General features: G+C 41.9%; 46 protein-coding genes (2 of these 46 cut by a window edge). 25 read left to right on the top strand and 21 right to left on the bottom strand.

Features of this window, described 5'->3' with window-relative positions:
- The 8 genes from J6836_RS06945 to J6836_RS23115 all read left to right on the top strand — a co-directional run.
- Positions 1–508: the 3' end of a hypothetical protein gene (locus tag J6836_RS06945; protein ID WP_219247958.1), read on the top strand. The gene continues 692 nt to the left of window position 1, outside the view; 508 of the gene's 1,200 nt are visible here — the last part of the coding sequence; the start codon falls outside the window, past its left edge; the stop codon is at positions 506–508.
- Between the two features lie 58 nt (positions 509–566).
- A complete protein-coding gene (locus J6836_RS06940; RefSeq protein WP_219247956.1) occupies positions 567–1,340 on the top strand; it encodes a prepilin peptidase in 774 nt (257 codons plus the stop codon).
- A gap of 469 nt (positions 1,341–1,809) precedes the next feature.
- The gene (locus J6836_RS06935) at positions 1,810–8,967 is read left to right on the top strand and encodes a neuraminidase-like domain-containing protein (RefSeq protein WP_219247954.1); all 7,158 of its coding nucleotides are present in this window, start codon (positions 1,810–1,812) and stop codon (positions 8,965–8,967) included.
- A 44-nt stretch (positions 8,968–9,011) separates the two neighbouring features.
- Positions 9,012–13,409, top strand: coding sequence for a SpvB/TcaC N-terminal domain-containing protein (locus J6836_RS06930; RefSeq protein ID WP_219247952.1), 4,398 nt, complete (start codon positions 9,012–9,014; stop codon positions 13,407–13,409).
- An 11-nt stretch (positions 13,410–13,420) separates the two neighbouring features.
- The gene (locus J6836_RS06925) at positions 13,421–16,303 is read left to right on the top strand and encodes an RHS repeat-associated core domain-containing protein (RefSeq protein ID WP_219247950.1); all 2,883 of its coding nucleotides are present in this window, start codon (positions 13,421–13,423) and stop codon (positions 16,301–16,303) included.
- Positions 16,304–16,338: 35 nt separating this feature from the next.
- Positions 16,339–19,185, top strand: a complete 2,847-nt coding sequence (locus J6836_RS22710) for an RHS repeat-associated core domain-containing protein (protein WP_255586342.1) — start codon at positions 16,339–16,341, stop codon at positions 19,183–19,185.
- Between the two features lie 41 nt (positions 19,186–19,226).
- Positions 19,227–19,400 carry a hypothetical protein gene (locus J6836_RS06915; RefSeq protein WP_219247948.1) on the top strand — a complete coding sequence of 58 codons (174 nt, stop codon included), beginning with the start codon at positions 19,227–19,229 and terminating at the stop codon, positions 19,398–19,400.
- A gap of 9 nt (positions 19,401–19,409) precedes the next feature.
- Positions 19,410–22,265 (top strand): RHS repeat-associated core domain-containing protein, encoded by a 2,856-nt coding sequence (locus J6836_RS23115; protein ID WP_219247946.1) that lies wholly within the window; start codon positions 19,410–19,412, stop codon positions 22,263–22,265.
- Positions 22,266–22,307: 42 nt separating this feature from the next.
- On the opposite strand, the gene J6836_RS06905 is transcribed toward J6836_RS23115, so the two are convergent.
- The 4 genes from J6836_RS06905 to dpaL all read right to left on the bottom strand — a co-directional run bounded on the left by J6836_RS06905 (position 22,308) and on the right by dpaL (position 27,386).
- Positions 22,308–23,471, bottom strand: a complete 1,164-nt coding sequence (locus tag J6836_RS06905) for a M20 aminoacylase family protein (RefSeq protein ID WP_219247943.1) — start codon at positions 23,469–23,471, stop codon at positions 22,308–22,310.
- A gap of 1 nt (position 23,472) precedes the next feature.
- Positions 23,473–24,723 carry a M20 family metallo-hydrolase gene (locus J6836_RS06900; RefSeq protein WP_219247942.1) on the bottom strand — a complete coding sequence of 417 codons (1,251 nt, stop codon included), beginning with the start codon at positions 24,721–24,723 and terminating at the stop codon, positions 23,473–23,475.
- A gap of 31 nt (positions 24,724–24,754) precedes the next feature.
- Positions 24,755–26,143 carry an alanine/glycine:cation symporter family protein gene (locus tag J6836_RS06895; RefSeq protein WP_219247940.1) on the bottom strand — a complete coding sequence of 463 codons (1,389 nt, stop codon included), beginning with the start codon at positions 26,141–26,143 and terminating at the stop codon, positions 24,755–24,757.
- A 103-nt stretch (positions 26,144–26,246) separates the two neighbouring features.
- On the bottom strand, positions 26,247–27,386 hold the full coding sequence (gene dpaL, locus J6836_RS06890) for a diaminopropionate ammonia-lyase (RefSeq protein WP_255586400.1): 1,140 nt from the start codon (positions 27,384–27,386) through the stop codon (positions 26,247–26,249).
- A gap of 261 nt (positions 27,387–27,647) precedes the next feature.
- Here dpaL and J6836_RS06885 point away from each other — a divergent pair, with 261 nt between their 5' ends.
- On the top strand, positions 27,648–28,109 hold the full coding sequence (locus tag J6836_RS06885) for an Lrp/AsnC family transcriptional regulator (protein WP_219247936.1): 462 nt from the start codon (positions 27,648–27,650) through the stop codon (positions 28,107–28,109).
- A 111-nt stretch (positions 28,110–28,220) separates the two neighbouring features.
- Positions 28,221–28,751, top strand: coding sequence for a beta/gamma crystallin-related protein (locus J6836_RS06880; RefSeq protein WP_219247933.1), 531 nt, complete (start codon positions 28,221–28,223; stop codon positions 28,749–28,751).
- A 136-nt stretch (positions 28,752–28,887) separates the two neighbouring features.
- Here J6836_RS06880 and J6836_RS06875 read toward each other — a convergent pair whose 3' ends face one another.
- Entirely contained in the window at positions 28,888–30,015 is a 1,128-nt protein-coding gene (locus tag J6836_RS06875; RefSeq protein ID WP_219247931.1) for a DNA alkylation repair protein, read from the bottom strand.
- A gap of 124 nt (positions 30,016–30,139) precedes the next feature.
- Between J6836_RS06875 and J6836_RS06870 the strand changes: the two genes are divergently transcribed.
- Both J6836_RS06870 and J6836_RS06865 read left to right on the top strand, forming a co-directional pair.
- Positions 30,140–30,739: a TetR/AcrR family transcriptional regulator gene (locus tag J6836_RS06870; RefSeq protein ID WP_219247928.1), complete on the top strand. Its 600-nt coding sequence runs from the start codon at positions 30,140–30,142 to the stop codon at positions 30,737–30,739.
- A gap of 53 nt (positions 30,740–30,792) precedes the next feature.
- Positions 30,793–31,893: an alkene reductase gene (locus J6836_RS06865; RefSeq protein ID WP_219247927.1), complete on the top strand. Its 1,101-nt coding sequence runs from the start codon at positions 30,793–30,795 to the stop codon at positions 31,891–31,893.
- Positions 31,894–32,003: 110 nt separating this feature from the next.
- Here the strand turns inward: J6836_RS06865 and J6836_RS06860 are convergent, their stop codons facing one another.
- Entirely contained in the window at positions 32,004–33,311 is a 1,308-nt protein-coding gene (locus J6836_RS06860) for a type II toxin-antitoxin system HipA family toxin (RefSeq protein ID WP_219247925.1), read from the bottom strand.
- Complete coding sequence (locus J6836_RS06855) at positions 33,308–33,655, bottom strand: helix-turn-helix domain-containing protein (RefSeq protein WP_219247923.1); 348 nt, start codon at positions 33,653–33,655, stop codon at positions 33,308–33,310. The genes J6836_RS06860 and J6836_RS06855 overlap by 4 nt, the downstream gene beginning before the upstream one ends.
- Positions 33,656–33,764: 109 nt before the next feature.
- On the opposite strand from J6836_RS06855, the gene J6836_RS06850 reads away from it, so the two are divergent.
- Both J6836_RS06850 and J6836_RS06845 read left to right on the top strand, forming a co-directional pair.
- Positions 33,765–34,166 carry a RidA family protein gene (locus tag J6836_RS06850; RefSeq protein ID WP_255586341.1) on the top strand — a complete coding sequence of 134 codons (402 nt, stop codon included), beginning with the start codon at positions 33,765–33,767 and terminating at the stop codon, positions 34,164–34,166.
- Positions 34,167–34,238: 72 nt separating this feature from the next.
- Positions 34,239–34,781: a hypothetical protein gene (locus tag J6836_RS06845; protein WP_255586340.1), complete on the top strand. Its 543-nt coding sequence runs from the start codon at positions 34,239–34,241 to the stop codon at positions 34,779–34,781.
- An 18-nt stretch (positions 34,782–34,799) separates the two neighbouring features.
- Here the strand turns inward: J6836_RS06845 and J6836_RS06840 are convergent, their stop codons facing one another.
- Positions 34,800–35,264, bottom strand: a complete 465-nt coding sequence (locus tag J6836_RS06840) for a MarR family winged helix-turn-helix transcriptional regulator (protein WP_219247921.1) — start codon at positions 35,262–35,264, stop codon at positions 34,800–34,802.
- A gap of 69 nt (positions 35,265–35,333) precedes the next feature.
- Between J6836_RS06840 and J6836_RS06835 the strand changes: the two genes are divergently transcribed.
- Positions 35,334–36,272: a quinone oxidoreductase family protein gene (locus J6836_RS06835; RefSeq protein WP_219247919.1), complete on the top strand. Its 939-nt coding sequence runs from the start codon at positions 35,334–35,336 to the stop codon at positions 36,270–36,272.
- A 45-nt stretch (positions 36,273–36,317) separates the two neighbouring features.
- Here the strand turns inward: J6836_RS06835 and J6836_RS06830 are convergent, their stop codons facing one another.
- Together J6836_RS06830 and J6836_RS06825 are read right to left on the bottom strand one after the other, a co-directional pair.
- Positions 36,318–36,734 carry a helix-turn-helix domain-containing protein gene (locus J6836_RS06830; RefSeq protein WP_219247917.1) on the bottom strand — a complete coding sequence of 139 codons (417 nt, stop codon included), beginning with the start codon at positions 36,732–36,734 and terminating at the stop codon, positions 36,318–36,320.
- Complete coding sequence (locus J6836_RS06825; RefSeq protein WP_219247915.1) at positions 36,731–37,042, bottom strand: type II toxin-antitoxin system HigB family toxin; 312 nt, start codon at positions 37,040–37,042, stop codon at positions 36,731–36,733. The genes J6836_RS06830 and J6836_RS06825 overlap by 4 nt, the downstream gene beginning before the upstream one ends.
- Positions 37,043–37,280: 238 nt before the next feature.
- On the opposite strand from J6836_RS06825, the gene J6836_RS06820 reads away from it, so the two are divergent.
- The 7 genes from J6836_RS06820 (at position 37,281) to J6836_RS06790 (ending at position 45,681) form a co-directional block, all read left to right on the top strand.
- A complete protein-coding gene (locus tag J6836_RS06820) occupies positions 37,281–37,700 on the top strand; it encodes an acyl-CoA thioesterase (RefSeq protein ID WP_219247913.1) in 420 nt (139 codons plus the stop codon).
- Positions 37,701–37,716: 16 nt separating this feature from the next.
- On the top strand, positions 37,717–40,014 hold the full coding sequence (locus J6836_RS06815) for a bifunctional salicylyl-CoA 5-hydroxylase/oxidoreductase (RefSeq protein WP_219245543.1): 2,298 nt from the start codon (positions 37,717–37,719) through the stop codon (positions 40,012–40,014).
- Between the two features lie 28 nt (positions 40,015–40,042).
- On the top strand, positions 40,043–41,170 hold the full coding sequence (locus J6836_RS06810) for a cupin domain-containing protein (RefSeq protein ID WP_219249416.1): 1,128 nt from the start codon (positions 40,043–40,045) through the stop codon (positions 41,168–41,170).
- A gap of 160 nt (positions 41,171–41,330) precedes the next feature.
- Positions 41,331–42,242 (top strand): fumarylacetoacetate hydrolase family protein, encoded by a 912-nt coding sequence (locus J6836_RS06805; protein ID WP_219245544.1) that lies wholly within the window; start codon positions 41,331–41,333, stop codon positions 42,240–42,242.
- 15 nt (positions 42,243–42,257) lie between these two features.
- Complete coding sequence (locus J6836_RS06800; RefSeq protein WP_219245545.1) at positions 42,258–43,286, top strand: carbon-nitrogen hydrolase family protein; 1,029 nt, start codon at positions 42,258–42,260, stop codon at positions 43,284–43,286.
- Entirely contained in the window at positions 43,283–44,038 is a 756-nt protein-coding gene (locus tag J6836_RS06795) for a maleate cis-trans isomerase family protein (protein WP_273804859.1), read from the top strand. The genes J6836_RS06800 and J6836_RS06795 overlap by 4 nt, the downstream gene beginning before the upstream one ends.
- Before the next feature lie 29 nt (positions 44,039–44,067).
- Positions 44,068–45,681, top strand: a complete 1,614-nt coding sequence (locus J6836_RS06790) for an AMP-binding protein (protein WP_219247911.1) — start codon at positions 44,068–44,070, stop codon at positions 45,679–45,681.
- A 45-nt stretch (positions 45,682–45,726) separates the two neighbouring features.
- Here the strand turns inward: J6836_RS06790 and J6836_RS06785 are convergent, their stop codons facing one another.
- Together J6836_RS06785 and J6836_RS06780 are read right to left on the bottom strand one after the other, a co-directional pair.
- A complete protein-coding gene (locus J6836_RS06785) occupies positions 45,727–46,191 on the bottom strand; it encodes a MarR family winged helix-turn-helix transcriptional regulator (protein WP_219247909.1) in 465 nt (154 codons plus the stop codon).
- Positions 46,192–46,533: 342 nt separating this feature from the next.
- Positions 46,534–47,625 carry a porin gene (locus tag J6836_RS06780; RefSeq protein WP_219247907.1) on the bottom strand — a complete coding sequence of 364 codons (1,092 nt, stop codon included), beginning with the start codon at positions 47,623–47,625 and terminating at the stop codon, positions 46,534–46,536.
- A gap of 560 nt (positions 47,626–48,185) precedes the next feature.
- On the opposite strand from J6836_RS06780, the gene J6836_RS06775 reads away from it, so the two are divergent.
- A complete protein-coding gene (locus J6836_RS06775) occupies positions 48,186–49,298 on the top strand; it encodes a lactonase family protein (protein ID WP_428846737.1) in 1,113 nt (370 codons plus the stop codon).
- Positions 49,299–49,475: 177 nt separating this feature from the next.
- Here J6836_RS06775 and J6836_RS06770 read toward each other — a convergent pair whose 3' ends face one another.
- The 3 genes from J6836_RS06770 to J6836_RS06760 form a co-directional block, all read right to left on the bottom strand.
- On the bottom strand, positions 49,476–50,054 hold the full coding sequence (locus J6836_RS06770) for a DJ-1/PfpI family protein (protein WP_219247903.1): 579 nt from the start codon (positions 50,052–50,054) through the stop codon (positions 49,476–49,478).
- On the bottom strand, positions 50,051–50,716 hold the full coding sequence (locus J6836_RS06765; protein ID WP_219247901.1) for an alanyl-tRNA editing protein: 666 nt from the start codon (positions 50,714–50,716) through the stop codon (positions 50,051–50,053). The genes J6836_RS06770 and J6836_RS06765 overlap by 4 nt, the downstream gene beginning before the upstream one ends.
- Before the next feature lie 193 nt (positions 50,717–50,909).
- Positions 50,910–51,542 (bottom strand): TetR/AcrR family transcriptional regulator, encoded by a 633-nt coding sequence (locus tag J6836_RS06760; RefSeq protein ID WP_219247899.1) that lies wholly within the window; start codon positions 51,540–51,542, stop codon positions 50,910–50,912.
- 86 nt (positions 51,543–51,628) lie between these two features.
- Here J6836_RS06760 and J6836_RS06755 point away from each other — a divergent pair, with 86 nt between their 5' ends.
- Positions 51,629–52,660, top strand: coding sequence for an MDR family NADP-dependent oxidoreductase (locus J6836_RS06755; RefSeq protein ID WP_219247897.1), 1,032 nt, complete (start codon positions 51,629–51,631; stop codon positions 52,658–52,660).
- 38 nt (positions 52,661–52,698) lie between these two features.
- Entirely contained in the window at positions 52,699–53,454 is a 756-nt protein-coding gene (locus tag J6836_RS06750; RefSeq protein ID WP_219247895.1) for an alpha/beta fold hydrolase, read from the top strand.
- 265 nt (positions 53,455–53,719) lie between these two features.
- Here J6836_RS06750 and J6836_RS06745 read toward each other — a convergent pair whose 3' ends face one another.
- From J6836_RS06745 to J6836_RS06720, 6 genes are all read right to left on the bottom strand, one after another.
- Positions 53,720–53,983 (bottom strand): VF530 family DNA-binding protein, encoded by a 264-nt coding sequence (locus J6836_RS06745; protein WP_219247894.1) that lies wholly within the window; start codon positions 53,981–53,983, stop codon positions 53,720–53,722.
- Between the two features lie 190 nt (positions 53,984–54,173).
- Positions 54,174–54,392 carry a hypothetical protein gene (locus J6836_RS06740; protein WP_219247892.1) on the bottom strand — a complete coding sequence of 73 codons (219 nt, stop codon included), beginning with the start codon at positions 54,390–54,392 and terminating at the stop codon, positions 54,174–54,176.
- 388 nt (positions 54,393–54,780) lie between these two features.
- A complete protein-coding gene (locus J6836_RS06735; RefSeq protein ID WP_219247890.1) occupies positions 54,781–56,109 on the bottom strand; it encodes a general secretion pathway protein GspD in 1,329 nt (442 codons plus the stop codon).
- Positions 56,090–57,121, bottom strand: a complete 1,032-nt coding sequence (locus J6836_RS06730; RefSeq protein ID WP_219247888.1) for a zonular occludens toxin domain-containing protein — start codon at positions 57,119–57,121, stop codon at positions 56,090–56,092. The genes J6836_RS06735 and J6836_RS06730 overlap by 20 nt, the downstream gene beginning before the upstream one ends.
- Positions 57,122–57,283: 162 nt before the next feature.
- Complete coding sequence (locus J6836_RS06725) at positions 57,284–57,622, bottom strand: hypothetical protein (RefSeq protein ID WP_219247886.1); 339 nt, start codon at positions 57,620–57,622, stop codon at positions 57,284–57,286.
- 18 nt (positions 57,623–57,640) lie between these two features.
- On the bottom strand, positions 57,641–57,671 hold the 3' end of the coding sequence (locus J6836_RS06720) for a hypothetical protein (protein ID WP_219247884.1). It continues 1,706 nt past the right edge of the window; only the last 31 of its 1,737 coding nucleotides appear in the window; the start codon falls outside the window, past its right edge; it ends in the stop codon at positions 57,641–57,643.

Here is a 57,671-nt window from a genome sequence, read left to right as displayed (position 1 = left end):
GGATCCACCGATATTAGAGCTCAGTAACGTAGAAATGTCTGGTTGGGATAAAGAAAATGGTGGAAATTATTCTACCGCTGTTGACCCTGATCTGCATGTTCAGTATTTAGCAAACCTAAGTGCAAAAGTAAGTATGTCTTTAGGTGAAAAATATACATTAGCAGCAAATTGGAGTCGGATCCCAGACATTAGGAATCTTGTCGAAAATACCAATTACTCTAAACAATATCGAGTTGCTAGAGATGCCTTTGGGGCTTTAAATGTCAACTTTCCAAGTCTATTTCATGGTATCGAAAGAGGTGAGAAATTTCCGGGTTATGACCTTAATCTAAGAAAAGTCGATTTTATTTATGCGAACCTTGATTTGATTGAAAATAATCTTCACGAATTTGGTTATAAAAATTATGTACAGACTTACTTTAGAGGTAGTATCAATGCGTATAATAATGTTTATATCGATGAAGATCAGTATAGACGGGATGGCTCTGTTTTAGATATATGTAATTAGTATGTATAATTTTATTCATTATTTTTATACTATTTTGGCCCTTATGGTAGGGTGCTGTGTGGGTAGTTTTATTAATGTCGTCATTTATCGTTTACCCGTCATGGTTTTTAATTGTGGTGAGAGTGAAACCATGACACTAAGTTTTCCTTCGTCACATTGCCCTCATTGTAAAAACAAGGTTTATAAACGTGACAATATACCTATTATTAGTTGGTTTATTTTAAGTGGAAAGTGCAGGCATTGTTACAACAAAATATCAAAAGTATATCCATTCTCTGAGTTTATTTTTGGTGTTATTTTTTCGGGTCTTATTTGGGCTTTTTATCCAAGCTGTGCACTCATGCCGTTAATTTTGTTCTTAGGACTATTTAGTATTTGTTATGCTATCATTTTTATTGACTTAAAGTGGTATATTATTCCCGACGAACTTAATTATTTGTTGATTTGGCTGGGTTTACTTGGCTCAGTTATGAATTGGACAAGCGTTTCTCCAACCCATGCAGTTTTAGGCTGCATTATTATTTGGCTATTGATTAAAAGTGTCATGAAATTATTTAAGTGGGCAACTGGCAAAGAGGGAATGGGAGATGGGGATGCTAAATTATTTTCTGCATGTGCATCATTTATAGGTGTTGTACAAATACATTGGTTAATTTTGTTTTCTGCACTATTTGGATTATTGATATTTTTTACAGTTAAATGTTTTAATTATGTACCTGATAGAGGAAAGTACGCAGTCTATTATAAAATAGATGAGAAATATCATATACCTTTCGGCCCAGCTATCTGCTTGGCTGTTTTGTTACTGTATTTTTACAATGAAATAATTTAGTTTAAGTATCTGATTTTTATTGATTATAATTACTTCCAACTTATATTAATGTGCTAAGAGGTGAGATTTATATATTATCTATATTGAATCAATATATTTAATTGTGTTTTTGATTGTTGATTATGTTGTTCTACTTGATAATTATATTTTTATGATTGTTTATTAAATTGTTTTGAGTTATATTTTCATTGTAAGTAATATTTACTTTCATTTTCATGATTCGCTATTTAAGGGGGTGTTAGTCACCCCCTATTTTTTTGGATTATTTATATTGAAATAATATACATTGCTATTCTATTTAATATGTATGTGCATTAAAAAAAATAATTTATTATTTTCCTTATGAAATTAAATTAGAAGTAATTTAATAGATCATAAGAGTGTTACCTACTTGGTGGTTATTAAAGTAGTGTCTTATTGATTTTCTATATATTGAGACTATGAAACCGTACTGAGTAAGGAGCGTTTAATGCCATCATTTGAGATGATTTCAAATAAAGTTAATAAAATATGTCCGGAGTCCTTGTCATTAGCAGAGATAATGCTAATGTCCCAAGAGCAGTTACATGAGCAATTCAGCCATATTTTAAATAGAAATGAGATCGTAAAATTATATGAGCTAGCACAGAAAAAATATAATGAAAACAGGCTATTTGAGTCACAACTATTATCACGTATTAACCCTCAAACATCCGCTTTGTTATCATTGAATGCAAACTCAATCATTGAAAAATACAGTTATATTGATACATTTCCTGAGCGGTCTAGTAATTTTGTTTCTGAGGGCTCTGTTTCTTCTATATTTTCTCCCGCAGCTTATTTAACTGAGCTTTATCGTGAAGCGCTGCCCATTCATGATATAGAGTCCGTGTACAGTTTGGGGAACAGGCGGCCAGATATAAGTAATATATTGTTATCTCAAGATAATATGGACATTGAAACTTCTACACTCGTGTATGCAAATGAAATACTGGTTCATGCAATTTCATGTATTATGGTTGAACCACCTGATAAAATTGAAGAAAAATTATCATCTTGTCGGCAAGGAGGAGATTTACCTTATCACCACGCTTATAATACTGTTCGCCTAGGAATACTTCAGCAAGATCCCCATTTAAAAGCAATCAAAAGTTCCCCATTTTTAAATCAGCTATTAACAGCGCAAAAATTAACTGCCCTTAGTTTAAATCTTCCTCCAGAAGGTTTTGCCATTTTGACTGAAGAAATCACTGAAGACGAAAAAGAAATTATTGCTCTTTACGATAACAATTTTGAGGGCATCAGTGAGTCTGATTTGTCATCTATTGCTCAGTTGTCTCGCTATTATCAAGCCTCCACAGATGAAATTGCAGCCTTAATAGACATGACGCGTCTAAGCTGTGGTTTTTCTGAAATAGGTGATGATGGTAACTATACTGCATTATTTCTTCTCTATTTAAATAAAATGGTTAGGTTATTTAGGGCGACAGAATTAACGCTACAAGACATGGCAATCTTGGTTCTTAATACAGATTTACCCATTGATAGACTAACTCCCAATATTATTTACCAAATTGCGAATGCCAAAATATTTTTGCTGCAAAATACTTTAACACTGTCAGAAGCCTTAATTTTGACGAATGCGATGATTGGCGTAAATTCAACCTCATTGCAAACTAGTCAGTTTGATCTTTTATTTAATACGCCATTACTTGATGGGAAACGATTTGAACTTGATGGGCAATTAATGACAGTCCATCCAGATAAGCTATTCCATAGCGAAAGCTTTCATCGGTCAGTATTAAAACGCAGTTTTAAAGTTGATGATGCGGGCTTATGGTTACTTCATCAAATGGGGAGTAGAGATGGCTCTGATGCGTTTAGTAATACCAGGGAAAATCTATCAGACTTATACCGAATCGTGTTGCTTGCACGTGCTCATTCATTAACGATTAATGAACTCGAGATTGTATTGCAGTTATCTGCTTATCGGGAAGTGCCACTCTATGCGCTCGACAATGAGCAATTACATGAAATTATACAATATGTATCGAAAATCACGTTATGGCTAGCGGGGCAAAATTGGAACGTTTATCAGTTATTTATTATGGTAGGCGATACCACGAGTACAGTTTGGACTCCCGCTCTCGATGATTTACAGCAAACCTTATTAAATGGCATTGGTGCTGCACCTAATTTACAGGGGGAGGCGCTTGTCATATGGATGGCACCATTTTTTGTCTCAACATTATCTTTAAGTTCTAATTATATTTCCGAATTATGCTTGCACTGGGTTAACCAGATAAAGCCCAATGGACAAACAACAGATAAATTCTGGCAATTAATTCAAAAACAATACCTGACAGATGCTGAGCGGGTTGATGTTATTGCATTTACACAAACGTTAGCGCAGTTGGCCATTATTATTAATCAGATTTACATAAGTGAAGAAGAGTTAGAGTTGGTTATTAAAAAACCATCATTATTGATATCGAATTTGTCAGAATTAGGGCTAACGGCCGAAATACTATTACAATTAACACAGTTTCATCAATGGGTTAACGGTTCTGATAAGTTCTCAAATGATGTGCTTACCGCATTAAATCATCAACAATTATCCGCTGAGATCTTAGCGAATAGTTTACAAGAGGATGTGGCAAAAGTTGGGCAAGCAATGATGCTCGCTAGGCAGGTTGGAGTTCGACACAGTGAGGATGCCACTTTAGCATTACAAGAACGAACCTATTTGGGGCACTGGGATCAAGTTTCAATAGCGATACAATTACTTAATGTATCAAAACAACTCAATATCACACCTGATGGTTTAGTTCAGCTTCTCGAATTATCTTATGATCCTAATAAAGACTACTCTACTTGGTCTGTACAACGCTACCTTATTCAAGGTGCTTTGAATCAATTCGATAATGAAACGGTTTATCATCAATTAGATGAACAGTGGGGAAGTGCATTAAGCACATATTATCGTTTAAAAGTGGCTCCAATTTCGTTACTAACTCGTGATGATGTTTATTATTACTTATTAATTGATAATCAAGTTTCAGCTACAGTGACAACATCGAGAATTGCAGAAACGATTGCATCGTTACAATTGTATATCTATCGGGCACTCAATGGTCTAGAGGGAAAAACGGAAAGTGGTGTAATAGGCCAACCATTTTTTATAAATTGGGACAAATATAATGCGAGATACAGTACTTGGGCGGGGTGCTCTCAATTACTGTATTACCCTGAAAACTACCTAGATCCAACAATGCGAATTGGTCAAACGCAGATGATGGATGGCATGCTACAAGATATTAGCCAGAGCAATTTGACCCCCGATACGCTAGAAACCGCGTTTAACTCTTATCTGAGCCAATTTGAACAAATCGCGAATTTAAATATTGTCAGCGGTTACCACGATAATATTAATTTCGATAATGGGCTTACTTATCTTATCGGAAATTCCCCCGATTCTAGTGAGTTTTATTGGCGCAGTGTTGACCAAGGCCAGTTTAAGGATGATGGTAAATTTCCAGCAAATGCTTGGAGTGAATGGAAACTCATTCAGATGGGGGTCAATGCTGTCCAAGACTGGGTACGGCCGTTTATTTTTAATTCTAGGTTGCACATCGCTTGGGTAGAAAAAGAGAAGCAAACTAACAGTAATAATCAACCAATAGATAGCTATGTATTAAAAATCAGTAAGTTAAATTATAATGGGACATGGGGTGGAATTAACACCTTTAATATTGATAGTGCAATAAATACTTTTTTAGCAGAAAATTTATATCATGTTGGCTTCTATTGCTCTTTGTATAGCAATACCGTTGACGAGCTAGAACAAGACACAATAACTGTTCTTTTTTATGAAAAAAAAGAATTTTACACAGCAGAAATACTCCCCCTTGCTTCAGGTTTATTTATTTACCCGAATATGGCAACTAAGCAGATGAGTAGCCAAGATTTAAAAAATATCTCCCTCAGAGTTTATAATGACTTCGATACTTTAAAAAGCCAACGATTGATAAAAAAAACAACACAAAACAATTATCTATATGACAAATTGGAACTTAATCAAACTTATAATAAATATGGCTACGATGATTTAACGATGTTGGATGGCGGGGGACTGAGTAATGTCAGTATTGTTGAGGCTGAAATTGGCTCAATTATGCTGACTTTAGATGCTCACTTACGTATCACTTATCGAGGGGTTGGGGCTCGCCAATACGAACAATGTAATATGATGAAAAAATATTACAATCATACCCCAAGTGAATTTGTTATTTTTTATCAGCATACTTTAGCGGGTAAGCCACTTTATAACGTGGTCCATTTTGCAAAAGATAAAGCTGAGTTCACGCAAAAAATTTTACTTAATAACCCAAGTGCTGCCAACTCTTACAATTATTCAACGGGGATAGCAGGGGCTAATTTATCAATTCCACCCTATGAAGAGCACTACAGATTAGATTATTTTTTAAATGATACAACAACCATTTCTTCCCTCCTTGTTTCTGATTCTGCAAATAATAAATCGATAACAAAGGGGTGCTATGAAATTAATACTCAGATAAACCCTCGAAATGTTTATATTATTATTACGGTGGGAACAATCAGAAAACGTTTCGAAGCAATTGATTATGTAGATGATTTTCCAAATTTTAGCCTTGAAGAAATGCTATATCATTTTAATGGTTTGAACATCGAGATCCCAACTTCAGAATTTATTAATAATACACTGACTGTTAATATTGAGTTTCGTGCTTTAGCTATTGAAGGCCGTTTATTAGGTGTTCAGTATTTTAATTTTAAAGTTCAGCGGCAAGGCATTGAGCTTGATGTTATCAGCCTATGTAAAACGGAAAGTTCTTCCCAATATTTACAGCGTGATGTACACCGAATTCGAATCAATACGTTATTTGCACAGCAATTAATTACAAAAGCGAATAAGGGCATCGATCAGATTTTAACGATGGACACGCAGTATTTGCCTGAACCACAAATGGGGAATGGAGATTACGTTCGTGTCACCGTACCTAAATACGACGCTAAACTGCATGGAAATTCACGAGCCGCTAAATTACTTATTGGGTCAGGTGCTTCTTCTATGACATTGTTTTGGCAGGGAAAATTGAACGATATTGATACAAATGTTGTCCTCTTTGTCCCTCTGAGCCAAAAATCATCACCATTCAATGATATTATTGATTTTCCAAGTAATCCCGAATTAACCTTGCAATTGCATTTCCAAAGCCAGAGTGGCATTTCGCTCATTGGTGTATTTGCGGTTTCTGCCGTAAATAACCGCCTGTCTCTTGCTCGCTATACGCCAGATGAAAACGAATCGATTCAAGTTGAATTACTAAAAAATCACTTCGAGCCAATGGATTTTGATGGCGCTAATTCCTTGTATTTTTGGGAGATGTTCTACTACTTACCTGCCATGGTTTGTTCCCGATTGTTGCAAGAAAACCAATTTGACCAATCGCTTGTCTGGCTCAAATATATTTGGAACCCAATGGGGTACCAGACATGGCAAGGAAACAAAGCACCTTATCATTGGAATTGCCGACCACTTGAAGAAAGTATTGTCTGGAGCGCATCAGCTGTTGACACCACGGATCCTGATGCAATCGCACTGAATGACCCAATGCATTATAAAATAACCACATTTATGAAAATGCTTGATCTGTTGATTGCGCGTGGGGATACCGCTTATCGGCAACTGGAAAGAGATACACTGAATGAAGCTAAAATGTGGTATACCAATGCGCTCAGTTTACTTGGGGACAAGCCTTATGTTCCGCATAAAGCGGATAAATGGGTGGATATTAGTTTAGGCGCAGCCGCAGAACAGCAACGCATTAAAAATTATCATGATGATCTCATTCAAATTCAGCAAAATGGTATATCGCGTCGATTACCAGAAAGCGTAGGTCGGCAGACGGCATGTTTCTATCCACAGGTTAATACTAAGCTCGAAGGTTATTGGAAGTTATTAGAATTACGGTTATATAACTTACGGCATAATCTTTCAATTGATGGGCAGCCATTGTATTTACCTCTGTATGCAGAACCTATTTCCCCGGATGTATTAAAAAGTGCCAATATTGCCTCATCACATGGTGGTGGAACATTACCGAAAGCACAGTTACCCCTACAACGTTTTTCTGTCACATTAAATAACGCTCGCGGATTAGTCAGTCAATTGGTTCAATTTGGCAGCATGCTGCAGGGGATTATTGAACGACAGGATAGTGAAGCACTTGCCGAAATGTTGCAACTACAAGCACGTGATCTTTCGCAAATTTCGATTGCATTACAAGAATCGACTATAGCCGAAATTGAAGCTGATGAAAAAGTCCTACAAGCCAATCGTCAAGGGGCGCTACAACGTTTCAATAGTTACACCGAGCTTTATGATGAAAATGTGAATGTGGGTGAGCAATTGGCAATGGATCTTTTTTTATCATCATCCATTACGGCCGTCAGTTGCGAAGCATTGCGTATGGCGGCGGCGATGATGAATATGATCCCCAATATTTATGGCTTAGCAGTTGGCGGTGGTGAAAGTGGCGCTATTTTCAATGCATTAGCCATTAGTACCGAAATGAGTTCACATGCTACGCGAATTTCAGCGGAACGCCTTAGTTATAATGAAAATTATCGACGAAGACGCCAAGAATGGGAGATCCATAAAGATAATGCAGAGAACGAGCTACGGCAAATAGATGCACAGCTTGATATGTTGGGGATCCGACACAAATCGGCAATGTTACAAAAACACTATTTAGAAATGCAAAGGGGACATACGCAAGCTCAACTTGAATTTATACAACGTAAATTTAGCAATAAAGCAATGTATAATTGGCTACGTGGTTGTTTATCTTCAATTTATTACCAATTTTATGACTTAACCTTGTCGCGTTGCTTAATGGCGCAAGAGGCTTTTCGTTGGGAAAGTAACCAAAGAGATGCTTCATTTATCAAACCTGGCGCATGGAATAGCAATTATGCGGGGTTACTCGCAGGCGAAAATCTTGCCTTAAATTTGACTCAAATGGATGAGGCATACATCAAACAAGAAAGTCGCCCAATGGAGGTGACGCGCACAATTTCGTTGGCTCAATGGTATTCCTCACAACCTGATGGTAACAACTTCATCTTAGCCGATGAAGTAAAAAACCTCTTGATAAAGGGAGAAGGATGGGTGGGGACTCGAGAAAATGGATTAACCCTCGAGCGTAATGGTATTTTAATGAGTGCGTTTAAACTTGCTGATTTTAATATAAAAAATGATTACCCAGATAACCTAGGTAATATTCGTCGAATTAAACAAATCAGCGTGTCCCTTCCAATGTTAATGGGGCCTTACCAAGATATTCAAGCAGTGCTGAATTACAGTAGTAGCCTTATCGTACCAAGAGGCTGTAATACTATCGCGCTTTCCCACGGTATCAATGATAGTGGTCAATTCCAACTCAACTTTGATGATCCCCAATTTCTACCTTTCGAAGGTATTCCTATTGATGATAGCGGGATTTTCACTCTCAGTTTTCCCAATGCAACAGGAAAGCAAAAACTATTACTTTTGAGCTTAAGTAATATTATTTTGCATTTTCACTACGGCATACGTCATTAATCTCATGGAAGCACAGGCAGGAAACTGCCTGTCAGGAAAATACTATGGAAAAACAATCTGGTGTTAATATCGCGCCATTATCACTTCCGAAAGGGGGTGGAAGCAGTCAAGGTATGGGGGAAAATATTGCCAATGCGGGGCCAAGTGGCATGTCATCAATGTCAATTCCACTTCCTTTATCTTCGGGGCGTACCTATTCACCTTCTATATCATTGTCCTACAGTAGCGGCGCAGGAAATGGTGCCTTTGGCTTAGGCTGGCAAGTGGGGTTGTTCACTATTAGCCTCAGAACACAACACGGTGTTCCCCGTTATGCAGGTAAAGACCAATTTTTGTCTCCATCAGGTGAATTACTGGTGATAGCGCTCAACACATTGGGGGCTGCCGATATACAACGGCGCACAGAATTACAAGGCGTGCCTCTATCATCAACACATTTAGTCACCACCTATCAACCGAGAGTGATTGAAGATAATAGCCGCTTAGAATATTGGCAACCGAGTCGTGAAGTCGATGAAAAACCATTCTGGGTTGTTTATACACCCGATGGAAATATTCATTTTCTCGGTAAGACGAAACAGGCGCGTATTCACTCTTCTGAAAATACGAATCAGATTGCACAATGGCTTATTGAGGAAACAATTACGCCTACTGGGGAACATGTTTATTATCAATATAAAACCGAAAACCTCGCTAATTGTGATGAACAAGAGCAGGTGCGGGCCCCTGGGGCTATCGGTGCACAACGTTACTTGTGGCAAGTGTCTTATGGCAACATTCAAGTCGATAAAACGCCGTTTATTCTGAGAGATGCTCCTATTCAAGCCAATAGTTGGCTGTTTCATGCGGTCTTTGATTATGGTGAGCGCAGTATCATTGCTACGGATAAGCCAGATTATCATGAGCAATCACTTTGGTTTTGTCGGCCTGATTGTTTTTCACGGTTTGAATATGGCTTTGAAATAAGGACTCGTCGACTTTGCCACCAAGTCTTTATGTTTCATCGGGTCGATTTGTTATCAGGGGCCACTGCTTCTGAACAACCGCCTGAATTAGTCGCCCGTGTGGTATTTGAATATGATTTACAACCAACATTCGCCACGCTGGTGGCTGTAAAACAAATCGGGCATGAAATCGACGGGACAATTATTACGAGGGCACCATTAGAGTTTGATTATCAACATCAAGAGCCCCCTAAAGCCGATAAATGGACAGAATTTACGGCATTACGTTATTTCAATTCACAGCAGCCTTATCAGCTAGTTGATTTACTTGGCGAGGGAATTTCAGGTATTTTATACCAAACGCTTGAAGCTTGGTGGTATCGCTCTCCTGAACGGGACGCTATCACTGGGGAAAATGCAGTGAGTTATACAGAACCCACAGCATTAGTACAAACACCATCGTTAAAACAAAATGCTGTCTTGATGGATTTCACGGGGGATGGTCAATTAGATTGGGTGGTTGCTCAACCTGGTCTTGAAGGTTATTACAGCCAAAAACCTGATGGTCATTGGACTCAATTTATTCCAATATCTGCATTTCCGACAGAATACTTTCATGCTAACTCACAACTAATTGATTTAACAGGTGATGGTATTACCGATCTTGTTTTAATTGGTCCTAAAAGTGTGCGTATTTATCCCAATACACGCGGGGGATTTGCGGCTGGTGAACTCACAATACAACCCGCGGGCATTATTTTACCCATTGCCAATACAGAAACATTAGTCGGATTTAGCGATCTTTTAGGGTCGGGACAACAACATTTGGTTGCCATTAATGCAGAAGGAGTCACTTGTTGGGCTAACTTAGGTTATGGGCAGTTTAGCTCGCCTCGCAAGCTCAATGGCTTTCATATGCCAAAAGCTGAATTTAACCCGAATTTTATCTATCTTGTTGATATCGATGGTTCTGGTTATGTGGATTTGATTTATGTACAACCGACTCAAATTTTAGTTTATTGCAATGAAGGTGGTAATCGCTTTAGCGAACCTTATACGCTCGCGCTACCAAATGGCGTGCAATTTGATAATACGTGCATGTTGCAAGCCGCTGATGTGACTGGCATGGGGGTCGTTAGCTTAATCTTAACGGTTCCTCATCAAGCTCCTTACCACTGGAAATTGGATTTTGCTTCAGAAAAAGCGTGGCTATTAAACACAATCAATAACAATATGGGCGCTGAAACTACCCTAAGATATCGAAGTTCAGCACAATTTTGGCTTGATGAAAAAGCCAAGCTACGGCAAATGAATTTACCTGTAACATCACATCTTCCATTTCCTATTCATATTTTATGGCAGACGCAAAGTGTAGATGAAATCACACAAAACAGCCTGATCAGTAGTGTACGTTATGAGCAAGGGGTTTGGGACCGTGTTGAGCGTGAGTTTCGAGGTTTTGGTTATTTAGAAACCCTTGATACTGATGAACGCGCCCAAGGTAATGCACCTGAGCGTACAGCGCCAATACTGACAAAAAGTTGGTTTCTAACGGGAAAAAAAGTCGTTGATCAACAACAATACTCGTATTTCTGGAAAGGGGATCCCCACGCATTTGGCCATTTATACCCACGTTATACGCAATGGGTCGATGATAAAGATATATTGCTAGATGCTTACCCTAATGGGAGCGAATATTGGCTTTCCCGAAGCTTGAAAGGGATGCCACTTCGTACAGAAGTGTTTGGTTTGGATGGTAGCGAAAAACAAGATATTCCCTACAATATCGCTGAATTTCGATTACAATCGCGTTTAATTCCCACCACATCATCCCAATATGTCACTCAAGTTTCGCAAATAGAAGAAAGAACCTATACTTACGAACGGATGACTTCTGACCCACAATGTGCCCAATCGATTATTGTCGAACAAGACTTATTTGGCTCACCCCTTAAAGACATCACAATTGCCTATCCTCGTAGGCCAAAACCAATAAATGACCCATATCCGACAACACTCCCCACAACAACAGTGGGGAGCAGCTATGATGAACAACAAGCTATTTTACGTTTAGTCATAAAACAATCACGATGGCATCAATTAATCTCCTCAGATACCTATGTTTTAGGCATTGTGGATTGTCAACGTAGCGATGCATTTGAGTTTGATGCAACCGAAGTACCAAAAGAAGGCATTACGCTAGAAACGCTAATCGCTGACAATGGTCTACTTGGAAAACATCATTCTTCAGCATATTTGGGCCAACAACGAATTGTTTATACCGATGGTAAACAAGAATTTGTTGAGCCTGTTTTTCCTGTTCTCGTGGCTTACACTGAAACTGCGGTATTAGATGAGCATGCATTAAAAGCATTTGATGGACATATTGGCAAAGAGGAGCTTATTCAATATCTACATAAGGGTGGCTATGTACAAAAACCACAATTATTAGGCAATTCTACTGAATTGGTTTGGTGCGCTCGTCAAGGGTATACCGATTATGGGGATGCAAAGGAATTTTGGCGGCCATTGGCCACTCGAAGCACGTTGTTGACAGGCAAAACACATTATCGTTGGAGCCAACATTACTGCGTGATCATTGCGACGGAAGATGCTGCGGGTATGACAACATATGCACAGTATGATTATCGGTTTATGTCGCCAATTCAAATTCAAGATATCAATAGTAACCAGAGCTATGTTGCATTGGATGCTCTAGGGCGAGTCACTTCTACGCGTTTTTGGGGAACAGAAAATGGCTTACCTTGTGGCTACAGCCCTCCTTCAGATAAACCGTTTAAGGCACCATTAACGGTTGAAGACATTCTAAGCTTACCGAAAGGCACTCCTGTTTCCCAAGCAATTGTTTACCAAGACGATAGTTGGATGTATCAGATTGATAAAACACATGGTCTACCCCCAGAATTTAAAATATCAATTGCGAAAAAAATAGGTGTTTTAGCATTGCGTCGGTTGAGAAAGTATTGCGCTTTAAAGCAAAGCACGTTTACGCCTTTGACTACAGGTACTCGCATCCCCCCTCATTTCTGTACGATTACGACTGACCGTTATGATAATGATCCTGAACAACAGCTGCGCCAACAAGTTGTCTTTTTTGACGGGTTTGGGCGTGAATTACAAACTGCTGTACGCCATGAAGCTGGAAATGCCTATGTGCGTAATCATTTAGGCGCTCTAGATTGTGACTCTCAGGGGAAATTAATCGAGCGTTTTACACCAACTCGCTGGGCGGTAACAGGAAAAACGGAATACAACAACAAAGGCCTTGCTGTCAGAACTTATCAACCTTATTTCCTTAATGACTGGCGTTATGTCAGCGACGCTAGTAGTCGTAGTGATCTGTATGCCGATACCGTCTATTACGACCCTTTGGGAAGAGCCAGCCAAGTGCTGACGGCTAAAAATTATTTACGACGTACGCAAATTTTCCCATGGTTTACGGTTGAAGAAGATGAAAATGACACGTTAGAAGGCTAAGCGGGGAAGCGATGAAAACAAGCGTAAACCTGTCCTTTCATGCAGGTACACCAACAATACAAGTTGTGGATAATCGAGGGTTGGTTATTCGCCATTTACAGTACTATCGGGAACCTGATCTACCTGATGAACTTGACGAACGAGCCACATTACAGGAATTAAACATACAAGGGTATTTAGTCAGTTTAGCGGATCCCCGACTCGCGTTGAGTAAGATAAGCAATATGGATTGCCTCTATAATTTAAATGGGGAAACTCTTCGCACTCATGGGGTAGATGTCGGTATCAGTGTTGCATTAAACGATATTGAGGGGCGTCTATTATTCAGTATTGATGCAAATGAAACACGCCGTACATGTCAATATGAGGCAAACACGACGTTGGGTCGCCCTGTCAGTATCATGGAAAAAACAAAGAATGGCATTCCATATACCAGTGAGTACTTTATCTACGCAGGCTTTTCTACAACTGAACAGCAAGCTAATTTAGCAGGAGCTTGTGTGCATCACTATGATCCTGCAGGATTATTGATCCTAAGTCAGGTTTCCCTTCAAGGAAAACCACTTTTAACAACTCGCCAGTTTATCCAGCAAATTGAAGAAAAAGAAACCCTTGCAAATTGGGAGAATTATGAACAAAAAGAAAAGCTTGAAACAGAAGAGTATCATCATCAAATACAGGTTGATGCAACAGGGAGTCCGTTGCAGTCTATTGATGGGAAAGGCCACCAGCAGCGCTATGCATACAATATTACGGGGCAGCTTAAACAGCATTGGTTAACTATCAATGGTCAAAAAGAGCAACCGGCAATTAAATCGATTGAATACTTGGCAACTAGCCAAAAACAGCAGGAAGAGCATGGTAATGGCGTATTGACATATTATGAATATGAGCCACAAACGCAGCGTTTACTGCGTGTTAAAACCCAGCGGCCCAACACCCATCCGTTAGGCTTCAAACTTTTTCAAGATGTCTATTATGAATATGACCCAGTGGGAAATAGGGTGAGTATGCGTAATGAAGCAGAAAAAACATATTTTTGGCGCAATCAGAAAATCATTCCGGAACAGCGATATCAATATGACTCATTATATCAACTGGTTAGTGCAACAGGGAGAGAAATGGCGAATATTGGTCAACAGGATCATCAAATAGCAAACTATGTCCCTTTTGATAATGCAACTTATACCCAATACATTCGGCGCTATGTTTATGATCGTGGCGGTAATTTAACTCGAATTCATCACCGTTCACCTGCCACAAATCAAAGCTACGTAACACAAATGACGGTAAGTCAAAAAAGTAACCGTGCGGTTATTGCACCATTAACCATAGAACCGAGCCAAACCGATGATTTTTTTACCTTAGGGGGGCAGCAAAAGCAGCTTCTGCAAGGACAGCATCTCCATTGGACACCTCGCCAAGAGCTACAATATGTTTCTAGTTCAAGTTTGTATGAACACTACCGCTATGACAGTGCAAGTCAACGTGTTTTCAAAATTAGTCACCAAGCCCATTGTTGTAAACAAACACGGTATTTAACTGGATTGGATATAAAAAGTATCCAAAGGAATGGTATTACAAAAGAATGCTTACAAGTCGTTAGTGTGGGAGAAAACGGTAATACGCAAGTCACAGTCTTACACTGGGAGAGCTGTATTCCTGAAGGTATCAAGAATAATTTATGGCGCTTTCATTTTGATTTTTTAGCGGGTAATGGTGGTTTAGAATTAGATGAAGAGGGGCATATTCTCACGCAAGAAGAGTTTTACCCCTATGGTGGTACGGCTGTTTGGTTGGCACGTAATCAAGTAGAGGCTGATTACAAAACACGGCGTTATTCAGGGAAAGAGCGTGATGCGACAGGGTTGTATTATTACGGTTACCGCTATTACCAACCTTGGGCAGGACGTTGGTTAAGCGCTGATCCAGCGGGAACGGCGGATGGGCTTAACTTTTACCGAATGTCCCGCAATAATCCGATTAATTATATTGATCCTGATGGTTTATTTCCGTTCCATTTATTAAACCCTCTTCATTGGGTTAGTGCGATATCTCGAAGAAGAGAAGAAAGAAAAGCAGCTGAAAATGCAGATTATAGCTACATTTTCATGGCCAATGGCCGTTATTGGAACAACCGTTTTCATGATAAAGCGAGCTTTGATCGAGTCACGCGCACAAATATTGAGTACTTACGCAAAGTTACTTCACCATTGAATGAGATGGAATTAAGTTTTGTTGAACGATTTACCAAATTGAATTTTACATTACTTCATGCGTCAAAAACGGATTTTAGGGTCAATAGTGAAGTCACATTTAAATCACGCGTTAAGTTAAGAAGTACAGACATAATTGATTATGCGCATGATCATACTAGCTATTCAGATGAAATGAATTTACAAACAAAGGAATTTGCTTTTTTTTCACTTGGCATTGAAGGGGCTGAAGGAAAAAATATTAGCCGATTTGGCGATAAATTATATAGCACTCCGTTGAACAGCGTTGAAAACGAACGATACATACCGTATTCACATGTTTCGATTAATGACACGTTACGCTGCAGCACTCGGCAATTCTCGGCACGATTAGGGCGCTTATTTGGTCGTGATGATGGCAATCTCCTTAAGGAGGAAGTCATTGCAGGAGAAGCAAGCGAAACAGTATATGCCTACAGCAATTTTAAAGAAGCGATAGCGTTAAGAATGCTTAATTCTGCAAGGCTAATTTCTCAGGGGGGATACAATCGAATAATCAATACTCAGAGTAATCAAGAGTTTGATACGTTAATGTCATTACTGTTTCGCCCCCAGCTTCTTGTTCCGAGAGAATTAAAATCAAAAAATACCACAATAAGAACAATTAAGCATAAGCCTGAACTGATGGGGACATGTTAGAAGTCTATTAATTTCTTTGTGGAATAAGGGGGAATATGGCTTTTTCATTATCAACAAGAACGCCAACAATAAGTGTTTTTGATAATAGAGGACTAAATATACGAACGTTCGAATATTACCGACATCCTAATGCACAGGATATTACTGATGAACGAATTTCATACCAGCAGTTTAATATAAAAGGACATCTGCACAAAAGTTCAGACCCGCGTTTACCGATTCAAACACAAGCTAACTTCAATTATCACTATGATTTATTAGGCGAATTAGTTTGTTCTAGTGGTGTTGATAATGGTGCGGTGCGGTTGCTTAATGATATTGAGGGGCGTTTGTTAGTGAGTATTGATGCTAATCATATTTGGCGGATGTGTGATTACGAAGAAAAAACGACTTTAGGGAGATTAATTCGTCGCCTAGAACGTGACGTTGTCACTACTGTGAGCGATTATTTTGTTTATGCAGGACATTCACCCGTGGAGCAAGCAAGCAATTTAGCGGGACATTGTATTTCCCATTACGACACGGCAGGACTGTTGCAGTTGAACCAAGTTTCTCTCACTGGAATGCCTCTTTCGACTGCACGGCGCTTTATTCAAGATGCCGAAAATGCTGAAGTAATAATAAATTGGCAACAGGATGAAATGGATAATGCACTTGCTCAAGCAAAGTTTGTTAATCAGAAAAAATGCGATGCGACAGGTTCTATATTGCTGGCGCTGGATGCGAAAGGCCATCAACAGCGCTTAGCGTATGATATTGCTGGGCAGTGTATAAGTCAGTGGCTCACGGTCTTTGAAGAGACTGAACAAACTCTAGTTCAATCTATCGATTACACGGCAGGCGGGTATGTTGAGCGAGAAGTTCTGGGGAATGGAGTGGTTTCATGGTATGAGTATGAACCCCAGACTCAGCGCTTGATCCGTAATCGAACAACGCGACCAGCGACTCATTCTCATGGTTTTAAACGCCTACAAGATTTGCGTTACCAATATGACCCTGTGGGTAATATTGTTTGTATTTATAATGATGCTGAGCCCATTCGTTTTTGGCGCAATCAAAAAATAAAACCAGATCAATGCTTTGCCTATGACACTTTATATCAATTGGTCAGTGCGTCTGGCCGCGAGATGGCGAATAATGTCGCGAAAAACACCCTAGCGTCAGTGCATTGTTCATTCGATAATGTGACGGCTACTCAATATTTTCGCACCTATCAGTATGACCGCAGTGGTAATTTAACGCAGATCCACCACCGAAGCCCTGCCACAAACCAACACTATACTCTATCAATGACGGTAAGTGCGCGCAGTAACCGCGCTGTACTTGACTCAATAACACTTGATGAGCACCAAGTTGATCATTTTTTCACACCGAGCGGGCAGCAAACACAGTTATTACAGGGGCAGCGTCTTGAATGGACGCCTCGCCAAGAATTACGGCAAGTTTATGGTACAGAGGTTAATGAGCATTATCGTTATGATGCAGATAACCAACGTGTTTTGAAAGTCAGTCAACAGCAATCAAATATTCACCAAAGCTATTATTTAGACGGTTTAGAGCTGCGATATAAGCAAATTCACGGAAAAAAACCAGAACAACAACATGTTATTGTTGCACAGGACGCGGCAGGTGTATCTATTAGAATTTCGCACAAATTATGTGGAGGGTCACTACAAAAAATCAAAAATTCAATACGTTATCGTACTAACTCTTTAGCGGGAAGTGGTGATTTAGAGCTTGACCAATCAGGGAAATTGATGAGTTATGAAGAATATTATCCCTATGGTGGAACAGCAATATGGACAGTACGCTGTAGGCTAGAAGGAAGTGATAAAACACACCGTTATTCAGGTAAAGAACGTGATGCAACGGGGCTTTATTATTACGGTTATCGTTATTATCAACCATGGTGTGGACGTTGGTTAAGTGCAGACCCTGGTGGAACGGTTGATGGTTCAAATTTGTTCCGAATGACAAGAAATAATCCATTAAAATATAAAGATAACAATGGATTGGCCCCTTGCAACCCTATGGTTGAATATTATCATCGTCGTACCGAAAGAAGCGCTGAAGCAACAGCCAATAGTATCTATCAAACGATGTCAAGGGGACTATTTTGGTCTGATTTTTATAACATGGAAAAACCATTCACAGATCTCAATACGTTTAATGCCATGACACAAAGTAACTTAGAAAATCTACGCAATGACACGGGGGAACTTAGCGGGCCGACACTGGATTTTTTTGAAAATTTCATGGCGTTAAAATTTGATTTAATTCACTTCAGTGATAGACAGCTTTCAAATTGGGGAAGCCATACTGTATTTCGCTCAAGGGAAGACTTATTGACCAAAAAACGAATTACAAAAGATCATATCAATACTCCTGACCTTGATATTGAGAGTTTGCAAACAACCAATTTTGCTTTTTTTTCTTTAGGTGTGGAGGGCGTAACTGGGAAAACAAATAGTAGCTTTGGGAGTTTCAAACATATTACCCCAACGGAATCTGTTAGTAATTATAAGTATTTGAAATATAGTCATATGGCAATTAATGACACGATGCATTTTAAAGAAAGGCTGACAGCGCAAAATAGGTTGGTAAAGCTATTTCCAGGTGATTTAATTGCGGCGGTATCATTAAGCCATGAAAAAGTTGCGCAGTATGCCAAAGAGACGCTTTATTCATACCATGATTTTAAAGAAGCCTTAGCATTACGAATTATGAAATCATCACAAATATTATCACATAGAGCACAGCAGCTTGTTTTCTCAACAGATTCAGATGAAAAATTTGATAATTTAATCTCGGTTTTCTTCCGCCCTCAAATCTTAGTGCCCAAAAAATTATATTCGAAATCTACCCGAGTCGTACAAGTTTAAATAAGCAATATGAAACAGTATGTTAATACTAAGGAGAAAACATGACTCCAGCTTTATTTGCATTGACGCCTCTGGTTGAGGTTGTAGATAACCGAGGGAATATTATCCGAGAAGTAACTGAAAACCTAAATGAACATTATCGTTATTATCAACCTTGGGCTGGGCGCTGGCTAAGTGTAGTCCCCTATGACGAGTCTAAAAAATCGCGTTTTTAAGGAGGAAAAATGGTTGAGTTTTCATCAAGAAAAACCCCTTCAATAACGGTTATGGATAATCGAGGCTTAAATATTCGTCAAATTGAATATTGTCGTCACCCAGATACGCCTGAACTGACTGATGAAAGGGTAACTTATCAACAAGTAGATAGCCGCGGATTCTTGGTTAGCATGACAGACCCTCGTTTATATAAAAAAGGATTATTTAATTTTTATTTTGTATCTGACCTCGCTGGATTAGCATTATTAACAATAGGGGTAGATAACGGTTATTCCCTTATTATCAATGATATAGAGGGGCGTGTATTGATTAGCATTGATGCCAATGATGTACAACATACCTATAAATATGAAGGAGTGCGGTCTTTAGGGCGGCTAATCCGTGTTTGGGAAAAAACGGCAGATAGCAAAGTTCGTACGACAGAATACTTTGAATACGCAGCAAAAACACCGAGTTTTCAAAATGCCAATTTATGCGGCCAATGTATTCGTCATTATGATACAGCAGGGTTGTTACAACTAAACCAAGTGTCCATTTTGGGGCACTCCATTTCACAAACGCGACGTCTAATTCAGTATGCCGATGATATCGAGTTCGACATTGACTGGCAAAATAGTGAACGGGACAAACAGCTTGCTTTAACGCCGTATGTCAACCAATTAACCACTGATGCAACGGGGGCGAATTTAGTCAGCATTGACGCAAAAGGCCACCAACAGCGCGTTGTTTATGATATCGCAGGGCAGATAAAAATTGGCTGGTTGAAGGTCAATAATGAACGAGAAATGAAAGTGTTGGATGATATTGTGTATTTGTCCACGGGGCAAAAATCACGAGAAACATTTGGCAATGGGGTGATCAGCCATTATGAATATGAAGTGCAAACGCAGCGGTTAATTAGGGTAAAAACCGAACGGCCTACTGAACACACATTAGGGTTTAAACTGATCCAAGACTTGCACTACCAGTATGACCCCGTGGGAAATTTGTTATCCCTGTATAACTTCGCCGAACCTACTCGCTTTTGGCGAAACCAAAAAATCGAGGCGAAGCAAGTTTTTGATTACGACACGCTTTACCAGTTGGTCAGTGCTTCGGGGCGTGAAATGGCCAATCAACATCCAAAAAATACGTTAAATTCCATGTTCACTACCTTTGATAGTGCCACCTATACGCGGTATGTTCGCACCTATCACTACGATGAAAGTGGTAATTTAACCCATATTCACCATCGCGCACCGGCAACAAATCAGTGTTACTCAACGAATATTACGGTGAGCCACCACAGTAATCATGGGGTATTAGACCCTTTGGTGAAAAACGTAGAGCAAGTTGAAAGGTTCTTTACCCCAGCGGGCGGGCAAAAGTTGCTGTTGCAAGGGCAAACACTCGATTGGACAGCCTATCAAGAACTACGGTCGGTAAGGAGTTCAAAGGTAAACGAACATTATCGTTATGACAGTCAACGCCAGCGCATATTAAAAGTGACTGAGAGTGCTGAACAAAAATCATCCGTCACATATTTAGCCAATTTAGAGTTAAGACGCCATCCGCGCCAAGGGAAATTGCAGGTTATTTCCCTTGATGAGTTGGTAGGTATTGCGCTTCAAGTGTTCCACAGGGACGAAACCGAGCCAAAAGAAATCAACAATAACGCCATGCGCTATACTTTAACATCATTAATTGGCAGTCGGGGAACAGAACTTGATGGAAATGGCAGAATTGTTAGCCAAGAAGAGTATTACCCGTTTGGTGGCACTGCCAGTTGGCTTGCGGACAGTGAGGTAACAGCGGGTTATAAAACTCGGCATTATGGGGGTAAAGAACGAGATATTACCGGGTTATATTATTATGGTAGTCGCTATTATCAGCCATGGATTGGGCGCTGGCTAAGTGCCGACCCTATGGGGGCGATTGATGGAAACAACTTATACCGCATGGTGCGCAATAACCCGATGACTTACCATGACGAGCAGGGGCAATACCCTAAAATTGCACATTATATTTGGTTAGGTAATAAAGATATTCCTACCGAAGGTATTAGTAATATCGCGATTTTTAAAAATCAAAATCCTCAGTACAAAATTAATTTGTGGAGTGATAACCCTAATAGATTGAAAAACTCGTTGATAGAGAGGGGTTATAGCCAAGCGATATTTAATGTTATTCATGTTAGAAAACCAGCCCCATTCGATTACCAATATCAAGCGGCAATTAATCGGGAATCAACAAATACAGCGTATGCAAATTATGCAGCAGCATCAGACATGTTGAGAATAGGAATACTTAAGCGCTTTGGCGGTTTGTATATGGATATTGATGTGATGGTCGACGGCCCAATTGGAAATATTAGACCGCTTTTAGATAATCAAGATGAACGTCCAGATCTTTTAATCCACCAAGGGCGGGACTATAGGGGTAAAACAGTTTTAGGGAATGCCGTTGTTGTCGCGAATAGGAATGCTTTTAGTTTACATAGCTTGATGCGATATATTCGCCATATTTATTCGCAAAATAATGTGGAGCCCTTTATCAGTATTGATCCTCAAAGTAAGTTCGATACTTTAACGGCTAAGAAAAACTATTATTATCCTAGTTTTTCATGGAAATATCTTATGTGGCAAGGGAAGCGCTCAATTCCTCATATCCGCCGTAATATTACAGTTGATGGTACAGGGCCGGGTATGTTTGTCAGTTGGATCCGTTCAAGCTCTCCATTTGATAAGCGTTTACGGGCTAGAAAACTTATTTATCAGTCTGGCTTTTTTGGTCATAGAACACCATTGATGAGCTGGGCTTATGGTCTTAACGCGGATGGGAGGACATGGTATAAGACACCCAAAATTCGGCGGGCTTCTATCTGAAAATCTATGCCTCAATCTCTAATAAGAGATTGAGGCATTTTTTTATTTAGGGAGCTTTAATCGAATGATTTCAGAAAAAAACTCGGCACCAGTAAGCAAAATGTCATCATTAAAATTATACAAAGCATTATGCAGTGGTATATGACCAACACCGTCTTCCTCATCTCCATTACCAATAAAGACGAAGCAGCCTGGTATTTTTTGTAAGAATGCACCAAAATCCTCTGAGGTCATCATGGCTTGTACATTGCTATCTACATTTTGCGCACCGACTGTATTATTTGCAGCTTCTATCGCAACATCGACACATTCTGCCCAGTTAACTGTTGGCGCAAATTCATGGGTGTATTCAAACTCACATTCAGCATCATTCATCGCACAAATATGCTCGCAAATTGAACGCATACGAGTTTCAATTAACTTTTGAGCTTGTGGGTCATAACTGCGTGTATCTCCCTTGATTTCAACATGGGTAGGGATAGCATTACGAATACCATCTGTGTGAATTTCTGTGCAAGAAATCACGATAGGGATGCTAGGGTCAATATTGCGTGACACGATAGTTTGTAAGCAAAGAATAATTTCGGCGGCGATGACTAGTGGATCTTTCCCCATATGAGGGCGGGATGCGTGGCTACCAAAGCCTTTGATACGAATAACAAAGTTATCTTCACTTCCCATTATGCCACCAACACGGGTCGCTATTTGGCCTTTTCGAATGCCCGGCATATTGTGCATGCCGTAAATTTCTTTGATGTTAAAACGTTCAATTACGCCGTCATCAATCATAGCTTTTGCACCCCAACCAGGTTCTTCCGCAGGTTGGAAAACAAAACAGACGGTTCCATTAAAATCTTTTCGTTCTGCTAAAAGTCGTGCAGTGCCTAACATGACGGAAGTGTGCCCATCATGGCCGCACGCATGCATTCTATTAAGGGTTTGCGAGGCATAAGGTAGACCAGTTTTTTCCGTTAATTGGATGCAGTCCATATCCGCACGCAAGCCAATCACGTCCGTGCCATCACCGCACTTTAATAGGGCGACTAAGCCTGTTTTGCCTATATTCCGATGAACCTCTAACCCCATTTGAGTTAATTGTTCAGCAACAAAATCAGCGGTATGCGTTTCTTCAAATGCACTTTCTGGGTGCTGATGTAAATGGTGACGCCATTTAATCATTTGCTGTTTTAATTGATTTTTATCCATTTTATTTGTCCTCTGAATGGGGGCGTTGGGCTCTAGGCAAAACAACATTGAGAAGAATATTGGCTCCACGGGCTAAATCTTCAGGTTCACTAAATTCATTGATGTTATGGCTTATCCCTCCAGCACAAGGGACAAAAATCATGCCAGATGGGCAAATGCTTGCCATAAATTGGGCATCATGCCCCGCACCACTTGGCATTTTCCGGTAACTAAGGCTTTGCTGTTTCACTTCCTGTTCAATTGCGTCAATGATCGTATCTGAGAAAACAACTGGGTCAAAGCGTGCTAATGTTCGGCTGCTAAGTAGGACGCCTTCTTCTGCGGCAATTTTCTGCGCATAGTCTTGCATCATTTTTTCCGCTTTTTTGAGTTGATTATTGTCAGTGTTACGCAGATCGATAGTGAGGATTGCTTGATTAGGGATCACATTGATCAGATTAGGTTTGAAAGAGATAAAACCTGCCGTTGCGACTTGATTATCACCTAATGTTTGGGTGATTTCCCTCACAAACGCGCCCATTTTAAATGCAACTAGACCTGCATCATGACGCATCGACATTGGTGTCGTACCCGCATGGTTTGAAACGCCTTCAATTGTGTATTCTGTCCATGAAATACCTTGAACACCTGTAACAATACCAATGTTAATATTTTCTTTATCTAAAATAGGGCCTTGTTCGATATGCAGTTCGAAATAGCTGTCGACAGGGAAGCTGCCAATTTTGGCTTCGCCTTTATATCCCATATCAACTAAGGCTTGTTCAACGCAGATCCCATCAAGATCTTTTGCTGCTAGGGCATCATCCAATGGATATTGCTCAGCAAAAACAACACTTCCCATCATATCGGGTTGAAAACGTACACCTTCTTCATTTGTGAAAAAAGTTACAGCAACAGGGCGGTATGGCTGAATATTGGCGTCTTTTAGTGTATTAATCACCTCAAGCCCAGCTAAGACCCCATAATTACCATCATATAACCCACCAGTGCCAACTGTATCAATATGAGATCCCATCATGACAGGGGGTAAATCATGGAGACCTGAATAAATGCCTGTTACATTACCAATCTCATCTATTCGGATTTTTAGCCCCAAAGATTGCATTTTCGCAACCACGAAATCCCGACCGAGTTTATCTTGTGGTGTACCTGCGATACGGCAGCATCCCCCTTCGGGTAATGCCCCTAGTTTTCCTAGTTCAAAGAGAGAGCTCATTAGGCGCTCTGAGTTGATGTAGAGTTTATTTTTCATTTTAGTTCCTTGTTTTTAATCTTTATTTTACTTATTTATTTTTAATTCGTGTTTTAACATCGCTTGCGTAATCCCACATCGGATCGCTGATACCGTTGTTTTTTTGCTGTATGTAGTCTCGTAGGACAAAAATGACATATTTTGAAAGGAGTAAGAGTGCTGGTACGTTGAAAATAATCAGCATGGCCGCCGCAAAATCCACTAATTCCCAAATAGTTGATACTGGGATCATGCCGCAGAACACCACTAACGCACAGCACAGCAAGCGATAGAATTGTGTGATCATTTTATTATCAATAATCCAACGCAGGTTAACTTCCCCATAGTAGATGTCGGCAATGACGGATTTAAAGCCAAATAGCACCATCGCGACAAATACGACATGTTTACCCCAATCACCAACGCCCAATGTGAAAGCATGCTGGGTAAGTTCAACACCTGTGTGACCACTGCCAAGGGCTCCAGTTAACAAAATGGTAAAAGCGGTACAGCTACAGACGATAATTGTCGTAAAGAAGGTACCGAACATTGCGGTAAAACCTTGCGTCACAGGGTGGTTTACCGTTGCGGTGGCGTGCATACTCGGTGTTGTCCCATTCCCTGCATCATTAGAGAATAAACCGCGAGCAACGCCATAACGAAAGGCCATATAGATGGTATAGCCTGCTGCGCCACCTGCTGCGGAGTCAAAATTAAATGCAGATTTGATAATGAGCGAGAGAATGGCGGGCAGCTCAGTGACATTCAGTGCAATGATGAAAAGTGATAAAAGGATATAACCAATGGATAAAAATGGGACAAAAAACGAAGCAAAATCACTGATCCGTTTTACACCACCAAAGATAATAATGGAGACTAACAGCACTAAGATAAGGCCGATTAAAGCAGGGTGGATATCAATAACGCCTGTTGTGGCTAAGATAACCGAATTACCTTGTACCATGGTGTAGAAAAAGCCCATACCGATGATCATACTGATCGAGAAAGCAATCGCTAATGGCTTACAGTTTAGGCCTTTTGAAATATAGTAAGCGGGTCCGCCTCGATAGGTTCCATCCCCATTACTTTCGCGAAACAATATAGCTAAAATTGCCTCGCTAAAGCTGATCCCCATGCCTAAGATAGCAGTAACCCACATCCAAAAAATTGCCCCAGGCCCACCAGATGCTAGCGCTGTAGCAACACCGACTAAACTTCCTGTACCCACTTGGCTGCTTAAGGCTGCACAAAGCGCACCAAAACCAGAGACGCCTTTTTCGTTGGTAGATTTCTTATTATTTTTAAAAACATTAAATAGCTGAGTAAAGTAACGGATTTGAGGAAAGGAAAATCGGAAAGCAAAAAAAATGCCTGTGCCTAATAGCAAACCGGCAACGAGCCATCCCCAGAAGATATTATTTATTGATTGTAAAAATTCCATGGTGAGCCTCTTACAGTGTTTATTCCCTGCATTGCTGTTACCTCGACGCATTGCGCCAATGATGTAGGGTCATGGGTAACAGCAATACGGTCTGTTTTTTTAATTATTCATTTCTGCCTAACCAAACGATGTCTTCGTAAATATCGGGTGAAGTATCTCCTTCAGTGCTGATAAGTAATATGCGTGAGTGGTCATCAAGCTTGAGCTGTTGGCACAAAGTATGATGGGTTGGGTTTTTGGTGAGTTCGTACAAAAGGCCGAGGCCAATAGCACCTGACTCCCCTGAAATAAAAGGTGTATCGGTATCCGGACGGGGAGCTGCTGCAATGCGAACGCCGTTTGCGGCAAGGCTGTCATGTGCGGAGATGAAAATATCACTATAGTCACGTAACACAGGCCAACTGATAGTATTTGGTACGCCACATGCTAAGCCAGCCATTACGGTATTCATGGCACCACCGACACTATGTGGCAAGCTGTCGTTAGCCACGGCGGATTGGTATAGGCAATTCGCTTTATGGGGCTCGACAACAATCAAAACTGGCGGATTGTCTTTCATTAACCCAACAAAATAACCCATGATGGCTGCGGCGAATGAACCTACACCTGCTTGTAAAATGAGGTGTGTTGGCGGTTGTTTTAATTGTTCAACCGCTTCCAAGGCAAGTGTCATATACCCTTGCATGATCCAAGTTGGAATTTCTTCATATCCATCCCAAGCGGTATCTTGTAGTAAGATCCAGTTGTTCTGAACCGCCATTTGGCTGGCTAGTTGCACAGTGTCGTCATAGTTTAATTCGGTAATTGTGCATTGAGCGCCGTGATTGCGAATGTTCTGTGCGCGGATTTCTGATGAACCCTTGGGCATATAAACAACTGCTTTCATTCCTAGCTGCTCGGTGGCCCATGCAACGCCACGACCATGGTTGCCATCAGTTGCAGTCACAAAAGTGATATCACCAATTTGTGCTTTTATTGCAGGAGATGACAGCATTTCAAAGCTTAATGTATTGATATCTCGGTTTAATTTTTTCGCTAAAAATTTACCAATCGCATAAGAGCCACCAAGCCCTTTGAAGGCATTTAAGCCAAAGCGCTTTGATTCATCTTTAACATGGATAGCACCTAAGCCAAGTGTGTGGCTTAAGTGGGATAATTCCCTAAGTGGTGTTGGCTGGTAATCGTGAAACTTACTGTGGAAATGCCTAACTTCATCTCCGACAAGTTGATTTAAAAACGACAAATCCGCGGCTTGTTGGCGTGGTTTTTTTTGTAAATTAAATTGATAGGCAATTTTCTCTAACATAAAAAATCCTTGTTAATTAATACAATATAATCGCTACATGGCAATAAGCATGACCATCCCAATTAATGATGAATTAATCATATTGATAACCAGCGCTAATAATTGGCTTTTTTTTGCAGGAAAAATGCAAAAATAGCGTTAATATTGAAAAAATACGCAACAATGTTGCATTTTTTCTGCTAATAAAAGGATGTAATAATGAAGTTAGATGCATTTGATAAGAAAATTCTGACTATATTACAAAGAGATAATAGAATTTCGCAGCGGGAATTATCGTCTGAAATTAGTTTGTCAGCCTCGGCGATTAATCGGCGTATTGCTGCAATGGAAAAAGCTGGGGTCATCAAAAATAGTGTGACCGTAGTGAATGCCCATAAAGTTGGCAGGCCTATTACGATTATTACTCAGGTTAGCTTGATCAATGAGCGTTTAGATTTGTTAGAAAAGCTCAAAAAGAATTTTACGAATTGCCCTCAAGTTCAACAAGTTTACTATGTTACAGGGGATTTTGATTTCTTATTAATTATTAATGTCGCGGATATGGAAGAGTATGAACGTCTAACGCATGAGCTTTTTTTCAATTCTGAAAATATACAGAGCTTTAGAACGATTGTGTCTATGCAAAATGCCAAACAAGAGCTGACGGTTATACTGAACTGACTTTATAGGTAAAAGTTACTAACTCACTGTTTATCAGAGTGTTCCACTGGAAAATTTAACTTATTCACCGTAATTTGATGCAATTCAATATTTACCAAAGATGCTTTTACGATGAAAAAATGTATTTTATTGCTGATTTTGTTTACCAGCTTTGGCTACGCAAAGTCCAATTACCACGGTAATTCCTCACGTCATGACACTCAAGTTGTGCATATTTGTGCATTATCCCCATTTTCTGAATTTTATGCAGAAGCCGCTTTTTCTGAGCAAAATGCACGGCAAAAAGTCTCTCGCCGCTGTGAGTTAGGCCAAGGAAACGGGAGTATTTTTTGTAAAGCCAAAGATGCGAAATGCAGCACCAGTAAAATATCGTTCAATGGCGATTACATCGAAGAGAGTATGGTTGTCTACACAAAAACATGGCAAAAAGGGGAGTATCTAGAAATTGAGGAAAATACCCCTAACTTATCCCGCTATAATTTTGCTGATAAAATCGCCTCTTTCAGTATTCCTGATGGCTGGACGGTGCGTTTTTATGAAGGATTTAACTACACAGGAAAGTACCACACGGAATCTGGCGGTGCACATAACGCGTTAGGTTATGGCGATAAAATACGTTCCATTAAAATTATGCGTCGTTAATTATTTTCGTGAATAAGGTCAGGAAAGCCCGACCTTATTTCTGACTTAATGCTCTGCAGTCACAGCATGAACATGGGGAAGGTTGCACTTTCACCATTAACAAACAGATTTTATCTCAGACTATTAATGGTGACGTCTAAGGTACAATTAATTGCCAATCCTGCTCAGCCATTATTTTTCCATTGATTTGTAATTGTATTTGCTGCTTTCCTGCATAGTATTGCCGAGTGGTGATGGGTTTAACCGCATGTTTCTTTTCTAGGGTAAGGGCTTCATGGGCACCTAATGTCATAGTGCGTAGCTTAAATACTTTGGGGGTGATTTTCCCATTTGCTTTCATAAAACCAATAATATAATCGATCACCAAATTTTGCGGTTTATCACTGTGTGAACGTATGCAAAGGTTAAGCGTTAAATATTCCCCCAGTGTAATATTTGGAGTGGCACTAAACTGCTCAATAGAAACCTTTGCTTCATGCTCTACACCTATGAGTGCTAAGGCGTTGGGATCCCCTTGCTTAATTAATGTTCTTAGCGCTTGCTTAATAATCCACGTGATGTATTGCTGTTCTTGCGGTGTATTCGCCTGTTGTTTCCATTTTGCGAGTAATTGTATCACGTAATCAGGGTGGTCTTTCGAAATATCATTAAGGTGATTTGCCACGCTTTTACGGACATATAGCTCACCATCAAACTTAAGTGCCTCCAAAATAGGGCGAGTTGCGATAGGGTCTTGAATAAATACCTGTAATTGTTCTCCCCAAGGCAGACGGGGGCGAGAGCCTTCTGATGAAAAACGGCGTACATGCACATTCTCATCACTGGCACACTTAGCTAAAAATACCATAGTTTCATCAGGGTATTGTTTGATAAAAGGGCGAATGGCCCATTCTGACGTAAAATAGGTAGTCAGCAATTTCAGGGCATCGAATGAGATTTTGTGGTGGGCTAGGCCTTGGGATTGAATAAATTCAGCGAGCGGCCAAACGGCAAATCCTTGTAACTTATTTTGTTTTAGCACTGAAACAATAATTTTAAGTGCTGCAGGGTAATCAGCGGGTAGTTCTTTTATTAACACATCTCGGATAGCACGAACACGCGCTTTCATTTCAAGTTGAGGAAACTCAAGCGTTAAATTATACAATGCGTTAGCGTTAAATTCTGGATATTCAGGACTAATGAGTTCAGCAAGTTGCTGCAACAGTTTTTCATTAAAAAGATGCTTAAATGCCTTTTCGTTTTGTTCTTCAGCTACACTCGCCATGTTTATTCCTTTATCGCTATTTTACGTTGTTATATTGCCTTAAATTACTTTGGCAGAATATGCCATTTTTGAATCGTGAAAGAAAAAACTTGTACTAGACCAATCAGTCCAGTACAGTAACCTCATGAACAAACATGCTGAACACGATACACGTGAACATCTTTTAGCAACCGGTGAACGCCTTTGTCTGCATCTCGGTTTTACTGGGATGGGGCTTAGTGAGCTACTAAAAACCGCACAAGTGCCTAAAGGGTCGTTTTACCATTATTTTCGCTCCAAAGAAGCGTTTGGTGTTGCGATGCTAGAGCGTTATTACGCTGACTACTTGCAACGGCTAACAACGCACTTTGAACAAGGGGCGGGGAGCTATGGTGACCGCTTTTTAGCGTATTATGGTGAAATGTTTCAACAGGTATGCCATCTCAGCCAAACTAATGGTTGTCTCACGGTAAAGTTGTCTGCTGAAGTGTGTGATTTATCTGAAGATATGAACAAAGCGATGGATGAGGGTGTTCGGCAAATTATTGGTTTGCTTGCGGATACTTTAGAAAAAGGTCGTCAAGAAAAGTCGCTTTATTTTACGGGTGATCCTTTATCGAAGGCTCAAGTTTTCTATGCACTTTGGTTAGGTGCAAATTTACAATCAAAAATTACACGCAGCACAGTTCCATTGGAAAAAGCCTTGGAACATGTAAAAAATATACTGTGTACGCCAAATAATTAATTGGCGTTTTTATTTACTCAGTTAATAGTCGACTGGTCTAATACGGAGCCATTATGTCGCAACAAAAATTATTCACACCGCTCAAAGTCGGTGCTTTTACAGCAAAAAATAGAGTATTCATGGCACCACTGACTCGTTTGCGTAGCATTGAGCCGGGTGATATTCCCACTGCATTAATGGGGGAATATTATCGTCAGCGTGCGAGTGCAGGGCTTATCATCTCTGAAGCGACACAAATTTCAGCGCAAGCCAAAGGCTATGCAGGAGCTCCGGGGTTGCATAGCCCTGAGCAAATTGCCGCATGGAAACAGATCACCGCGGGAGTACATGAAGCGGGTGGGCATATTGCCGTTCAATTGTGGCATACCGGGCGAATTTCCCATGAAACATTACAGCCTGAGGGGCAGGCTCCTGTTGCACCTTCAGCTTTAAACGCCAATACACGGACATCACTGCGTGGCGATGATGGGCAAGCAATCCGGGTGGATACCACCACACCAAGAGCATTGGGGCAGCAAGAGATCCCCAAAATTGTTGATGATTTTCGTCAAGCGGTAGAAAACGCACGCCAAGCAGGTTTTGATATGGTGGAATTGCATGGTGCTCACGGGTATTTGTTGCACCAATTTTTATCGCCTGATGCGAATCATCGTGATGACCAATATGGTGGTAGCATTGAAAATCGCGCACGTTTTCTGTTAGAAGTGATTGATGCGGTGTGCGCGCAATGGGCACCCGAGCGTATTGGTATTCGTTTATCGCCAATTGGTAGTTTCCAAAATACAGGAAATGGGCCTGATGAAGAAGCGGATGCGTTGTATGTCATTGATGCATTAAACCAGCGTGGTATTGGTTATTTGCATCTCTCTGAACCTGATTGGGCTGGTGGCGAGCCTTATACCGAAGCATTTCGCCAGAAAGTTCGCCAATGTTTTGACGGTGTGATTATTGGTGCAGGTGCTTATACCCCTGAAAAAGCGGAAGACTTAATCGAAAAAGGGTTGATTGATGCAGTGGCTTTTGGCCGTGATTTTATAGCCAATCCTGATTTAGTCGCCCGTTTGCAGCAAGGTGCGCTACTGAACCCTCAACGACCTGAAACATTTTATGGTGGTGGTGCTGAAGGTTATACTGATTATCCCTTTATGAAGTAGCAATATAATAATAGGCACAATCAATCGAAAACAATAAAGACTGACTGTGCCTATATTGTAATGTATACATTACAATTCTCTGCTTTTTTCTATCTTTTGTAATTTAAACGTTACCAACTTAACCGAAGTGTGCTCCAAACACTCTCCCGCAGTGCAGCGGGTACACCATGGTGTTCAGCAAGTTCTCGCCACGTTGAAACCACCGCAATTGTCTCATCAATAATCTTTTGCGCTTTATTACGACGAAGGTGGGTAATTTGCTCGGTAATTGATAACAAATCATCATGGGTAAAATTATCACGCTTACCAGCTAAGGATAATTGGTGTGACTGTACCCATTCTGAGTCTTTTTTATAACTCCATGCGAGGTCATAAGCTGGCGCTAGTTGCCACTCATATTCGTCATTTACCATAAAGGACCAATTTTTAGTGTGGTCATCATGGTTACGGGCGATGATATTAAACACCATTCGGCGATAAATTTGCTCTTGCTCTTTATTCGACAAACCCAATTGCCGTGCGGTTAACAGCAACTCTTCGTAACTGAATGCGCCAGGTTTGCGAAAATCAGCATGCGCCAAGCCGCACAAACTTAACACGTGATATTTTAAGTTGCCCACACGATCAAAGCGTTTGGTCATAAAATGGGCGCGACCACTTTGTGACTCTCGTAATAACTCACATTCGGACATTTCAATACCCACTTGCGTGGCCATCAGGTAATAAACATACTCCATGACACCAAACCCTTTTGGGTCACCAAAGGTTTCTTTATTGGTTTGGTGTTCAACCACACCATCAAATTTAAGTAAGTAATGTTCAAAACCTTCAGGGACGGTGACTTGGCCTGAACGTATTTCTGTTCGATCTTTATTGACGGCGACTACGGCTTTAGCACGTGCACCACCTGCGGAAGTACCGATTTGCAACAGCTTAGACATCGAGGATTCTTCACTATCGGTCAAGTGCAAATCATCTCGCGCATCCAGCACTTTTTGGGCGATATTCACCAATTCTTCAATCAAGATGGGGGCATTTTCTTCAGCATTTGGGTAATTCGTTGGTTGGTACTCAAGTGCGCCCATGCCCCGAGTTCCGGTATAGAGTAATCGGTCTAAAGCTAAAAATTGTGATTTATCTTTACCTTGGCGTGCAAGCCATGCATTGATCAAAGCATTCCCAAAATCATCAGGTAATGAATCTGCAAATACAGCAGGTAAGCCGCGATAGGTATCAACCGGCAAACTGCGAAATGTATAGGTTTGTGAACTTAATGGTAAGTGAAGCGGGGAGAGACTAAAACCGTCTTTTTGCCACTCCTTGGTGTATTCGAAGGTCGCAAACCCGCTATCATCGGTGTAGGCTAAATAGCCAGTTGGGATATTATCAAAAAAGACGGTGCAAGATTTGGCTATCATATTGAACCTTTATTTTTTCGGTTAGCTAACATTTCTTTGACGGAGAGCTTGGTCTGTATTTGGTTACGTCTAACATTTTGTTGTTTAACGATTTCTGAAGGGCGCAAAGACGGTGGGGGCACTAAGGTATCGAACCCTTCCAGTAAATTAAGTTCGCGTAATACACTGATAAATGTACCAAGACTGCAAGTTCCTTTCTGTATCCGTGCATAGGTCGGGCGGCTAATCCCTAAATTTTCAACAAGTTCTTCCTGTGATAAGCCCCTTGATTGTCTATAATATTCAAGGCGGTTATAAAGTTCTTGTGTGATTGCTAAGTCAGACATTGCCATTGAAATTTTCATATTAGCCTCGAATGTAATGTATGTATTACAAGATAGCGTTTGTTTGACTATTTTGCAATGTATACGTTACAATTCACCCTTTATCTATTAGCTTTAAAGAATCGAAAAAATGCCAAAAAGAAAACAAATTATTCCTAAATCAATGGAAAAATTAGCCCAGCGAGCAGGTTATGCCCCTGCGGTACTCGTTGGCGATACACTATATTGTGCAGGGCAAGTGGGGCGTACCGCAGATTTACAAGTTATTGACGATCCTGAAGCTCAATTTCAAGCCTGTTGGGAAAATTTACGTCTAGTTCTCAATGAGGCAGGCTTTACTTTCCACGATATCGTTGAAATGACAACCTTTCATGTGGAGATGAAAAAGCATATGGATATTTTTCGCCGCGTCAAAGATGCTGTTTTTCCCCGAGGTGAGTGTGCTTGGACCTGTATTGGCGTCTCTGAATTGGCCCACCCAGGATTGCTTGTGGAAATTAAATGTATTGCTGTAAAAACAGTTAATGAATAAGACAATTCGCTCTTTTCTTTTGCTGAAAAAACCTCGTACAGTAAAGGTCTATTTATTCTCATTGAGTTGCTTATGAAACGCATTCTTTCATTAATGACAGCGGGCTTTCTCTCATTATGCAGTATGACAAGTGCGCATGCGGGTGACCCCGGTCCGTACCGTTTAGTGTTTCTCGATATATCCCAAGCCCCGTATAACGATGGGCAAAAATTATTGATTGAGCTGCGGGAAATGAGCGCACTTCCTGACGAGCAAAATCGGCAATGTTTTATTTGTGACAATAATGATGATAGCTATTCTGTTGAAGTACTTTATGTCTACTCTGCACCAGTGGGGCTATTAACGGAAGACCTCCGCAAAGCCGTGGAGGGCGATAAGCAAGCAAAAACCCGTATGCAAACGGTACTAACTGAGTTTCATGATAAGCAAGGTGAGGGTGTTGATGGCTTATTGTTATATGAGCATGTGGCAGGCAGAGTGAATATCTATACGATGGATAAAAAAATTGGGTCTAAACTGGAGGTTGAAAGTAAAGCGGTGAAAAACCGTTTACTGCACTCCAGCTTAGATAACCTATTAGAAAAAGCGGCAAATAAAATAGATAGGCCTGTTTGATTAACAACGCCCCTGATACTAAGGGGTTTCAAATTGCGTTAAGGCGGTTGAAAACTTCTCAATCAGCCGCTTAAAATCACCAATCTCATCATCATTCCATAGATTAAACATTTGTTGATAAAACTGGTAGCGGGTTTGGTCAATTTTAGCGGTCATCTCTTTTCCCTGAGGGCTTATCAGAGCGTTATGAATGCGCTTATCTTGGCTATCTTGCTGGCGGATGACCAGTTGTAATGCCACTAATTTTCCCACTTGGCGGCTGACCGTGGTGTAATCCCGCCCAACCATATTGGCTAACTCAACAATGCCTACAGGCCCAAACCTGTCTATGCCAATCAGTAAAGGGAACAATGCTTTATCTAAATTAATGCCTGCGGCTTTAATGAGAATGTCATCGCGATTAGGATCATTAAATTGGAAAACAATCCGCAGCAATGCGCTATGGAGTTCATCTATTTGCCGTAAATTAGGTGTATTTTGCATATTATTTCTTGGTGTTTAATTTATCTTCATTTAATATGTGCATTATACACCTATATGAAAGGAATAAAAATGAAAGCAGCTATCGTGAAAAATAAAGGGGAGACCCCCGTTTATGATGATGTTGATGCACCTATCGAACAAGAAGGGTACTTTCTCATTAACGTGGAAGCGAGTGCATTAAGCCAGTTGGCAAGAGTGCGTGCGGCAGGAACCCATTATAGCTCCCCTAAACAATACCCATTTATTGCAGGGATTGATGGCGTAGGGAGACTCGAAAATGGCCAGCGTGTCTATTTTTTATTACCTGAAGCGCCATGGGGCGGAATGTCAGAACAAACGTCGGTGCCAATAACACATTGTATTAATGTACCTGAAAGTCTCGACGCAGCACTGGCTGCGGCAATTGCCAACCCCGGCTTTTCATCTTGGGCTGCATTAACTCGCCAAGCGAAAATTCAAGTAGGGGATACTGTTTTAATTAACGGTGCTACGGGGACATCGGGCACGCTTGCCGTCCCCATTGCGAAACACCTTGGGGCATCAAAGGTGATCGTCACAGGGCGTAATCTTGAAAAACTTGAACAGTTACGCCAACAAGGTGCTGATGAAGTCATTCCACTGGATAAACTTGCAGAAGAATTACCTCGCTTATTTAATGAAGGCATTGATATTGTTCTTGATTATTTATGGGGGGAAAGTGCAACGGTCATCCTTAATGGCGCGATAAATGTGGAAAGTGACCCGATCCGCTTTGTGCAAATAGGGTCAATTAGTGGCGATGCTATCCAATTAAGCAGCAAAATATTACGTTCTTCGAGCCTGATATTAATCGGCAGTGGGTTAGGAAGCGTTTCCCTTGAGGATCTAGTGACTTGTGTTGGGGAGCTATTATTCGCTACCGCAGAGAAAGGGTTTAACTTGCCTTACCAAACAGTTCCATTAAGCCAGTTAGCGCATGTATGGCACGATGGCGGCAGCGATATACGCACTGTGTTTTTGGTTTCTTAAATTTTCACGAAGGGTAATAGCGGAGGAAATTCTCCACTATTACCTTTATCGAATAAATGTTGATACAGGTAACCCAAATCGAGATGCCAGTTTTTTCATGTGATCCAAGGTTAGGTTGCGTTCACCATTAAGAATTCGGCTAACATAAGAACGAGAACCTAACTCGTTTTTAAAATCGGTGGTATTTAATTTGTACTGATCCATTAATGTTCTTAAAACAGCAACGGCGTCATCGCAACTGTTTAGCCTTGCATTAAAGGCTTTAAATTCAGGTGCATTTTCTTCATAAAGATCAATTTTAGCGCAAATCATATCAATCAAAGGGTTGTCTGGGTCATGTTCAACTAAATATTCAACCAGCTTAATGGCTTCATCATAGTCTTTTCGTGAATGGCTGCCACCTAATAATGGGACGATATTGATAAGGCTGTTTGCCGCTTTAACTGCATCGTTAATTATCATTCTTTTGTTCTCCGATAATGGTCTACCAACTTGTTATATTCAGCATGTGTTGATATATGCTTTACGAAGATTTTTTCTCTTTCAAAATCAGCAAAAAATAAGATCCGTAATGTGTTGCCACCAATATCAATTACCCAACATTTTTCTCTGTATTTCATTCTATCAAGGCTAGGAAAAGCCTGTTTTAATTCATCAGGTGAACGGTATGCATCCCGTTTCAATGTCCTGTATGCATCTATAATTGCTTGAGCATTCTTAGGAAAACGTACTGATGCGAGCTCAAAGGGTTCTCTGGATATCACGTGCATTGCACCTCCTTGTATCAATACTGTTCATTGTATCATCCCTCATTAACGTTGCCAAATAGGCAACATTATCCATATCATTCGCTTGTTACGATTTATCACAGAAATATCATGTGTTGCATTTCATTTAGTGACACACATCATATGTTAATCATTTGTGACTTTTAAGTTATCAATAATTACTTTATATATAAACTATATCTAAACGGTAAAGTTAATAGATAAAGCATGGGAGTTGTTGATGACGAAATATTTTACCAAACCCCACAAGATCCATTTCTCTGAGTGTGATCCCGCGGGGATCGTGTTCTACCCGCAATATTTCGTGATGTTCAATAACCTCCTTGAGCGTTGGGTCGATACGCTGATCCCCCAAGGGTTTGCAGGCTACATCCTCGAACAACGTTTTGGGTTACCCACCGTGCACTTGGAGGCAGAGTTTAAAGCCATTAGTCGCATGGGGGATGACGTCATGTTAGAGCTGGTGGTTGAGCGGATTGGGCGTAAATCACTCACACTGTGCCAACGCTGTGTCAGTGTGGCGGGCGAACTGTGTATGCAAGTGACACAAACTTACGTCACCACGTCGCTCGTTACGCACCAAGCCATTCCTATTCCAGAGGCCTTACATCAGGCACTCACGGCTCAGCCAGCGGTATAAGCAAAGGGGAATTTTCATGAATATTGTGTGTATTGGCGGGGGACCCGCTGGGCTGTACTTTGGGTTACTGATGAAGCTGCAAAACCCACAAAACCGCGTGGTGGTGGTTGAGCGTAATCGCCCGTTTGATACCTTCGGTTGGGGCGTGGTGTTCTCGGATGCGACACTCAACAATTTGCGCCAAGCTGACCCGGTGTCTGCCCAGACCATTTCCGCCGAGTTTAGCCATTGGGACGATATCGACATTCACTTTAACGGCGTCTGCAACCGCAGTGGTGGGCACGGCTTTATCGGCATTGGGCGTAAAAAGCTGCTCAATATCTTGCAAGACCGCTGCCTTGAGCTGGGGGTGGAGTTGGTGTTTGAAACCCAAGTCACCGACGACCAAGCCATTGCCCGCGAGTACAACGCGGACTTACTGATTGCCTCTGACGGCATTAACAGCGCCGTGCGTACCCGCTATGAAACCGTTTTTAAACCCGACATTGACCCGCGTCGTTGCCGCTTTGTTTGGCTAGGCACCAAAAAGATTTTCGACGCCTTTACCTTCCTGTTTGCCGAAAATGAGCACGGTTGGTTCCAAGTTCACGCTTACCAATTCCAAGAGGGTTTATCGACTTTTATCGTCGAAACCACCGAGGAAACGTGGCTCAAAGCCGGCATTGACCAAATGTCCCAAGAAGACGGTATTGCCTACTGTGAAAACCTGTTTGCCCCGTGGTTGGACGGGGAGAAACTGATTGCCAATGCGGCGCACTTACGTGGCGCGGCGATTTGGATACGTTTCCCGCGGGTGATTTGCGATAACTGGGTGCATTGGACACAGCCTTCGGCAGGCAAAGACGTGCCCGTGGTATTGATGGGGGATGCGGCGCACACCGCCCACTTCTCCATTGGTTCAGGCACCAAGCTGGCGTTGGAAGATGCGATTGAGCTGTGTGAAAGCTTAAACACCACAGGCGGCGATTTGCGCAAAGGGCTCGAACATTACCAAGCGGTGCGCAGTGTGGAAGTGCTGAAAATTCAAAATGCGGCACGTAACTCAACCGAATGGTTTGAAAATGTCAGCCGCTATGAAAATTTAGCGCCTGAGCAGTTTGCTTATTCATTACTCACGCGTTCTCAGCGCATTTCCCATGAAAATCTACGGGTTCGCGATACGGCGTGGTTGGATAACTACGAGCAGTGGTTTGCCGCACAAGCGGGGGCGCCGAGCAAGGTACCACCGATGCTGACGCCGTTTAACGTGCGAAATATCACCTTGAATAACCGTGTGGTGGCCTCGCCGACACTGTTATACAGCGCCACTGACGGCGTGGTGGGGGATTTTCACACGGTACACTTGGGTAGCCGTGCCTTGGGTGGCGTCGGGCTTGTGATGACCGAAATGACCGCCATTGCCCCAGATGCGCGTGCAACATTAGGTTGCCCAGGCATTTGGAATGATGAACAGATGGCGGCGTGGCAGCGTGTAACGCAGTTTGTCCACCAAAACAGTGCCGCCAAAATCGGCATTCAATTGGGGCATGCAGGGCGCCGTGGTTCAACCCAGCGGGGGTGGGAGCAGGAAAACCACCCGTTACCGAGTGGGAATTGGCCGCTTGTCTCGGCCTCCGCGTTAGCGTATTTACCGAACGTGTCGCAAATGCCAGCGGCTTTAACGGAAGCGCAAATGGCGACCGTGATTGACCAATTTGTGGCGGCGGCAAAACGGGCTGACAGAGCAGGCTTTGATTGGCTAGAGCTGCAAGCGGGTCACGGCTATTTATTGTCGAGCTTCTTATCGCCGCTCACCAATGTGCGCACCGATAACTTTGGCGGTAGCCTTGAAAACCGCCTGCGTTTTCCGCTGGCCGTCATTCAGGCGGTACGCCAAGTATGGTCAAAACCGTTGGCGGTGCGTATCTCCACCACCGATTGGGTGGAGGGGGGCACCACGGTGGATGAAGCGGTGTTGATGGCCGAGGCGATGAAACAAGCAGGGGCAGACCTGATTGATTGTTCCTCTGGGGAAGTCTCCTCTGAGCAAAAACCGGTGTACGGGCGCATGTTCCAAACGCCAATGGCTGACCGCGTGCGCAATGAAGCGGGTATCCCCGTTATCGCCGTGGGGGCCATCACCGATGCGGACCAAGTGAACAGCATTATTGCCGCGGGGCGTGCGGACTTGTGCGCCTTATCGCGTCCATTACTCGCTGACCCTGCGTGGCTGTTGCACGAGTGTGCCCGCCATGGCTGGGACGTGACATGGCCTGCGCCATATGAATATGGGCGTCAACAACTGTTACAGCAAGTCAAATCCAACGGGCGCTAGTCGCCCTGTGAATGAGGAGAACGAGCCGATGAACCTGAAATCCCATGACCAATACCGCGAAAGTATTGCAGGTCGCGCGGATGTGGCAGACACCCCTGAGCTTGTGGCGTATTACCAAGAGCTCGCGGATTTGAAAACCGGGGCGCTGTGGACGGTAGCCAACAAGATTGAGCCGTGGCAGCCGCAGTCGTCTTCGGTGCCAGTGTTATGGCGCTACCGTGACTTGCGTGAACACGTACTACGTTCGGTCGAGCTGGTCACCCCCGAAAAAGCGGGGCGCCGTGTGGTGTATCTCAATAACCCCGGTCGCCAAGACGTGGCGGCGGCCGTGGGTTGGCTGTACTCGGGCTTGCAAGTGATGCACCCGGGGGAAGCCGCCTCCGCCCATGCGCACTCATCGTCAGCCCTGCGTTTTATTATGGAAGGGCGTGGGGCCTACACCATCGTGGAAGGGCAAAAAATGATGCTCGAAGCGAATGATTTTGTGTTAACCCCGAATGGTACGTGGCATGAGCACGGTGTGGCAGAAGATGGCTTACCGTGCATTTGGCAGGATGGGTTAGATATCCCGTTGGTCAATGCGCTGGAAGCGGGGTTCTACAAAGTCCACCCCGACTTACACCAAGCCCACACTCGCCCCATTGATTACCCTGTTGGGATGTGGGGCGGCACGGCGCTGCGCCCGCACGATATCGGTTGGGATAAACCCTATTCGCCGCTGTTTAAATACCAGTGGGGGCCAACGTATGAGGCACTGTGCCGCGCTGCAAAGGTGGCCGATGGCTCGGTGTTTGATGATGTGCTGATGCACTACACCAACCCAATCACTGGCGGGCACGTGATGCCCACTATCGGCGCGAGCATGCAATTGCTACGTCCGGGGTTTGTGGGCAAAGCCCATCGTCACACAGGCAGCTTTATTTACCAAGTGGCAAAAGGCCACGGGTATTCGATTATCAACGGGCAACGTTTTGATTGGCAAGAGCGCGACATTTTCTGTGTGCCATCGTGGATGTTCCATGAGCACGTGAACACATCGCAAACGGACGATGCGTGCTTGTTCTGCTTTAACGACTTACCGGTGATGCAGTCACTGGGGCTGTATTACGAAGAGGCCTTGGTGGACAACGACGGGCACCAAACCGTGACCAGCTAGAAGATGAAATCAGGGTGCAAGAGGCGTGCCAGACACCCTCGATAACCTTGCTCTACCGAATTGATTTTATGTGTTTATTTGACTTTTTATTGATTTCGATTAACCGATTTTACGTGAAACAGGCTGACAGCGAGACGCTGCGAGCCGAGGAGAAAACACCATGCGCTTGATTACTTACCGTTCTGATGTGACCGCCGCTGCCCGTTTGGGCGCCATTGTTGACCACCAAGTGGTGGACTTGGCTCGTCTTGCCGAAGAGCAGGGGCAATACCTGCCAGACAATATGTTGGATTTCATCGATTTAGGGCCACAAGGGGTGCGCGCGGGGACTGAACTGCTCAATGGCTACGACGGGCAATTTCCCGCAGGGACTGCATGGCCAGTACAAAATGTGAAAATCTTGGCGCCAATTCCGCGCCCGCGTAAAAACATCTTTGGTATTGGGTTGAACTACGTTGAACACGTGGCGGAATCGAGCCGCACCTTGGACACGTCTAAAGAGCTGCCGAAAGAGCCCGTTATTTTCTCTAAACCACCGACCACGGTGATTGGCCCAGGGGATGCGATTGAACATAATGCCCAAATTACCCAGCAGTTGGATTGGGAAGTGGAACTGGCGGTGATTATGGGCACGCGTGCTAAAGGGGTGGCGGCGAAAGACGCGTTAAATTACGTCTTTGGCTACAGTTTGATGATTGACATGAGTGCCCGTGACTGCCGTCGTGCGGGGCAATGGATTTACTCCAAAGGGCAAGATACCTATGCGCCGTTTGGCCCGTGCATTGTTACCGCGGATGAAATTCCCGACCCGCACACGTTGGATTTAAGCTTGAAGGTCAACGGGGTTACCAAGCAATCGTCCAACACCCGCCACATGCTGTTTAACGTCAATGTGTTGATTGAAGACATCAGCAAAGGTATCACCCTTGAGCCGGGGGATATCATTGCCACGGGGACGCCAGAAGGGGTCGGTGCTGGGCGTTCACCACAAGAGTGGGTGTGGCCGGGGGATGTGATTGAGGCATACGTGCAAGGCATTGGTGAACTGCGTCACCCCGTGGTTGCAGTGTAAACAAGGAGCAAGGCCATGTTGAACTTAGCGCAATTTAAAGCGGCGGCCGTGCAAGCGGCGCCCGTGTTTCTCGATACCGACGCCACGGTTGATAAAGTGTGCCGCCTGATAGAAGAAGCGGCAGACAACGGCGCGAAATTGGTGGCGTTCCCAGAAGTGTTTGTGTCGGGTTACCCGTATTGGAGTTGGGTGATGAACCCAATTGACGGTAGCCCGTGGTTTGAAAAGCTGTGCAAATCGGCCATAGAAGTGCCGGGGCCAGAAATCCAAAAAATCGCCCACGCGGCAGCACGTCACCGCATCAATGTGGTGATTGGGGTCAATGAGCGCAATCCACACGGTATTGCCACCTTGTATAACACCTTGGTGACCATTTCCGACGAAGGCACCCTTCTCGGGCGTCACCGCAAATTGGTGCCAACGTGGGCAGAAAAGCTGACGTGGGCCAACGGGGATGCGTCCTCGTTAAAAGTACACCAAACCAGCGTGGGGCCATTAGGTGCCTTAGCCTGTGGGGAAAACACTAACACCTTGGCGCGCTTTGCGTTACTGGCGCAAGGGGAGCTCGTGCATATTGCCAGCTACATCGCCTTGCCTGTGGCACCCAAAGATTACGATATGGCGGAAGCGATTCGTTTAAGGGCATCCGCACATTGCTTTGAAGGTAAGGTTTTCACGATTGTTTCGTGTTCGACGGTGTCGGAAGAGATTATCGAGGCAATGTCCGCGAGCCACCCTGAGGCGCGTGAGCTGTTAGCGCGCCCAAACAGTGCCTTTTCGGGCATTATCGGCCCTGACGGTCGTGTGGTTGGCGAACCGCTGATTGATAAAGAAGGGATTGTGTATGGCGATATCGATTTAAACCGCTGTATTCAACCACGACAAATGCACGATATCACTGGGCACTATAACCGCTTTGATATCTTTGATTTACAGGTGAACCGCCGTCCGCTGAGTGCCGCCCGTTTTTACGGCGAAGGGCAAAGCGTGGAGGAATTAAACCCGACTGAGAGCGATGTACCGTTTGGGGAGAAAAAAGGATGAGTCTGGCACGCACATTTCGGATTGGGCAGATTGTCCCGTCCTCGAACACCACCATGGAAACCGAAATTCCCGCTATTTTGCGAGCACGGGAAGCGCAGTTTGCAGAGCGTTTTACCTTTCATTCCAGTCGCATGCGGATGAAAAAGGTGACCAAAGAAGAGCTGGCGAAGATGGATTCCGACAGCGACCGTTGTGCCCTTGAGCTTTCGGATGCGGCGGTGGATGTGCTCGGTTATGCCTGCTTGGTCGCTATCATGAGCATGGGGAAAGGGTATCACCGTGTGTCTGAAAGCCGTTTACACCAATGTACCGTGGATAACGGGCACCCTGCGCCGATTGTCACCAGTGCAGGGGCATTAGTGGATGGGCTGCATGCCATAGGGGCGAAAAAAGTGTCTATTTTGACGCCGTACATGAAGCCACTAACGCAATTGGTGATTGAGTATATTGAAAGCGAAGGCATTGAAGTGGTGGATAGCATTTCGTTGGAAATCCCCGATAACTTAGCGGTTGGCAGGCAAGACCCGCTGGCGCCTGTGGAAATCACCAAGCGGCTGAACACCAATGTGGATGCGATAGTGGCATCAGCGTGTGTACAAATGCCGTCATTACCCTCGGTGCAATTGATTGAAAACCGCGTGGGCTTGCCCGTGTTGTCTTCTTCGGTGGCCACCACTTACATGATGTTGAAAAAGCTGGGTTTAGAGACACGTGTTGACGGGTTTGGGTCGTTACTAAGTGGAAAGTACTAAAATAACATTTAATTCATGAGGTACTGAAAATGCTAGGTTCAACCGTTCATATTGATACCTTTACACGTGATAATTTACCACCACAAACCTTGTGGCCAACGTTTTTATTGGTAGGAGATGAATACCCTGAATATATCAATGCTGCGGTTGAATTAACCGATAAAATGGTTGAACAAGGGTATGGTGATAAACTCGCATTGATTGGTGATGGTTATCAATTTACCTATAAAAAACTCACTGAATTAACAAACCAGATCGCTCAAAGTTTAATTGAAGATTATGGTGTCGTGCCAGGCAACCGCATTTTGATCCGTTCTGCCAATAGCCCGATGATGGTTGCGTGTTGGCTTGCTGCGACTAAAGCTGGTGCGGTTGTTATCAATACTGACCCTATGCTGAGAAGCCTTGAGCTCAATAAAGTCGTGAATAAAGCAGAAGTTTGTTTTTCCCTGTGTGAAAAACGCTTATTGAATGAAATTGAAAATTGCCAAAAAGAGAATCAATTCCTAAAAACAATTATTCCTTTTGATGGTAGTGCAGAAAATGTCGGTGAATTAAACCAAGCCGCTGAAACAAAATCTGTGAATTTTCAGGCAGTGCTTACGGGGCGCGATGACGTCGCTTTATTAGGGTTTACCTCTGGTTCCACGGGAGAGCCTAAAGCCACAATGCATTTTCATCGCGATATCTTAGCGATAGCCGACCACTATGCAAAAAATACCCTTAAGATAAACAGCAAAGATATTATCTTGGGTGCATCGCCACTTGCCTTTACTTTCGGGTTAGGGGGCTTAGCAATTTTCCCGTTACGCTTTGGTGCAACGTCAATATTAATGGGGCCACTTACACCAATTCAGTTCTTGGAATATATTGAAAAATATAAAGTTACCATTTGCTTTACTGTTCCAACGGCATACAAAGTGATGATTGATGAAATTAAAGACCGAAATTCATTATCCTCATTAAGGGTTGCAGTTTCCGCAGGGGAAACATTGCATGGTGTGCTTTATGATGCGTGGATTAATAAAACGCAGATCCCTATTTTGGACGGAATTGGTTGCACTGAAATGCTGCATATCTTTATTTCAAACAGTATTGATAACCACCGCCGAGCTTCAACAGGGCGAGTATTAGACGGCTATCAAGTTAAGATTGTTGATAATAATATGGATGAAGTGCCTTATGGTGAACCTGGTTGGTTAGCCGTAAAAGGGCCAACGGGCTGCCGTTATTTAGCCGATGAAAGACAAAAAAACTATGTACGCCAAGGGTGGAATATTACGGGGGATATTTTCAAACAAGATGAGGATGGTTTTTTCTATTTCTCAGATAGGTCAGACGGCATTATTGTAAGCTCAGGGTACAATATTTCTGGAACCGAGTTAGAATCCGTATTATTAACCCATCAGGCGGTAAAGGAATGTGTGGTTATTGGGGTTCCTGATGAAGCGAGAGGTAAAATTGCCAGTGCATTCATTGTATTAAATGATTGGATAACACCAGAAGATAGCTTAGTTAAAGAGTTACAGGATTATGTGAAGTCTAAAATTGCACCTTATAAATACCCAAGAGCTGTAAAATTTGTCGATGAATTACCTAAAACTTCAACAGGTAAACTTCAACGCTTTAAATTACTCGAATAAATATCAAAGCCGAAATAATCGTACATAGATTATTTCGGCTAAGTCTTATTTCAAAATAGGATGTTGATGAACAATATCATTCACTTTTGACTTGGTACTGGATAATAAACTGCTTAAAATTTCTTTATCTTCTGATTTAATACCCGCCAACAATTCATTAATCCATGCTTGATGCTGAGTTTTCATTTCATAAAATAAGTCTAAGCCTGTTTGGGTTATTTTAATAATACTCGCGCGACGATCATCAGGGTCAGGGAGGCGAACAATTAGTCCATCTTTCTCAAGGCGTGTTGCAAGCCCTGTGATGTTTCCTGCAGTTACGATAATCAGCTCAGAAAGTAGCCCCATGCGGATACCTTCGGGATTACGTTCCAATTGCGATAAAATATCAAACCGAGATAATGAGCTATTAAAGTTATTGCGCATTCGTAACTGTAATTCAGATTCGATAATTTTTACTGTGGACAATAAATATAACCATAGCCTGATGTTTTTTTTGTTTTCATCCATCGTTTTTACTCTCGATAATACGCAGGTTAATTGCAGTGCTTGTATATTATTTGGTCACTTTGTTATTATGCCAATAAATAACGCCATTGGGAATCTAATATTAAATTAATGGTATCACTTATACCATTAATAAATAAAATAAAGTGTAAAGATTAGAACGTATTTTATGAAGCGGAAGAGAGCGATGTCGCGAAAGACAAACCCGTATCTATTGCAACTGTTAGCGAAGAATTCACCAAGACTATGTGTGGCAACGACTTCTATAAAAAATATAAAAGTTAGCCCTAACTAAAATAAATCAAAAAGATAGGACTAAATTGATTAATCCTATCTTTTACTTCATTAGAATTGGTAAACCAAACCTAAGCCTAATACGTTGTCAGTATTAATGCCATAATCACGTGTGAAACCATTTTCATTAAGTAGGTTGATTTTATAATCGATCACCGCAGACATATTGTTATTAAAGTCATAAGCTGCACCTACAGCAATGTATTTCACTAAATCTTTATTACCATTTGAGCCTAAGTTTTTACCTTTAGATTGGTTGTACCCTATGGATGGGGTAAGCCCAAAATCAAAAGAATATAGTGCAACAACTTCTAAATTTTCTGTTTTATTAGCAATAGATTCATCATCAGAACCAAATCTTGTGGTATTTAAAGCTTGGCCGTACATTGCAGCTAAATAAAACTCATCAAGCTCCAATTTACTGCCAATATTCCATGCTTCAGCACGTTTGCCGGTTGCGCCAGTCACAATATTATTTTGAGCAGATGTACGTTTCGAGTTTGAATAACCACCTCCAAACGTGACGCCGTAACCTAATTCATATGCCGCTGAGAAACCATAACCATCACCATTGTTACTCAAAACATCATTACTAGACGATAAGTTTTGGTCACCATTTTTGCCTTGATACTGAAGTGCGAAGTTTAGTCCTTCTATATAACCAAATCCATTATTGTTTCGATAGGTCAGTAGGTTACGGTTACGACTAGTCATGAACGTATCTTCCTGATCCATTGTGTCTGCTCCCCATAAAGGAAGAACATCCGTCCAGGCATTGGTATCATAAATAACACCATAGTTACGGCCATAATCAAAGGAGCCAAAATCCCCCAATTTTAGCCCTGCATAGGCCAAACGGTTTTGGTTATTGTTAGCGTTTTCAGACTCATTCGTCGCCGTTTCCCACTCAAAACGGCCAAAACCAATAAGCTGATCTGTAATTTGCGTATCACCTTTTAGCCCTAAACGAACTCTTGAATCATCACCATCTTCACCACTTTTAGACTTAGCAATATGATGACGGACATCAATTTGCCCATAAACATCCATTTTATTACCTTGATGGTTATAAACTTCAGCGCTGTAAGCTGTTCCCGTCACAATTAACATCGTGCTGTATATCGCTAACTTATTGAGTTGCATTGGAAGTCTTCCTTAAGTTTATTAATTTGGAATACATCATTAGTACTTATAACAAGTAACTGTTAGGTATTATCAACTATAAAAAATACTTTAAGCAATTCTTAATCAGTAAGAAAAGATGTCATTTAGGCAGATATAGGGCAGAACACACTATTATTTCCTTATTAATAAGTATGTTATTGCAAAAACAAAATAGAATAATATTTTTAAGGAAAAATAAATCATTCAGGATGATTTTAATATCGCGATCGATATCCCAAAAATAGCAATTATTACTTAACCTAAATTTAAGTATTCTCATAATGGATAACACTATGATTTCTACGAAAAACCAATTTTCATCTCGATGAATAGAGAAGTGGAAAAGGGATGCCCTAGTGTAGGCATTATTTCCACGATGAAATGGAAATTCACTGTCTGCACAGCATTAAGCCAATCCAGTATGGTGTCAGAGTAGTGGTTAGATATCGCGCACATCATCAATATGATGCGATTTTATTAATGGCTTAATTTAGGTGCTTATTATGTCAACGAAATTATCGTATTGGGCATTATCCTTAATGTTTGCTAGCTCGTCGTTATTTGCTGAATCACAGTTTGCATGGGTAGGGACTTATAGCCCAAATGGGGAGGGTGTTTATCGTTTTGATATCAACGAACAAACAGGGCAGTTAACCAACAAAACACTCGCAGCCCCACTTACCAATGCCGCGCAATTGGTACTCTCTAAAAATGGTAAGATATTATATGCTGGTAGTGAAACTGAAAAAGGCACTATTCATGCTTGGCGGGTCAAAGATACGGGTGAACTTGAGGCTATTAATAATGTTCTTTCAGGAGGCGATGGCCCAGTCTACTTGTCATTGACCCCAGATGAACGCTTTTTATTAGTGGCAAATTACCATAGTGGTTCGGTTGCGGTTTTACCTATACGTGAGGACGGCGGGTTAAATATCGCGAGTGAAATGATACAAAATCAAGGCCCTGCGGGCGCACCTCGACCAGAAGCCGCCGTTGAAGGCAGCTTTGCTATTAGCGACCATAATGGCCCTCATGCACACATGATAGGAACCGACCCATCTGGAAAGTTTGTGTTTGTCACTGACCTCGGTTTAGACCGTATTTATCAATATAAATTTGAGGATAAAAATGGAAAACTCATACCGAATAATCCACCGTTTATTATGTCATCTTCAAAAGGCTCCGGACCACGTCATTTTGTTTTTTCAAAAGATGGGGATAATGTGTGGTTAGTTAACGAAGAAGCGTCAACACTCACTCAATACCATTTTGATAAGCAAAAAGGGACGTTAAAAGAAGGGCACACAACCTCAACATTGCCTAAAAACTACAAAGGGACCAGTTTTATTTCAGGTATTGTTGAAAGCAAAGATGGTAAGCAACTATATGCTGCGAACCGATTGCATAATTCAATTGCTCATTTTAATGTTAATGCCGACGGTACTTTGGGGGATGCAGCATACACATGGACTCGCGGTGATTATCCAAGAACATTAACACTTTCGCCTAATGGCCAATATCTATACGCATTAAATCAACGTAGTGACAATATCACACGTTTTAAAGTTGCACCAAACACAGGTGAGTTAACCTTTGTTGATGAATTTGTGGCAGTAGGTGCACCATCACAAATGGTTATCGGGAATAAGTAATTGGGAAAGACGGTATGTGAGAAACATACTGTCTTATTAAAAACCGTCTTACTCTATTTCTGATGGCGTTAATCCTTCGTTAACGTCCCGTTATCTTGGACTCGCCTTAGAAGCTACTTATGAGTCGTTTTTAAGGGAGTAAAGCCCACTCGTAGCGAGCAATCAAAATAACGCCTATTAGATTGATTCGAGGTGTTCTGCAGCTAGCATCTGTTTTAATTGGTTAATATTGGAAACGGGTACGCCTGCCATTTGAAATACTGTTGTTGTGAAACTTACCGGCGCTGAGCCCGAACTGGTAATAATTCCGTCGGAAACCACGGCAACAGCACTATTACAATAGTAATGATTGCCTGTATAACCGTCAGCATTTTCTAACAAGAAGCTGGGGTTATTTGATGTATGAGTTATGTTATTAAGCAAGCCCGCCCGTGCAAGCGCAAGCGTTCCACCGCAGATACCAGCTATGGCAGCATGAGACTCATTATTACACGTATGAAGAAACTGCCGTAAATCAGGTGCGTTTTTTGTTTCCCAAATGGTTCCCCCAATTATCACTACCACATCTGGCAGCCACATTAAACATTGCTGCAAAGTTCCATCAACCGTGACAGATAACCCACCTTGTGAGTGAAATACGCCCGGTGTTGGCGAATAAAATTGTACATCAACACCGTAATAGGTACTCGTTCCAGCAATCAGTGAGTATTCCCAGTCAGCAAAGCCAGGGGTTAATATTAACGCAACTTTTTTCATAACGTGGTAACCTTATCTTCCGCATCATTAAGATATATTTCTACCCGCTCTTTCCCTTTGCCGATATTTACTCTTTTTAATCGAATGGTGCCAATCTCCGCTGTGGACCTGACGTGTGTGCCACCACAAGGGACTTTAGAAAACCCTTCAATTTTCCAGTATCTACGTTCATTAGGTTCATCATCAAACCCCGTCTGAATTTGATGGTCTTCAAGTATAATTTCATTGGCCTTTGTTGCTAAATCAGGAAGGATGTGTGTGATACTTTCTGGCCAGAAAAAATCAATTCGAGACTTGTCTTGGCTGATATGCGCACCAATTTTTGTGATGTCCCCGTACGTTTTATAAAATAGTTCAAGCACAAGCTCTGCGGCAAAATGAAGACGCATAAGACGTTGACGTCTTTCTCCATTAATCAGCACATCTACCGATTGTCCCACTTCTAGCTGATGTCCTTCAGGTAGTGTATAGGTGATATTTAATGCTGTTTTTTTAGCCGCTATCACAGGGTAACCACCTATAGAACCTTCATCACTTTCTTGCCCGCCAGAAAAAGCGAAGAAAATTGTTGAATTTAATTCAATGTCATTGCCAACGACATTTTTAACTTGTGTGGTATGTGATGTTGCATAGGGATCTACCCAAAATGATTTAATTGTCATCGGGATTACTCTTGCTTCTTTGAAAAAAGGGCATTGAATATGATTCAGACCCATGAATAGAAATAGGTAACAAAAAACTTAGTCTGATTTACTACCTAGTCCAATGTAATGAATCTCAAGAAAACTGTCTAGAATTTGAACTCAGTATCGCACTAATACTACATTATTTTGATAGGCTTTCCCCAGAGACGGGTTAGTGACTTTCTTGTAACGAGAGATAAGACATTATCATCTTCATCATTTCTTTTTTTATAATCGGTGACATAAGTTCATTCCGACGAGAGGCTGAATGGATAATGCCTTCCAACGCATCTGCAAGAATACGTGCTACGACTAAGTAGTCAGTTTTAGTATCATTTGAAGGAGCCGCCGCTCGGATGATTACTTCATAGCGACGATGATACTCACGCTCAAAGGTGTCATAAAACTCCCTCGGAGCAAGCGGAACTTCATGGATCAGAATGCGATGCAGATTTTGGTTAGTCGAGTGAAGTGCAATAAGCCCATCAATTAACTGGCCAATATGTTGTTCGAGAGAAACCGGTTCTTCTTGTTCTTTGATATCAGGAAGCACGCGTAGTATTTCATCAAGATGCCGTTTTCGAATAGCTTCGGCAATCGCCAAGTTATTTGGAAAATATTGGTACAGCGATCCGATACTGACGCCTGCGGTACGTGCTACCTCATTAGTTGTAAAATTAGCCCAGCCTTTATGAGCTAAAACGCGAGCACCGGCTTCGACGATGATCTCCACCGTGACTTGGGAACGCTGTTGTTTAGGGGATTTGCGCATCACGCGATGGCCTGTAGGAATGCGAGTAGCCATATACGACCTCTATTATTAATATAAGCAAATGCTCATATTTTGGATTTTACCAGAAAGAGCAAACTTATTCTTATGGAGTGTCCGTCATGTTTACAAGTTCAACCAATAATCGAGAAGTTAAACTCATACGCCATATACAAGGGGAAATTCACCCCGAAGATTTTACCATTATAGAAACGCCCATTCCTGCGCCCGAGCCTCATGAAGTCATCATCCGGAATCGTTGGTTCCGTGTATCTATATCAACAAGGTTGATGGCACAGGAAGATGCAAAGGCCGCTGAAGGAATTCCATTCCCACCGCTTAATCCTGGAGATACTTTGGCGGATGGCGCGATCGGAGAAGTTATTCAGGCCGGAGCAGCCAGCTGTCTACCTGTTGGTAGCCTTGTCATGCATCCGTTTGGTTGGCGGAAATATGCAGTGGTTAAAGAGCAAGATTGCAAGCTCATCGACTGCAGTGAACCTGATCCCGCAGCTTATCTCGGCCATGGTTGGACTGCCTATGCTGCATTGACCCGAGGTGTACAGGTGAAAAAAGGTGATACTGTATTTGTTTCCAGTGGAGCAGGGGCCATAGGTTCGATGGCAGGGCAGATAGCAAGGATCCTTGGTGCGACACGAGTGGTTGGTAGTACGAGTAGTTCCAACAAGGCCAGATGGATGCAAGAAAAATTGAGTTACGATGCCGTCGTCACCCGCGACGGCGGTCCAATGATCGATCAACTGGCGAAAGCTGCACCTGAAGGTATCGATGTCATCGTAGATATGGTGGGTGGTGAACAGCTATCAGCTGCCATCCAGCTGGCTAGCAATGGTGCCCGTTGTGTTCTACTTGGGGCACTGACCGCTGAGCTGAACGTGAAAAAGGCATCTTTGCAAGCACCAGTTACTTTAGATAGCTTTCAAATCATTTTCAAAGACATGACATTACGTGGCTTCAGTGCGGATCATTCGCCTGACGCATTTGAATTTTGGTTGCAGGATCTGAAAACATGGAAGCGTGAAGGACGCATTCATCTCCCATCCGTCACCTTCAAGGGAATAGAAAATTCGATTTTTGCCTTGCAGGAGGCCTGTGCTGGTCGTCTTAAAGGTGTGATCCTCGTTGAGCTATAAAGCTGAAGCCATCCATATTTTTTCACATTGGAGTTAATATGATTAACACATATCATCGCGTAGGAAACGGCCCGCATCCCATCCTCGTACTTCACGGCTGGTTCGGTGATGCACACTCGTTCGAACAAATTGAACCTTGGTTGAATGGAGATGCATTCAGTTATGTGTTCATGGATTATCGCGGATACGGGGGGATGAAAGAAATACGCGGAGCCTACACCATCGATGAGATTGCCTCCGACGCATTAAAACTTGCTGATGCTCTCGGCTTTTACGATTTTAGCTTGATTGGCCACTCGATGGGAGGGATGGTGATCGAGCGGATTGCAACACTCGCGCCTAATCGAGTGCGGGCACTCGTAGCTGTTGCTCCCGTTCCTTGCGGTGGTATTTCGTACGATATTCCAACGCGCCGCTTACTTGAAGATGCCGCAGAACGACTGGACAATCGAAAAACCATTATAGACCGTAGTACTGGTGGGCGATTGCCCGTATCTTGGGTCGAATGGAAAGCGGCGTATTCAATATCAAATTCCTCTTTGGAAGCATTTTCTGCGTATTTTTATTCGTGGGCTGATACTGACTTTAGCGAAGAGATTATTGGTTCACACCCAGTAAAGGTACTCGTGGGCGAGCATGATTCAACATTCAATACAGAATTAATGGCTAGAACTTATCTTCGACGTTATCCCCATGCAACTGTTGAGATTATGGAAAATGCTGGCCACTATCCGATGAATGAGACTCCACTAGTGCTTGTTAGGATTATCGAATGTTTTCTTAAAAATCACTAGTCTAGCGCAAGTCAATCTTTCTGGTCGCTTTAGGTTTAAAGTAAGATAAAAATAAATGCCCTAATATAGTTTTAAAAATAATAGGTTAGGGCATTTGATAGGAAAGGGTTTGCTTTTGAGGTGAATATGGACAAATTTAGCTTTTAGCCCAAACATCCAAATGGATGTGCATTTGATTTCTTTCTCATCGCAGATGCACTATTTGGCACATTCTTAGATACGGTATTATGTGGTTGGGTTATTGAGCTCAATACCATTTTATCTTTTAACGCCGTGAATTATGCCATGGATCATCAGAATCTGAGTCAGTATTTTCTATCATATCCAGATAGAGTAATTCAACTTCAGCTCTTGCCCAAGGCGTTCGACGAAGAAACTTTAAGCTCGATTTAATACTTGGATCTTTATTAAAGCAATTTATTTTAATGGTGCGCCCAAGTTGGCTCCAACCGTATCTATCAACCAATGCATTCACTTGCATTTCAAGTGTAACGCCATGTAAAGGGTCTTTCGATTTATATTCATTCATTACGGTATTTCCGAAGCATAGGCTAGGTTATCATTTAGCGCATATAAATAAGCTGAACACGATGCTAAGTCAATAGGGAGCTCACAATACCTGAGCCACTATGTCCTATTATTAATGCAATATCTTATTTAACATAATATGCATTATGCGAACCTAGGTATAAAATGAAGAAATCCAGCGTTCTGGCTGGTTAATTGTGTTGGTTCTTTTTGGCTTCGTTATAGTCATTAATGAACCTTGTTACATCGGTTAACGTCATTTTGAAATGCGTATTATTGCCATTTTTGCGTCTTGGCGGTAATTCGATACCAAGCAACTTATTGTTATCTAAACGTGCATTGCTATAGTCAATCCAGCCAATTTTAGCCATTTGCAAAAAAGATTCTTCATCAATCCAAACAGTCTTCATTTAATTCATTCCCTATAAATTATCGCTGAAAGATTCTTTCGTCTTCGACCATAAAACTGTTGAGTTGCTATTAGATCGAACAATTAAAATCCTGTCAACCAGTGGCGCAAGCGCGGTTTCGTGTTTTTCAAAAAAGCCCGCCCGTTTTATCGGCGAGCGAGCTTTGGGTATTTCTGAAATTTTAGCGTGTCGCCTTACATGCCTAACGGCATATAAAGAAACTTTATTCTGATATAATCACAAAAGCTATATTCATAAATAAAATGACTGTTAATAGAAACCCCATTAGCGATATCCGCCCCCCGCTCTCGCAGTGAGCGAACATCGCTAACAGGGTTCTGATTAAAAGAGAGATTGATAAATAATTAGAATGTAACGTAATAAAAAATTAGGATAAAGGCGAAACAATCCGAGCTCTAATCAAAATATACATGGTGTTTTCAGTTTCAGATTCTGAGGTGGAATCAAACATCCAACCAATTAACGGGATAGAAGACGCAATAGGTGTTGAGTCTTTTTGATTAATCGCGTTATGTTGAATTAACCCACCAATAAGCAATGTATCACCATCTTTAAGCTGAACGGTCGTCTTAATGGTGCGTTCGTTTAAAATGATATCGGAAGCTGCGGTAACATTAGAAATTGAGCCGGAATTAGACGATAAATCTAACATAATCGAACCGTCACCCAGTACGATAGGCGTAACCCGTAAGTTAATTCCTACATCACGGCGCGTGATGGTTTGGAACGGATTTTTGGCGTCAACGCCCTCTCCAACCAGTTTTCCTGTCACAATCGGCACGTTTTGGCCTGAAGAGATAAAGCCCTCAGAGCCTGATAAGGTTAAAATACGGGGTACAGACAAAATTTTTGAGTCCTGAGCGCCTTCTACAGCTGTTAATGCCAACGATAATATGTTGCCTGAGAATATGCCAAATGCCGCTCCCTTGGAGGTCAGAGAGTCGGATAATGAGGTGGTATTGATACCCCCAACAATGTTTGAATCTGAACGCTTACCTGCTGCAAATGAAAAATCAAACGATGAACCTTTGCCAACCTCGAACATAATCGCTTCAATCAGAACTTGTTCTGTTTTCACGTCAATATCACGAATAAAGGAGCCAATATTATCAAAGTTGCCTTTAACGGTCGTCACAATCAGTGAATTGGAAGCCGCATCGAGCACGACGTGTGAACCTGATGTGGGTAATGATTTTAAATAGATATCGACAACGGGTAAGGCAGATTTAGCCGTAATACGCTGAAATTTAAAGGTGCGTGTTTCCATCTCCAAAAACTTAGGTGCGGATTGAACTGGATAATCTAATAAATTGTCCAGTGATGAGCCATTATCTTGATAATCTAAGCTGTTGGAATCATCATTACTTTCAAGCGGTGTCATATTAAGGCGCGTTTGTTTCACATCAATAGTCGGGTTCGCTTTAATAATCAGTGGACTCCCAGACACAACTTCATAACCACGAGAAGCCAGGACTGAAATAAAAAAAGCATCAATATTAGAGGCGTCCACATCCGAATTATAAATGGTAATTCGCCCATCAAAATTGCTGGGTAAAACAACGCCCTTTCCTGATAGCTGCGAATACCAATTCACAAACTCCGTCATGGGCGCATTATTCATTTCTAGTAATTGAGCGTGTGCGCAGGAGCACCACAATAAGAACGCCCCTATCAAGCTATTTACATGTGACTTCATGTGAAACCCCATTTAAATTTAATGACACTTTACAGGGCGATACCTGCGAAATTTTTATGCCTGCATTTGTTAAATCGTCTTCAGATAAAATGCCATTTGGTGTTGAAAATCGGTATTGAGTCTGATTACCGTGCTTCACGTAAGAATCAATAAAAACGTCAGAAAGTGGCAAGATGGGTGTTTCTGACGTTGATGGCCAATACTTGTGATAAAAAAATTGCCCTGAAAGGCACAGGAATATTCCCAAAAGAATTAAGCTGAGTCGTTTAGAGCGTTTGAAATAGATTTTTGTTAAGCGCATAAAAAAGCTCACATTAATTTTTGTGCGTTTTAAGACGTAGTAATGCGGAGGCAAAACACAAAATGCCCCATGCGCATAGAAATCAGAAAATTGCTGTTTGGTGTCATAAGCGGAATACAAAGGCCCACCTTGGTAAAACCAACGGTCAGTGACTAATGCAGTCGGTGAATCCCCGTATTTCACGATAGCCATGTGGATTTTCGGGAGTTGAAAATGCCCTAATGTCACTAATTGCAATAACCAATGAATATAGGGGATTTTTAAACGGTCAGCACGACGGCAATACACCACGTGTTCCGCAAACATCAATCGACTCTGTTTATCGACAACATGAAGACTTTGCACAAGGAAAAGAATATCCCAGCCGAGCTTTCGCGCATGTGCAAACCAATTGATTAACTCCTGTCGGCTCTTATCTGCCCAAGAACGCGAGTTAAACCATGTTCCGCATTCGTCCAAGACCAGTAAGCCATTGAGTGACTCATCGTAAGTAGAATTACCGCGCCCAATTGACTCTAAATCAATGATATTGGGTTTATCAGGAATACGTACCAGATTAATATTTTTGGCGTGATAACCAAACATCCCTGTTAACGAGATATTTAAGTTTGTCGCCACCTTACGCCCATTCATTAAGTAATCGCGGATTTTATACACGGCTGAGAGTGTTTTTCCTGAACCGAGTTTACCCGTGACAAAATAGACCGCCATTTCCCCTCCTAAAGTGAATAAGCATATGAATGCGTTAAATGACCATAGTAATATTCAAGGCGTGTCGGTATAAACGGGATGATAGACATAACATCACCTTATATAAGATAAAAGAAACATTGAGAACGCAAATGCCATAACGTCCCACACAGTAAAATCCACTTAAATCGCTCCTAATGCCGTTGCAATACGATGTTTCCATGACAAAACCATGGCAAGAACGTAATCTGAAATGATGATATAAACGCAGGTTTCAAAATTTGAGGGTAAAAATAACGAAAAGGCATCAATAAACGGGGAAATATACGTTAATGAAGTTGAGACCCAATTAATGAGTGCCGAGATAAATCCACCAAAAACATAGTTCACTACAGCATAGGTAATAATGACACCTGCAATATATTTAATGATTTTCCATAAAAAAGAAGCTGCAACGTAAATACGCCATGCATTAAACAACCATGTAATCAGTGCAGGTAACCAAGCCAGTAATAACGGCATAATGCGCTCCTTTTGGTATTAACTTTCTTTTGCGGGCGTTGCTGAAATT

It is taken from the genome of Providencia sp. R33 (genome assembly GCF_019343475.1).
In the GTDB taxonomy this organism is placed as follows: Bacteria; Pseudomonadota; Gammaproteobacteria; order Enterobacterales; family Enterobacteriaceae; genus Providencia.
This window is presented reverse-complemented; position numbering and strand designations above follow the sequence as displayed.

Bases quoted from the DNA above. Each gene is read 5' to 3' on its own strand.
- J6836_RS06835 (WP_219247919.1), top strand. From the start codon at position 35,334: ATGAAAGCAGCTATCGTGAAAAATAAAGGGGAGACCCCCGTTTATGAT.
- J6836_RS06730 (WP_219247888.1), bottom strand. From the start codon at position 57,121: ATGGCGGTCTATTTTGTCACGGGTAAACTCGGTTCAGGAAAAACACTC.
- J6836_RS06900 (WP_219247942.1), bottom strand. From the start codon at position 24,723: ATGAAAAATAAACTCTACATCAACTCAGAGCGCCTAATGAGCTCTCTC.
- J6836_RS06895 (WP_219247940.1), bottom strand. From the start codon at position 26,143: ATGGAATTTTTACAATCAATAAATAATATCTTCTGGGGATGGCTCGTT.
- J6836_RS06745 (WP_219247894.1), bottom strand. From the start codon at position 53,983: ATGAATGAATATAAATCGAAAGACCCTTTACATGGCGTTACACTTGAA.
- J6836_RS06875 (WP_219247931.1), bottom strand. From the start codon at position 30,015: ATGGCGAGTGTAGCTGAAGAACAAAACGAAAAGGCATTTAAGCATCTT.
- J6836_RS06880 (WP_219247933.1), top strand. From the start codon at position 28,221: ATGAAAAAATGTATTTTATTGCTGATTTTGTTTACCAGCTTTGGCTAC.
- J6836_RS06915 (WP_219247948.1), top strand. From the start codon at position 19,227: ATGACTCCAGCTTTATTTGCATTGACGCCTCTGGTTGAGGTTGTAGAT.
- J6836_RS06750 (WP_219247895.1), top strand. From the start codon at position 52,699: ATGATTAACACATATCATCGCGTAGGAAACGGCCCGCATCCCATCCTC.
- J6836_RS06930 (WP_219247952.1), top strand. From the start codon at position 9,012: ATGGAAAAACAATCTGGTGTTAATATCGCGCCATTATCACTTCCGAAA.
- J6836_RS06735 (WP_219247890.1), bottom strand. From the start codon at position 56,109: ATGAAGTCACATGTAAATAGCTTGATAGGGGCGTTCTTATTGTGGTGC.
- J6836_RS23115 (WP_219247946.1), top strand. From the start codon at position 19,410: ATGGTTGAGTTTTCATCAAGAAAAACCCCTTCAATAACGGTTATGGAT.
- J6836_RS06800 (WP_219245545.1), top strand. From the start codon at position 42,258: ATGTTGAACTTAGCGCAATTTAAAGCGGCGGCCGTGCAAGCGGCGCCC.
- J6836_RS06840 (WP_219247921.1), bottom strand. From the start codon at position 35,264: ATGCAAAATACACCTAATTTACGGCAAATAGATGAACTCCATAGCGCA.
- J6836_RS06865 (WP_219247927.1), top strand. From the start codon at position 30,793: ATGTCGCAACAAAAATTATTCACACCGCTCAAAGTCGGTGCTTTTACA.
- J6836_RS06805 (WP_219245544.1), top strand. From the start codon at position 41,331: ATGCGCTTGATTACTTACCGTTCTGATGTGACCGCCGCTGCCCGTTTG.
- J6836_RS06855 (WP_219247923.1), bottom strand. From the start codon at position 33,655: ATGAAAATTTCAATGGCAATGTCTGACTTAGCAATCACACAAGAACTT.
- J6836_RS06760 (WP_219247899.1), bottom strand. From the start codon at position 51,542: ATGGCTACTCGCATTCCTACAGGCCATCGCGTGATGCGCAAATCCCCT.
- J6836_RS06775 (WP_428846737.1), top strand. From the start codon at position 48,186: ATGTTTGCTAGCTCGTCGTTATTTGCTGAATCACAGTTTGCATGGGTA.
- J6836_RS06860 (WP_219247925.1), bottom strand. From the start codon at position 33,311: ATGATAGCCAAATCTTGCACCGTCTTTTTTGATAATATCCCAACTGGC.
- J6836_RS06935 (WP_219247954.1), top strand. From the start codon at position 1,810: ATGCCATCATTTGAGATGATTTCAAATAAAGTTAATAAAATATGTCCG.
- J6836_RS06780 (WP_219247907.1), bottom strand. From the start codon at position 47,625: ATGCAACTCAATAAGTTAGCGATATACAGCACGATGTTAATTGTGACG.
- J6836_RS06850 (WP_255586341.1), top strand. From the start codon at position 33,765: ATGCCAAAAAGAAAACAAATTATTCCTAAATCAATGGAAAAATTAGCC.
- J6836_RS06905 (WP_219247943.1), bottom strand. From the start codon at position 23,471: ATGGATAAAAATCAATTAAAACAGCAAATGATTAAATGGCGTCACCAT.
- J6836_RS22710 (WP_255586342.1), top strand. From the start codon at position 16,339: ATGGCTTTTTCATTATCAACAAGAACGCCAACAATAAGTGTTTTTGAT.
- J6836_RS06810 (WP_219249416.1), top strand. From the start codon at position 40,043: ATGAACCTGAAATCCCATGACCAATACCGCGAAAGTATTGCAGGTCGC.
- J6836_RS06925 (WP_219247950.1), top strand. From the start codon at position 13,421: ATGAAAACAAGCGTAAACCTGTCCTTTCATGCAGGTACACCAACAATA.
- J6836_RS06725 (WP_219247886.1), bottom strand. From the start codon at position 57,622: ATGCCGTTATTACTGGCTTGGTTACCTGCACTGATTACATGGTTGTTT.
- J6836_RS06755 (WP_219247897.1), top strand. From the start codon at position 51,629: ATGTTTACAAGTTCAACCAATAATCGAGAAGTTAAACTCATACGCCAT.
- J6836_RS06825 (WP_219247915.1), bottom strand. From the start codon at position 37,042: ATGCACGTGATATCCAGAGAACCCTTTGAGCTCGCATCAGTACGTTTT.
- J6836_RS06740 (WP_219247892.1), bottom strand. From the start codon at position 54,392: ATGAAGACTGTTTGGATTGATGAAGAATCTTTTTTGCAAATGGCTAAA.
- J6836_RS06885 (WP_219247936.1), top strand. From the start codon at position 27,648: ATGAAGTTAGATGCATTTGATAAGAAAATTCTGACTATATTACAAAGA.
- J6836_RS06815 (WP_219245543.1), top strand. From the start codon at position 37,717: ATGAATATTGTGTGTATTGGCGGGGGACCCGCTGGGCTGTACTTTGGG.
- J6836_RS06830 (WP_219247917.1), bottom strand. From the start codon at position 36,734: ATGATAATTAACGATGCAGTTAAAGCGGCAAACAGCCTTATCAATATC.
- J6836_RS06845 (WP_255586340.1), top strand. From the start codon at position 34,239: ATGAAACGCATTCTTTCATTAATGACAGCGGGCTTTCTCTCATTATGC.
- J6836_RS06790 (WP_219247911.1), top strand. From the start codon at position 44,068: ATGCTAGGTTCAACCGTTCATATTGATACCTTTACACGTGATAATTTA.
- J6836_RS06820 (WP_219247913.1), top strand. From the start codon at position 37,281: ATGACGAAATATTTTACCAAACCCCACAAGATCCATTTCTCTGAGTGT.
- J6836_RS06765 (WP_219247901.1), bottom strand. From the start codon at position 50,716: ATGACAATTAAATCATTTTGGGTAGATCCCTATGCAACATCACATACC.
- J6836_RS06795 (WP_273804859.1), top strand. From the start codon at position 43,283: ATGAGTCTGGCACGCACATTTCGGATTGGGCAGATTGTCCCGTCCTCG.
- J6836_RS06770 (WP_219247903.1), bottom strand. From the start codon at position 50,054: ATGAAAAAAGTTGCGTTAATATTAACCCCTGGCTTTGCTGACTGGGAA.
- J6836_RS06870 (WP_219247928.1), top strand. From the start codon at position 30,140: ATGAACAAACATGCTGAACACGATACACGTGAACATCTTTTAGCAACC.
- J6836_RS06785 (WP_219247909.1), bottom strand. From the start codon at position 46,191: ATGGATGAAAACAAAAAAAACATCAGGCTATGGTTATATTTATTGTCC.